The following is a 57,671-nucleotide window of genomic DNA, read 5'->3' as shown; positions in this document are numbered from 1 at the left end:
TGCCATACCAGCAAATGACACCGGTGCCATATGATAGCTCACCACACGTTCCTCAAGACACCATGCCAGAGCAGTGTCGCGATCCACAAGTTGAAGCGTATATTGCTGACTGGGAAGCGGGGAAAGTTAACTTCTCGACCATTCAACCCAATGACAGCATTGCTAAAGATCAGCGCTTCTGTAAGGGCCTTGACGATCAGGGTAACGTTTTAGAAGTGAAAGACTGCGATTTAAATAATGCACCAGTGGGTTACTTGTGGAAAGACTTAGCCGATGCGCCGATGGTGATTGGTATCACCAATGGCGGCAAGTCTGATCACGAACCGCACTTCCACGGCCAGCCTGAGTGTTACTATGTGGTCACAGGCCAAAGCCCTACCTTGGCAGACAACAAATTCCGTCCGCTGAAGAAAGGCCAGTATTTCTATATTCCCGGTAACCATATCCACAATACCCCCATCATGACAGATGAAGGTTTAGGTGTGATGTATTGGTACCCCAATAACGCCCACTTCAATGGCTTTAAATATTACTGGCGTAAAGACGTGAAGAACTTACGCGTCGCAGAAGAAGCGTTTGATCGCGTCGATGAGATCCGTAAGCGTGATCTTGATTTAGGTCCATACGGTACCAACCAAGATAAGTTTAACTAAGCACTAAAGTGCTTGGCCTGCAGTGAGTGGCTGCCCAACGGCAGCCAACACTCTGGCCTGATCTTCGAGCCACAGCACTGCCACTTGCTGCTGTGGCCATTCTGATTTTGGCTGCCATTGCCATGTCCCTTGATTGGCTGTTAATGCTTGCTGTTGATGCAGTAATACCACAAAATCTTGCGCTAAGATCTTGCCTCGATTTTCACCACGCGCTATCGAGGTCTCAAGCCCCATCCCCACAATCGCCATATGCAATGTCACCCCTGATGGGGCCTGATACGCATGATCAATGGTCCAGATAAGATCGTTAGCCTCGATACATAATCCCAAATTCGTGGCCATGGCAACCCTTGCCGTAGGTGACGGCGCAAGATAGCCAAGGAGCCCTTGCCATCCTCGCCATTCTTGGGCGTTAATCAGGATTTGAGGAGTATAGACATTACGAGTATGGCGCTGATTAAGATGCAAATATTGCCGTTCACTAAACTCGCTGCTCGAATAAGGATCGTGCCAGCCAAGGTAATTCCAATAACTTACATGAAAGGCCAAAGGAAACACCGAATGCCACAGCAGAGGATCATCACGCCAGCGATTCAACCAAGCATCTGCCGGTGGGCAGGAACTGCAGCCTTGGGAGGTAAATAATTCAATCCATTGCAGCGGTTGCTGCGACTTGCTCTGCTGGCACTGCTCAGCCCCGACGTTAAGACTGATTATCAAGCCTGCTATCAATAACTGAACTCGCCACATAAGCTGCTCCATTGGGGAATATCATCAATAGACCCCAATGCTCAGCAAAATATTACACCATGGCAGATTTGAGGCGGCGCTGACGCTGCCACAGCAATAACTGCAATAAGCTAAACCCCAATGCCACCGCCACCGCACCTGCAGCTAAATAGCTCCAACCGACATTGAGTAAATAAAACCCCATCAAGGCGCCACTGGCCGTCACTAATGCTAACGGGATTTGGGTGATCACGTGCTCATAGGGGGTACAACCACTGCTGGAAGCACTAATCACGCTAGTGTCAGAGATGGGTGAACAATGGTCGCCAAACACCGAACCGGCCATGACGGCACTGAGGGCGGGCAGTAACATGCTGATATCTAATTGATGGCTTATCTGAGCACCAATAGGGATCATGATGGCAAACGTCCCCCAACTCGAACCGGTACTAAATGCCATCATGGCACACAACACAAATAGTCCGGGAACTAACAAGGTTTGACTAAGGTATTGCTCCGCCCAATACGCGAGTAACGAGGCGACATTAAGATCGTCAATGACCTTACCAATCATCCACGTCGACAATAAAATACCAATGGCAAATAGCATCATGCCGATACCACCAACCACGCCATTAAGCATCACGGTTACGCCGCTACGGGCCTTAACCATACTGACTAAAGTCACGATCAAGGCGAGCAAGCAGGCATTACGCATTGCCACCCCAATATCTGCACTGGCAAGCCATTGCGTGATCCCGCCATCAGGTGCCGCATTCATGCCCGACACCAAAGTAAACCCAACAGCTCCGGCTAATAAGGTCAACATAGGCAATAGTAATAACCAAGGGCCAAGCGATGAAGAACCGCCAAGCTCGGTATCGTCTATGGCAATAGCGGGCTGCTGCCCACGCTGGAAGCCTTGACCAGTATAAGCCAGCCAAAGCGCCATCAATAAGGTTAACATGGCATAGAAGTTACCTTGGGCCACCACGATAAAGGCCGACAACGGCGGTAACGTCATAAAACTAATACTCGCCAGCAGTGCCATGACGTAAGGACCCCAACTGGAAATGGGTAACAAGGAGCACAACGGCGAGGCATTGGAGTCCACCAGATAGGCCAGCTGAGGCGCGCTGATTTGATAACGGCGAGTGAGGGGGCGACACACATGCCCGACGGCCAAACAACTAAAAATCCCGTCAATAAACACCAAGTAACCTAAGAGCACCACCCCGAGTCTCGCTTGACGCCCACTGGTAATTCGCCGGTACAGCCATTGACTAAAACTATCGACCGCGCCACTGACGCTAAATAGCCGAGTCATCATCCCCAGCATTAACATGGCTGCCAAGACATTTAAATGCCATTGTTGCCATTGATTGTCGGCATAAAACAGCTCGCTCGCGGTGGTGGTTAGGTAGGTTATGGTGGTGACTATCGAAAAATCTTGGATCAATAAGGCGCCAGTGACAATCCCTCCCAATAAGGCCAATAAGGTTTGACGAGTCACTAAAGCTAGCACCAAGGTGAATAACAAGGGCAAGAGTACGATTGGGTTTACATCCATGCGAGCGAAGACTTCCAAAGCAAAAGTAATGACGCTCATCATACCTCAAGCGACACCGCAACATTCAATAGCCTTTATCAAGGCTTGAGTAAAAAGACCCCATCTGATGACTAGCTGAGTCAGCCTTGACTCGCGTTAAGCAGGCGAGCGCGCAGTTTACCATTCGCTACTAATTGCATATCGACTGGCATAAGGCCCCGAAATCAGAACTAATTTTATGATTATCCACTTATGTGATGTTTTTTTGGACGCTCAAGCGAAACCGCTATTCCATCAACCGAGGACACTGTTAGAATCACACTAACTAAGACCACTCATTAGGATGCCCCATGAGCCTCGAATTATTATCAAAACTGGAAACTAAGATCCAAGCCGCCCTCGAAACCATTGAATTACAGAAAATGGAATTAGAAGAAGAAAAACTGAAGTCAGCTGAATTGCATCAACAAGCGGCAGAGCTGCAAGCGCAAAACCAAAATTTGCAGCTGGAATTAAACTCATGGAATGAGAAAGTTACTGGCCTAGTCGGACTGCTGAACAACCAAGTCGATTAAGCTGACTTGCTCGATTCGGTATTCAGAATGCGTAGCACCCGCTTGTAGATAAATTACAAAGGGTGCCAAGCATCACACACTGTTAGCACATGCCACTGACCCATCACGCCTGCAGTGCTAATTGATTTTGTTTTTCAATCAGGGCGTTCAACTCAACCACCGCCTGTTTAATTTTAGGCTGGCCTTTTCTCGGCAATAAAAATAGCCCTTTTTCGAACTCAAGTCGCCCCAGATCTTTAACCCAAATGGCTCCCGAAAGAAAAATACGCACATGTTTAATTATGAGTTTTGGGGCATAGACAGGAAAAACTCTCATAGGACCTCCTTGCAAATCATCCTTTCATCACTCTCACTGCCAACATCAACAGATTAAGCTTATCAGTGAGTATGACACCTGAACCACGCATTTGGTTTCGTAAAAAAACACAAAATTGGCTCTATGCTCCACAAAATTGTATATACATTTTTCGCGTTGGCCAAACACCATTTGTAACAACATGAAACCAAAGTTAACAATTTGTGGCTTGCCGGTTTTTTGACGCTTTGATAAATTAACCAAGTTACTCAGGGTAAAACTGAGCCTAGTGGCTCAATAACCGCACGCCTTGCGACCAAGGTGTGCGGTTTTTTTGGGGGGTGACAATTGGCCACAAAAAAGGAGCCATCACGGCTCCTTTTCCAAAGAAAATCAATTCACTCAGTCTTGCTTTTCTGCCAAGAAATAGGCGATATCTAGCATCTCATCGTAAGACTTAATTGCATTGGTTTTCACTAAATATTTACCGTTAACCACCAAGGCAGGCACCCCTTGAATTTTGGCATTTTCAGCATCGCGCTTCATGTTAGCCACTTGTGCATTGACCATAAATGAATTGGCCGCCGCATCAAAATCCTTACCTTCGACGCCATTGGCAATAAATAAAGCACGAATATCGTCACGGTTGGTAAAGTGCTGACGCTTCTCATGAATGGCGCTAAACATGGCCGCTTCAATTTTGGCTTCAACACCTAACTGGCGTGCAATCGCAAAGGCACGAGACATTTCAGGGCCCATTTCACGACCGATGAACTCAACATGCGACTGATTAAAGGTCACACCCTTAGGTAAGGTCGACTTGATTTGAGGCACGACTGTGTTCGCGAAATTAAAACAGTGACCACAATAAAATGAGAAAAATTCTTTAATTTCAGGCTTGGGCGTTGCAGGTCCCTTGTTGATCACTTCGTAATGAACACCTTCTTTGTAGTCAGCAGCCATGGCCGTCATTGGCGCTAGCACTAATGTCAGTGCAATCAAAAAAGCTTTTTTCATTTGATTCCCTTAAAGTTTGGTAAAACTATTGTCATTACTCAAAAGATTAACATATTGCCAAATTGGAGTGTATCCCTCCAATAAAGTTCCCTACGACCAACTTGGACCAAACCGTAATGGGGCATCTTGCATCGCCCGGCGTTGACCATTGAGGTCTTGCAACGATTGATACCAGAAGTCCACCTCGCCAAACCACGGAAAATGGTTCGGGAATGCCGGATCGGACCAACGTTTAGCCAACCATGCATTATGGTGCAACATTCGTAAACCTCGCAGAGGCTCAATCAACTGCAACTCATCGGGGTTAAAATGGCTAAACTCGTTATACGCCTCGACGATAACGTCCAATTGCAGTAACTGCTGACTGCGCTCGCCAGACAACATCATCCAGATATCTTGCACCGCGGGCCCCATGCACGCATCATCCAGATCCACCAAGGTGGCCCCATTGTCCGTCCACAAAATATTGCCAGGGTGCAAGTCGCCATGTAATCGAATCGCTTGGTAATTTTTGCCCGCCATTTGCTCACAAATATCGTTAAGCAATAAAGTGGCTGTCGATAAATAGTCATTTTTAAGCGCGCTGGGGATCAATTGACATCCACGCAGCGATTGCAACGCAGCTTGCCCCCAGGCGTTAGGTTCGAGTACCCGCCGGTGTGAGAATGACCGCGTAGATGAGATAGCGTGGAGCCGACCTAGACTGTGGCCCACAATTTCTAAATGATCTAAATTATCCACCTCAAATGGTCGCCCGCCCATCGAGGGGAATAGCGCAAAACGGTACCCATTAAAATGATGCAAGCTGGCGCCATGGATCATTAATGGCGCAACCACAGATAGCTCATCATCTTGTAAATCAGCAGCAAACTCATGCTCTTCTTGGATCTGTTGATTGCTCCAGCGATCGGGGCGATAAAATTTCACCACATAGCGATGGTTGTTTTCACAGCGAAATTGGTAGACTCGATTTTCATAACTGTTGAGGGTCAATAGCCCAGATTGAGGGTAAATCCCGAGGGACTCGATGGCGTCTAACTGAACATCAGGCGTGAGGCCATGAAAGCCGAAATCATTAACTGCAGACATTATAGAGATAACCTCTTAGTGTGGATTAAAGGACGCATTAACCCGGCGAGAAACACTAACACCTCGGCCGTTTCGCTATGATGACTCTCGGCGGCAAACCAGCAGACTTGGCCATAATCCTCATAATGAAGCCATAAACGGCAATCTTCAAAATCCAATAACCATTGATGCCTATCGGCTCCCCATTGCTGTTCCAGTACCCGACAATCTAAGGCCTGACATAACTGCAGCGCAAAGGTCTCAAAACTCTCAAGCGTGACCTCTGCCCTAAATTCGATAACCTGATCTTCAGCGCGATATTCCACTGAATGCAACCCTAAATGCCCTGGCATAGCCGACTCCTAAAACTAACTACTGCAAGATAATACCAGACCTTGCGCCCAATTCGGCGCAGCCTGAGCATAATGCTCTTGGCCTGGCTGCTCATCGAATGGTCGTTGTAACACTGACAATAGTTCAGCAACCGCTTGTGGGTGACCACTTTCAGCCGCCTCAATGGCCTCTTGAGCGAGGTAATTGCGTAAAATGAACTTGGGATTAGTTTGGCGACGTTGCGCTTGCCAGTCATCAATATCGCCCACATCCGCCAATCGGCGCCGATACGCGTTAAACCAATCTTTCATGACTTGCGCTGACACGCAGTCGTCTTGCCAAGGAGCCTGTTGATCTTTCGGGCTAACCACAGAAAATTGGCGCATAGTATTCGTGTAATCAAGGCGGTTTTCTTCCAGAGCGAGCATTAACGCAGAGATCAGCCCCAAATCGGCACGCGTCTCTTGTGGCGTAATCCCCAATCTGGTGGTCATGATGGCAACATAATGATCCACCAGCAGGCGCTCAAAACTATCAAGCCCTGCCACTAAATCATCCGAGGGGATTATCGGCACCAGCGCCTGGGCCAGCCGCTGTAGATTCCATAAAGCCACCGCCGGCTGCCTGACAAAACTGTAACGCCCCTCACTGTCAGAATGATTACAGACAAAAGACTCTTGGTAAGTGTCTAAAAACCCAAAAGGCCCATAATCTAGGGTCTCGCCCAAAATGCTCATGTTATCGGTATTCATCACCCCATGGGTAAAACCATAGGCTTGCCATTTGGCAATCATCAAGGCTGTACGCTCAACCACCTGAGCAAACCAGGCTTTATAACCTGCGGCATCGCCGCTGAGTTCGGGGAAGTGCTGACGGATGGTAAAGTCGAGTAAGGCCTGTAGCTGTGGCTTACTTTGGCGCGTGTGGGTGACGTATTCAAAATGACCAAAACGAATATGACTGCGGGCGAGCCTTACCGTAATGGCTGCGGTTTCACGAGACTCGCGCCACACCGGCAAATCAGAACCCACCACCGCCAAAGCCCGGGTAGTAGCCACGCCTAAATGATGCATGGCCTCAGACGCTAAAAATTCACGCAATGAAGATCGTAGCACAGCGCGGCCGTCACCATGACGTGAGTAAGGGGTTGTCCCAGCGCCCTTGAGTGACATTTCATACGCTCCTTGAGGCGTATTTAAATTGCCAACAATCATTGCCCGCCCGTCCCCTAATTGCGGGCTATAACCACCAAATTGATGGCCGCTATATACTTGCGCAAAGTAATGACCCAAACCGTTATCTAATAACTGATTACCCGCGCATTGCTCCAGCAAACTTGCTGTTGGGGTTAAACCACCAAGCAGTGCGGCGGCGTCATCGCTCCAAGCTAACCAACGGCTGGCGCCTATGCCTTGGGGCTGAGTCTTAGAGACTAACTGAGGCAGCTCAGTGAAATAGGGTTGACTGAAGGATAAATCGGGCGTCAAAGCGTCAGGTTTCATCGGGCATGTCTCCTGTGGTCGTGCGCGCGCACGGCCAACTGACTAAGTATTAGGCGCTGCGAGCTGTCAGTGACGTTGCTCGCAATGAAGACCGTTGGCCGTTTGCTGGCAATCTAAGCCGCACACAAAGACACCATTGTCAGTGCCAGCGAGCTTTATCAACCCGGCACCTTTGCGCTGGCAATGATCTAAGTTTTGGTAGTAACCCGCAATCGCCTGAGTCTCTAAGGTCGCCGGCGCTTGCGTGGCATCCGGGTAGTAAAACAGCACCCACTGGGGTTGCTGATGACAGGCAGACAACAGCAGGGCAAACAGGCAACACCCGATTAATCTTTTTGACAAAGTACACCTCAACGCGGTCAGTTCATTGCAAATGAACCGCTATTCTACGCGCTAATGCACCAAAAAATAACGCTAAATTCAATGAGGCTATTGCGCATTGGCCTTCTGCTGCGCTCGTTGCAGTCGGGTTTTTCGCCCAGCAAACCCCGTGACAGTACCGTCATCTAACCCTAAGGCTAAGGCACTATCACATTGTGCTATCGCCGCCGAAAAATGGCCCGCATCCGCTAATAAAGTCGACAACTGCATAAATACTTGGCCCGAAGGGGTGGTGGTTGCTGCCAACAGAGTTTGATGCCAGCCATCCAAGCCTTGAGATTGTGCCAAGACATCGCTCTGCTTGCGCGCCTTATAGCATTCTTTGACTAAGCCACTAAACAGGCCATACGCGTCAGCACTTGGCGCCTGTTGGATCTTGCTTACTAGCTCAGATAAATCGGATTGAGAAAATTGGATCCCGTCAGCAGCCTCATCCCCCGTATTTGGCTCGGCTTGGGCACGGCTCACCATTGAGGGGGTATCAGCCACCGGCGCTGGTTCCTCGGCCGTCACAACACTCGCCTGTTGAGGCTTAGGAGTCTCATCACGAGTACTGCTGGTAGGTTCGGATGACGTGCGAGGCTTAGCCACCTCATCAACCACTGAAGATGTTTGCTCTGGCGCGGGGTGAGACTGACGCTGCGCTGCACTCTCCGTCGCGCTGTCATCATGGGTTGGCTTATCCGCGGCTTGAGATCCTTCTTCCTCGCGGGCAAGGCGTTGAGCTCGTATATACAAGTAAACCCCAAGGGCAACCAACAACACTATGACGATTATTTTCATGTAGATTTCCTTGTCGCAGGAAGAGATAGATATCTCATTCCATTATAGATTGTCATGAATTATGCGGGGTTTTGGCGAAAAATTCACCTGCTAATGTTTAACATTTTGTGTAAGGTCACTGGCGCGTGTCTGGCCTTGACTTGAGGCATGCCACCCGCCATGGGCAAATACCTGATGCCAGGCATCTTGATCCTGTCGCACCTACTCCCCCCGCCTCTGCGGCAGTGACAACCATGATCCTGCCCAGGGCACGGCTATCCGTTAGCACTGCTAACGCCGCCAACCTCAATGGGCAATGTGTTGCTGGCGGTGAGCGCTGATGGTGTCATTTCTCACATGCGCACGCGCCTTGAGTGACCATAGGCAACCCGTGCTCGAGCGCTAGCGAGTCGCTGCAGTAAAACCCGCGCTTGAGCGCAAGTACTTTACGCAGGAATGCTAAGCGGCGATTGAAAATAAGTCGGTTACAACAACAGATTCAATGAACGATTACCACCGACAACGCGCTCGATAGTTAGAGCTAGCTCAAATTTTAACAGTCAATTTATGTTGTTAGTCGGCAATTACGATAATATTAAGGTACATATTGCATGCAGGTTAATAACATGACAGAACTCATTCAATTTCACGGCCCATTATTAAACGAGTTCAAGACCTTATCTGCCATGATTGCCATATATTGTCGCCATCAGCATGGGGGCGACCACTTGTGTGGCGACTGCCAATCCCTGTTGGAGTATGCCAATATGCGCCTCGATCGCTGTCCTTATGGCACCACTAAGCCGACCTGTAACAAGTGCCCCGTCCATTGTTATAAGCCCGGACCCAAAGCCATGATGCGCGATGTCATGATCTTTGCCGGTCCGCGCATGCTCATCCATCACCCGCTATTAGCCCTTAAACACCTGATGAAAGAACGCCAATCGGTGCCCGCGCTTCCGCCAAAAGGCGCTTCGAATCGCCACCAGCGTCAATCTTAAGTACTAGATTTGAATTAAGATTCCTTTAGAAAACTTAGCAATGTTTGTTCCTCGGTCATTGAAGCTGTTATACATAACAGACGAGGTGATCCATGCCGGAATTTAATCAGTTTTTACAGCAAGCGTTTTGGTGGATGTCGTTATTAGCGGCCATCCACTGCTTTCTGCTGGGCTTGTATATGCGCTACCTCTATCAAGAGCGTACCCCAAACCACAAGCTACTGGCGGCGTTGTTAAGCTTAATGGGGATATATTTTCTTAGTGGCACCCTGGTTTCAGGGCAATTGCCTTTGCCGCTCCATTTACTCTATCTCAGCGTTTTCCCCATCTATTTTCTATTGATGCCACTGCTCTACTTATATTGTTACCGCAGCTTACATAAGATCACGACACCACTGAGGCTGTCTTGGCACTTTATGCCAGCATTGATTATTTTAATCGTGGTCATCACTGCAATGTTATGGCGTCAACTGTGGCTCAAAGCCCCGCTACTTAGCACCCCCAATGACATCTCAGAACTCACACAACTGGGAGTGATTGGCACCGCGATCCCTGGGCTACTGACCCTGCAAGCGACAATTTATTTTTTCTTGATATTCAATACACTAAGGCAATTTCGAGGCCGAGCAAGCCGCGCTCATCAAATGAGCTTAAGAGACATCAAGTTTCGCTGGTTACTGGTACTCACCTTATGCCTGATGGTGAACTGGTTAATCCGCACCCTAATGCTAACTGTGCCCTTTTATTTTTACATCGATTTGCCCGCGGCAAGTTTGGTACTACCGCGATTACTGATGTTGATCAGCATCTATGCGTTGGCCTTCTATGGCCTAAAGCAGATCACTCGCGCCGCATATTTACGCGGTAAGCTCTCTATCACGCCGGCGAATCACGCCAAAGCGAGCAGCCAGTTACTCGATTCGGAAGAGCTAGCGTTTTTGCATAAAGTATTGACCGAGCCCCCAAGTCATAAATAGTCAGCATAAACTAGGCGCCTAGTTAAATTACCGTTATTCTTAAGTACGTTTTGTTAATGGAGAGTCAGGATGACACTGATACTGAGAGCTGCCGCATTATTCGTGGTGATATTATTTTCAAGCCATGCTTCAGCCAATGACAGCTACCAAGCTGCATTGGCGAAATTTAAGCAAGCTGGCGAAACTCACTCATTTTTTGCCTCTGCTTATGGCTATGCCTTATTTCCTACGGTAGGCAAAGGGGGATTCGGGATTGGCGCCGCTTATGGCGAAGGCAAGGTGTTTGCCAATGGCCAAGCGACGGGGAGTACTAGCTTAAGCCAGGTGTCTATTGGGTTTCAGCTGGGTGGGCAAGCCTACAGCGAAATCATCTTTTTTGAAAATCGTCAGGCATATGACACCTTTACCAGCGGCAGTTTTGAATTTGGTGCCCAAGCCTCAGCGGTGGCACTGAATGTTGGCGTCAATGCACAAGCGGGGACGACCGGCACCAGTGCACAAGCAGGCTCGGCGGCCTCGGCCCAATATATTAACGGCATGACAGTATTCACTTTAGCCAAAGGTGGCTTAATGTACGAAGCGGCATTAGCCGGTCAAGCGTTTAGCTTCACCCCTTACTAACTCTGACATTCCGATGAGCTTGGCCCCTCATGTCATGGGGGAAGCCAAGCTCATTGATAGGTTATTGATGACCCCAAGGCGTGGGCGGGAGCGCCACGGACTCACTTAAATCGAATTCAACGTAAAAATCGCGATTTTCTCGGGTTAAACGATAGCTAAAGCTATTGTCATCTATACCCATATGCCAAACATTGGTCACCGATTGACTCAAGCCATTGTCGGTAAAATTGGCAATGGAAAAAGCATCGACCGGAAATGACTGCAACTTAGCACTGCCAGCTGTCAGCGTATCACCTCCATACATAGTCACCTTATCGGAATGGCCATCTTGATGACGGTGATCATGCTTTAGCTGCAGACCCGTGGCCGTTTTGGTGATCACCCAAGTGCGCGAATGATCATCACCCACATGAAACGGTATTTTTATTTGATGCTCGGAACATTCGCGTACGTGCATGACCAAGGGCTTGTTAGCAAAGCTGCTATCCGCCTCATTGCCATTGACCACAGTGCCTGCATACGCTTTGCCACAGTGCTGTTGAATCGCATCAAAGAAGGCCTCTTGCTCTGGTGCCATCGCATTGGCGAGCATGGGCAAGGATAAGCCGCTAACTAACACGGCATATAGCGGGAGGTTCGATGTCATTATGATTATTACCTCAGGTGTAGGGAGGTAATAATCTACCACAAGCCGGCAATAAACACCGACATTGTCTTCACATCACAGCAGTCATCATGGTGTTAAAACATCAACCAAACCAAGCTTGTAATCGTGCTGATGTCTGCTGTTTAACCTCATCGTCTATGTACATGGACACCATGCCAATGGCGGCGGCTAACGCCCCTAAATCATCGGTAAAGCCCATCATTGGTGTTAAATCTGGGATCGCATCTATCGGCATAATAAAATAACCAAGCGCACCAAAAATGACGGCTTTAGCCCACTTGGGGGTATCCGGTCGCTGCGCCGCGTAATACAGCCATAACGCCTTCTCAACGACCTCTAGTCCAGCTTGGCGCGCATAGTTTGTTAATTTCTGCCAAAAACCGTGCTCGCTGTATTCGCTTTCGCTCATCATTACCTCTGATCGACCAATCTCAATACCGTTGCCGGAGATTATTGCCCTTTTCTCGGTTTATTACCGCCGGCAATTGACTTACCAAAAATCGGTTTAGGGCCCCGAGCACCAGATGGACGTTTGTCGGGGGTTGGTACCTTAGCGGGTTTTTTAGGTGCCGCTGGTCGCTCACGCTCCGACGGTGACTTAGCCGTGTTGTGCTTGGTCGGCTTCGGCGACGCTTTACGTCGATCATGCTGCTTATCACTGAAGCGGGTGGCAGCCTGCTGGCCTTTCGCCGCCGGCATATTACCCCAGTTTTTACCTTCATGACGACCTTCAGGTGGCACTAAGCACTGCGGGCCGGTGCCGATTAAATACGCCTTGCCCATGGCTTGCAATGCCTCACGAATGAGTGGCCAACCAGCCGCGTCATGATAGCGCAAGAACGCCTTGTGCAAGCGGCGTTGACGGCCTTTTTTCGGTACGGCGACTTGCTCGCTGCCATGCTTAACATTTTTTAACGAATTTAATTCCGTGTGATAAATCGTGGTGGCATTGGCCATCGGTGATGGGTAAAAGTTTTGCACCTGATCCAATTTGAAACGACGCTCTTTAAGCCACAATGCCAAGTTAACCATGTCTTCATCGGTCGTGCCAGGATGCGCCGAAATAAAGTAAGGGATCAAATACTGCTGTTTGCCGGCCTCTTTAGAGAACTTATCAAACAGCTCTTTAAACTTGTCATAGGTGCCCATCCCAGGCTTCATCATCTTAGATAATGGTCCGTGCTCGGTATGCTCTGGCGCGATTTTTAAATAACCGCCCACATGGTATTTGGCCAACTCTTTAACATAGCGAGGGTCTTCAATGGCGAGATCATAGCGCACGCCTGAGGCAATCAAGACTTTCTTGATGCCCGGCACATCGCGGGCGGCACGATATAAATCGATGGTGTGCTGATGATCTGTGTCTAAATGACCACAAATAGCAGGGTAGACACACGACAATCGGCGGCAGGTCTTTTCGGCCTTTTCGCTTTTACAGCCCAACCGATACATATTGGCCGTGGGGCCGCCAAGATCGGAGATCACCCCAGTAAATCCAGGCACCTTGTCACGAATGTCGTTTATTTCTTTGATGATTGACGCCTGCGAGCGACTCTGAATAATTCGGCCTTCATGCTCAGTGATCGAACAGAAAGAGCAGCCACCAAAACAACCGCGCATAATGTTGATTGACGTCTTAATCATGTCATAGGCAGGGATCTTGTCATTGCCATAGGCTGGATGCGGAATGCGCTGATAAGGCAAATCAAATACCGCATCCATCTCATCGGTATTTAATGGCCATGCCGGCGGATTGACCCACACCGCCCGATCACCATGAGGTTGCAATAAGGCGCGGGCACAGCCGGGATTCTGCTCTTGGTGTAAAATCCTCGATGCATGGGCATATAAATATTTATCGCCACTCACCTTCTCGTATGCAGGCAGCAGCACATAGGTTTTTTCCCAAGGCTTAGGTTTCGGTGGCTGCACGCTGATTGGTTTAGGGGCGTCATTGTCAAAAATCTTCGCCTCACTTGGGCCGGAGAGATTTTGACAACCGACATCATCCGCACCATAAGGATTAGGGATGGGATCGATCTTATGCAGCTGGTCAAGCTTACGAGAATCCATGCCGCGCCATTCGGCCAACGCTTGCTTAACAATTATGGCGGTTCCGCGCACATCGTTTAGCTCCGCCACTGGTGTACCGGCAGCCAACCGATGGGCGACCTCAACCAAGGGGCGCTCTGCATTGCCATAAATCAATAAATCAGCCTTGGCATCAAAAATCACGCTTCGCCTGACTTTATCAGACCAATAGTCATAGTGAGCAATACGGCGCAAACTGGCTTCGATGCCACCAATCACCACCGGCACGTCTTTAAAGGCTTCTTTACAGCGTTGGGTGTACACAGTAACCGCGCGATCGGGGCGCTTGCCTCCAAGATTACCTGGGGTGTAAGCGTCATCATGGCGTAATTTACGATCCGCGGTATAACGATTGATCATCGAGTCCATATTGCCCGCAGTGACGCCAAAGAATAAATTCGGCTTACCCAGACGCATAAAGTCATCTTTGCTCGACCAATCTGGCTGGGCAATAATGCCTACCCTAAAACCTTGGGCCTCGAGCATCCGGCCAATCACGGCCATCCCAAAGCTGGGGTGATCGACGTAGGCATCCCCCGTCACCAAGATCACATCGCAACTATCCCACCCTAACTTATCCATCTCGCGACGAGACATGGGCAAAAATGGCGCAACACCATAACATTCAGCCCAAAATTTAGGATATGAAAACAAGCTGGATTCAACATGCATAGTGACTGGTTAACCTTCATCATTAAACTTTACAGGAGACACAACCTAGTTTGCTGCAATGGCATCACCGACTAGGCCTCCGAAATGGCGCGCAGTATAGCAGGCAAGCAGGCAATGGGGCGACTAATAAAGCAGCGATGCCTCCGCAGATGCGCCAACGATAAGATTCATGCTAACGCAAACTTTAGGTATTGCCATAAATTGAGCAAACATAAGGCAGTGATGACCAGCCAAGTCAGTAACACCCCATAAAATCGGCCCGGATGATAACCTCCTTGCCCCAGCGTCAATCCCAGCGCATGCAATAATCTCGCGACCATCCAGACAAGCCCTATCACATACAAGGCGGCCGCAGAGCCCTGATTGATTTCAGCGCAAGCGAGTAAGATCAGAAAAATAGGTGCATTTTCGAGTAGATTTTCATGCACTCGCCGAGCCAATGCTAATTGAGCATTGCCGCCAGACCCTATGCCAATCTTTTGCGAACGCCGAACCCTGACGACTCGGTAGGTCAATATCAAGATAAATAATCCGGTGAACGCGCCAAACAGCCCGGTAATTAGTAACATTTACTCCACCTATATAAATATTTCAAAATAATCAATCACAATACAAACAAAAGCGTTAACAATTCAAGGCATTCACGCTAAAATTTCCCCGCCATTTCGATAACGTATAACTACCCCCTATGGAACCGATTGAGTTCGCTCTAAAACGCCGTTTTATCATTAAATTAGGCAAAGCGTTGCACCAATATGGTACGCCCGCCTACCGTTTAGAAACACATTTGCGCCGCGTGTCGGCTCACTTGGGGTTAGATGGCTATTTTTTAATTACCCCCACCACCATGACCTTTGTGCTTAATCATGGCGATGACCAAGAATATAATCACATGGCGCGGGTTAAGCCTGGCGATCTTGATCTTGGCTCATTAGCTCGCTGTGATGATTTAGTCGACGAAGTGCTCGACGGTAGCCGGGATCTCGGCGAGGCCAATGAACGCTTAACTGAGATTATTGATAAACCCTCGGCTTACAATACCTTGGTTACTGGGATGGCTTTTACTTTAACGCCCGCGGCATTTTCTATGCTGATTGCCAGTGGTTGGCACGATGTTTTATGGTCATGCCCTTTGGGGATGATGGTATTTATCTTGGTGAAGTTAGCCGAAAAATCTCCTAGGCTGGCTGAAATGCTCGAGCCTTTAGCGGCCATCATTTGTGCCTTTAGTGCCACCGCAATCGCCTTTATTGATCCCTTAGTCAATATTCCTGTGTTGATCCTATCAGGTATTATCGTATTCGTGCCGGGGCTGGCATTAACCTTAGGCTTGGCCGAACTGGCTGCCAGAGATTTGATTTCTGGCACCGCCCGCATCATGGATGCCTTGATGTTGCTCTGTAAACTTTACTTTGGCGGTTTACTCGGCATCATGCTGGCTCAAGCGATATTTGGCACCCCCACCACCATCATGTCAGAACCTTTACCGCGCTGGGCATTATGGAGTGCAGTACCTTTTCTTTCTTGTTTGTTAGTGGTGCTATTTAAAGCCAGGCCTAAAGATGCTCCCTGGGGGATCAGCGCTGGGATCATCGCCTTCGTTTTTGCCATGCTCGGCGGGATCTATCTCGGGGAATCTATCGGTATTTTTGTGGGTGCGTTGGCCGTGGGAATTTATGCCAACCTCTACAGTCGCTGGATGCACGCCCCCGCCACCATCGCATTATTACAAGGGATAGTTATCTTGGTGCCCGGAAGTAAGACCTATTTAGGGTTAAGCTCCTTAGTGTCTGGCCAAGTGGTACTCAATCAGGCCCATATTGGTTCTCAGGTTTTTTTAATTTTTATGTCGCTGATTGCTGGTCTAATTTTTGCCAATGTAGCCGTGCCGCCGCGATCGACGTTATAAGCGCTGAGTTAGATAAGTTGGCATAACGGCAGTCTCAAGCGGCTGAAAAATATTTATAATATATATCCGGCCATAAACTTGACGTCCTCGCAGATTGCGTATGTTATTAGAATGTAATATACGCCTGCATGGAGCTCATCGGTGCCAAAATTTTACGTTACGTTAGTCATCATATTGTTCGCACCGACTGCCATCGCGGCAGAGAATGATCTATGCCTGCCAACAACCAACAAGGCCCCGCCCACCGCACCTATCACGGTGGGCCAGATAACCATCGAAGCCAATGACATTTTTGATGAAAGCTTAGATGACAGCTTTTTCATTCACCGCTGGGCAAATGCACTGCATATCAATACCAAAGAGCAAGTGATCATCAACCAGCTTAGCCTTGAAGAAGGCCAGCAGGTCACCCCAGAGCAAATTGCCGAAGCCGAACGCTTACTGCGCGCCGAACCTTACATTCGAGAAGCAAAAATCACCGCTATTGAACCCAGTCAACAAGAGCGTGACTGTGCCGAGCAACCACTGCTGGTGCAAACTTGGGATAACTGGTCACTATTGCCCACCTTTAGTGCGAGTCGCACTGGCGGTGAAAACAAATTTGCCATTGGTCTTAAAGAGGACAACTTGTTGGGGTTAGGGGTCCGCACTCGCGTTAAATATCAGTCAGATCAAGAGCGAACTGGTTATAAATTCGCATTTAGCATGCCGATTAACTGGATACCACATGCCACTCTAGCCATGGATTTTTACGATAATAGCGATGGCCAAGTCAGCCATGTCCTTTTTACTAAGCCTTTTTATACCTTAGACGGTGACTCCAGTTATCAACTGGAATATCTCGATGACGTTAGCACCGATACCCTCGAACAAAATGGCGAAGACATCAACGAATTTCGGCATGATATTCAATTTTATAGTGGCCAATATGGTTGGTTACATGCGTTCGATCAACAGCGCAGTCAACGCATCATTGCTGGGGTGACCTCTGATCAGCATCAGTTTTATTTCAGCCCAGTTTACCCCAATGGCCCCTTGCCCGAAGATCGTGATTTTCTCTACCCGTGGTTAGCGTGGGAGTCGGTGCAAAATCAGTTTAAAGTATTCAACAATATCCATCTCATCAATCACAGCGAAGACATTAACTTAGGCTTCTATCACTATTGGCAATTAGGATTGGAAACCCGAGATCGGCGCAGCTCAGCGCCGGGGTATCATCTTCAAGGGTTTAGCAGTGTCGGCTTTGAGCAAGATGATCACTTATTATTCGCTCAGTTCGAAGCGAAAGCCGTCCTCAACACCGCGATTACTGATTATTACTGGGCTCAAGTCAGCGCAGAATATTTTTATACCATTAATCCCAAGTGGAGCACCTATAACAAATTACGCCTTAGCACGAGCCGCAACCTGCCGCTAGATATGCCGAGCGCACTCGGTGATGACACCGGCTTGCGCGGTTATTCCAATGATTACCAATACGGCGATCAACAATGGTTGCTGACCTCAGAGATTAGGCATTATCCCAATATCAATCTTTTTCAGTTGGCCGAACTCGGCTGGGCGGCCTTTGCCGACATAGGCCAAGCGTTCGGTGGCAATGACGCTAACAATGCTGTTACAGGCCCCATTGGCAGCGTTGGCATTGGCGCCCGCCTATTTTCTTCGCGCTCGAGCTATGGTCATGTCGCTCATATTGATCTATCAGTGCCGATCACCACTGGGCCCAATATTGATAGCTGGGAATGGCGCTTTCAAGTAAGAAATCGCTTCTAGGCGGGTGACTTATAACGCATTAGAAACAACAAAGCCTCACATTGCTGTGAGGCTTTATTGTTGAATGAGGTGAGTTGGCCGATAAGCCGGGTCCTGTCTTGGACAGTCATTCATCTAGGCCGTTAATCGCTCAACGGCTCAAGCAATCTACCCGGTTCCAACGCGAGCCACGCATTAACTTACCTAAGTAAGCAGTGGAACCCTATTTGATCTTGCTCCGGGTGGAGTTTACCATGCCACGAACTGTTGCCAGCCGCGCGGTGCGCTCTTACCGCACCCTTTCACCCTTACCGACCTGATAAATCAGGCAGGCGGTCTGCTCTCTGTTGCACTGGTCGTCGGCTCACGCCGCCCAGGCGTTACCTGGCACCCTGCTCTATGGAGCCCGGACTTTCCTCCCCGTTCTTACGAACGCAGCGACTGTCTGGCCAACTCGGCGGCGATTATAGCCTATGCCTTCGCCCCCTCCAACCCTTATTCGTTGTCGTTAGGACAAAAGCCGAACAACTGCTTATAAACCCGCCTCTAAACCGTATTTATACAGGGCGTTTTTCTTAACATTGTGAATTTGTGCGGCCAGCGCTGCAGCCTTTTTCAACGGCAGTTCGGTGCAAAGTAAGCGTAAGGTTGCCAATACTGGGGCAGCAATCGCCTCCTCATCGTCTTGAATGAAACCATGGCACATGAGCACAATTTCACCCTTCTGTTGATTAGGATCGCTTTGTACTTTCGCCAGCACCTCTGCTGCCGAGCCACACAGAAAAGTTTCAAAGGTTTTGGTGACTTCACGTGCCATCACAATTTGCCTATCGGCCCCGAGTACCTGCACTATCGCCTCGAGGCTATATTCGATGCGATGAGGCGACTCGTAGAAAATCAAAGTGCGAGGATCTTCCATTAGCCCGGTCAGTTTATCGATACGCGACTTTTCTTTCGACGGTAAAAAACCTTCAAAACTAAAGCGATCTGACGGCAAACCCGAGGCGCTGAGTGCGGTAATCGCCGCGCAAGGCCCTGGCAACGGCACCACATCAAATCCCGCCTCACGCACCTGGGTGACTAAGTGATAGCCAGGATCAGAGATCAGTGGGGTGCCCGCATCTGAGATCAAGGCAATACGCTTACCTTGACCAAGCAGTTCAGCAATATATTGCGCGCGAGCTCGCTCATTATGATCATGCAACGCCATGGTTTTGGTGCTAATCCCAAAATGGCTTAATAACTTGCCACTGTGGCGGGTATCTTCACAGGCAATCAAATCCACCTGATGCAACACCTCTTGGGCACGCTGACTCATGTCGGCAAGATTACCTATCGGGGTTGGCACTATATACAGTGCCAAATTAAGTGACGATTCCACATTGGCCGCTAGGGTCATATTTACCTCAGAAATCAAACTGCCAGACCCCAATATTCATCCAATACTTTCGCAGGGCCAGAGACAAGGTTAAACTAAAGCCAGCATCTTACCATGAGTAACGCCAAGTGTTGAAAAGCCTAAATCGTTCACAACTTATTTGTCTGACAGTGTTTGCCTTAACATTAGGCGGCTGTGCGACCCAAACACCCGCGCCGAAAGCGCCAGAAACTCAAGTGTCACTGGCCAACGCCAACGAGTCAGCGCAGGACTATTTAGCACAAGCGCAATTGGCCACCACCGCAGACAGCAAACAACGACTGCTGCTGTTGGCGAGCCAAGCTTATCTTAAGCAAGGGGATTATTTATCCGCTGACCACATCCTAAGTTCTTTAGCTAGTTCGCTGGCCCCCACTCAAGAATTGCAAGCCCAGTATCGTTACTTACAAGCGTGGTCGCTGCAACAACAAGGGCAAGATAGAGCCGCCCTCGAATTATTAAATTACCCCAGCCAATGGCAACTGGCTAACTGGCAACTCGCCAATCGTTGGCAATTACAAGCCAGTATCTTGGGCTCACTGTCTGAATACTATCAGCAAGCGAAGGCGTTAAACGAGCTCAGTCGCTATGTGCCGAAAAACGCCAGTTTAGCGGTTCAAAACCATCTGTGGCGCGTATTACAAACCTTGCCCGAAGAGACCCTGAGCCACTACCAATCGAGTCAAGATCCCCGCTTTGCCGGCTGGCTACAACTGGCATATATCGCGAAACATTTTGCGGTGGATCCTAGTCAATTAGTACGCTATCTCGGCCAATGGCAGCGTCAAAATCCGATGCATCCCGCCGCGAAGAGCTTGCCTCAAGACTTACAAAACGCGCTCAATACGCAGCCCTACAGCCCAACCAATATTGCGGTATTACTGCCATTGTCGGGTAAGTTTGCCGCCTTAGCCGATCCGATCAAACAAGGCATCATTGATGCGTATCTGGCGGAGCCTGAACAAGGGGTTAGCGTCAACTTTTTTGACACGGCCAACAGTGCGACCGAGGCCTACCAGCAAGCCTTGGCTGCTGGAGCCGAATTTATTATTGGGCCGCTGTTGCCCAGTGCCGTGACTGAAGTCAACCAACTGCCGCATACCGTGCCGCAGTTGTACCTTAATCAAGTTGAGCAAAAGGTGACGGGTCAAGATCAGTATTTCTTTGCCCTATCACCTACCGAAGAGGCTCAAGATGGCGCCAATCGCCTCTACCAAGATGGCATTCGTCATCCATTACTGTTAGTCAGTGACGACGCCACCAGCCGTCGTATGGCTACCAGCTTTGCTGAGCGTTGGCAGCAACTCGGCGACGAGGCGGCTGAAATCCATTATTATCAGGCCGGCGACAAGATGAAATTAGCGGTACAACAAGCCTTAGGGGTCAAAGATAGCCAAGAGCGCATTACCCGGATGAAGGAATTATTGGGGACTCAGGTCGAAGCAGACTTTCGTTCACGCCAAGATGTAGATGCTATTTATATGATTTCAGGGCCCAATGACTTGAGCTTGCTAAAGCCATTTATCGACGTAAACGTCAGTGTATTTAGCACTCCAGCGCCCTTATATACCAGCAGCCGTAGCCGTCTCGAAGGTGATCGCAATGCAATTGAATTTAATAATTTAACTGTCAGCGATATTCCATGGTTGATTTCGCCGACGGCAGAAACCCAAGCAATTGGCAGCGTGTTCCCAAGATGGCAAAATAGTCAAAAACGTTTGTTTGCTATGGGGTATGATTCCCTCTCGTTAGTGAATAAATTGGCGCAGTTACGTGCCTTTCAGGGATATCAGTACCAAGGCCTGACGGGCAAGTTAGCCGTACAAGCTAATGGGGATATTATTCGGCACTTGAGTTGGGGTAAATACCAACGCGGTAGTTTAAAGCCACTATGACACTCAGTGGCGCCGACGCCGAACAACTCGCTTGCCAGTATTTACAGGCTCGCGGCCTAGTGCATGTGGCAAGCAATGTGCGCTACCCCTTTGGTGAGCTTGATCTCGTGATGAGAGACAATGACTATTGGGTGTTTGTCGAGGTAAAATACCGAACTCACCAAGGATTCGGTGGGGCAATGGCGGCGGTTAGCCCCCAAAAAATTCAACGTTTGCGTCGAGCGGCAAGTCATTATTTGCAACTCCACCAAATTGATGCACCTTGTCGTTGCGATGTATTAGCAATCGACAACCAAGAGTTCCAGTGGTTAAAGGATGCCTTTTAGCCACCAAGATCGGCAATTGGTAGACAATGTCTACTTGAGATCATCCAGAATGAGTAAGGTTTAGTTGATGTTAGAACGTATCAAAGGCAGTTTTACCGAGTCCATCCAAACCAAAATTGACGCGGCAGAAGCCCTGCCAGAATCAATCGCTATGGCCGCGGAAATGATGGTGCATTGCCTGCTAGGTGGCAATAAGATTCTGGCGTGTGGCAATGGCGGCAGTGCGGGTGATGCTCAGCATTTTTCGGCTGAATTACTGAATCGCTATGAAATTGAGCGTCCACCGCTACCCGCGATTGCCCTGTCAACGGACACCTCCACCATCACCGCCATTGCTAACGACTATAGCTATGATGAGATTTTCTCGAAGCAAATTTTAGCCTTAGGTCAACCAGGCGATATTTTGCTTGCGATTTCCACCAGTGGTAATTCAAGCAATGTGATTAAGGCCATGGAAGCTGCATTAAGCCGCGACATGACCATAGTGGCATTAACCGGCAAAGATGGCGGCGCCATGGCAGGCTTACTGGGTGGTGGCGATGTTGAAATTCGAGTGCCATCTAATGTCACCGCACGTATTCAAGAAGTGCACTTATTGGTGATCCATTGCTTATGTGACAACATTGACCAAACCCTGTTCCCTCAGGATGAGCAAGCATGAAAAGGCTAGTGCCTTTGTTGTTAATCGTCCCTCTCCTCTCCGGCTGCGCCGGAGTGGTGATGGTCGGTGCAGTAGGCGGGGCTGTTGCTATCAACGACGAGCGCAGCCTTCGTACCCAACTTGATGATACCAATGCCGATTTTGAAATCGCTAGTGCCTTGGCCAAACAACAAGATGTCCACAACCAAACCAATATTTCTGGGGTTGTGATCAATGGCAACACCCTACTCATTGGTCAAGCGCCCAACACCATGCTGCGCGACAAGGCGGTCCATACGGTCAAAGAGCTTAAGCTCGGAGGCAAACTGCATAACCAGATCCGCATCGGTAATCCCACCTCGTTCACCACCCGCAGTAATGACACTTGGATCACCACCAAGGTCAAAGGACGCATGCTCAACGCGCAAGGGCTAGATACCAGTAAAATTAAAGTTGTCACCGAAAATGGCGAAGTCTATTTGCTGGGATTAGTCACCAAAGATCAGGCCAATATCGCCGTCGACGTCGCCCGTAATACCGCCGGTGTGCGTAAGGTGATTAAAGTTTTTGAGTATCTGGAGTAACCCCTAGCTGAGCCGATTTTAGCCGGCGCAATTTTTTCAATTGTGGCAACAGCAATGACGGCAATACCACCAACGCCGCACCTAACCATGCCAGGTTATCGAGCCATTCATCAAACAACAGCCAACCGAAGAATACGATAAATAATAAGCCCGAGTATTCAGCAATAGCAATTTCTCCGGCCTGCGCCTGCCGATAAGCCAACACACAGAACCAGTGATAAACCAATAAGCACACATTACTCGCGACGGCCACCATCAATAACGACCAACTCAGCCCTTCAATGCCCTGCACAACAGCCATCAACAACACCAAAGGTAAGGCCAATAAGTTATACAACATCAGCGGAACAATGGGGTGATCATTAAACGACATTTTGCGCAAAGTCAGCTGGCAAATCGCAAAGGTAAAGGCGCTAAATAATACCGCAATGCCGGCCCACGCCATGGCGCCGGGCTTTAGAATCAACACGACTCCTATCATGCCCAACAAGGCGCATCCCCACTGACCTAAGGTCACTCGCTCTTTTAAGAACACATAGCCAAGAACCATGATCATCAAGGGAGCAGTGTAAAACAGCGCGCTCACACTTGCTAAGGGCAGCGCCATAATACCAATCACTAACCCCAATGCACCAACGGCGCCTATGTTAGCGCGCCACCAGTGGATACCCCATTGCTGGGGTTGCGGCTTGCCGACCCATAACCAAAATGGCATTAAGATAAATATCGAAGTGATTTGCCTCACCAGTAAAAACGTGGTGGCGTTAGTGTCGCTCGGTAACCACTTAATACTGACATCATATAAGGCGCTAAACAGGTTGCCGGCGATTAAGAGTAATAGCCCCAGTACCACTTTGTTGTTCATGATTGACACTCAATTTTAGTATTGGCGCCATGATAGCCATTGAATATCATCACTAAAAATGATGTTTTTTGCCATTACATGAGCTAGATTCATACAAGGTATTAATTAGATGAATATACTATAAGTAAACTCCCACCACTCCGTGCCCTGCAGGTATTTGAAGCGGCGGCAAGAGTTCATGCATTGGTTTGATTGGATGAAAATATTGTGAGAAAACTCCCACCACTCCGTGCCCTGCAAGTATTTGAAGCGGCGGCAAGGTTGCAGCATTTTTCGCAAGCGGGGGTTGAGCTGTGTATTAGTCAAAGCGCGGTATCCCATCAAATTCGCATGTTAGAACAATATTTTGGTAACCATTTATTCGATCGCAGTCGGCGCCAGCTCACCCTCACCCCTAAAGGTGAGCAATTAGCCAAAGGGTTGGAGCGTGAATTTAATGAATTATCGAATCTTTGCCAGCAAGCGAAAGGCTCGCCCAATCAAGAATTGATCTTGGTGATCTACAGCTCTTTTGCCGTGAAATGGTTGATCCCGCGTCTGGCTGATTTCAACCGCCATTACCCCGAGGTGAAATTACGCTTGGAGATGGTCAGTCAAGATCCTGAGCTCTCGATCCTCAATGCCGATATGTTGATCACCGGCCAAAAAGCGCCCAGAGGCTATCATCAGGAGTGTTTACTCCAAGAGCGCCTCATTGCCGTCTGCAGCCCCCGCTACGCGCAACAGCATGCGCCGATGAGCTTAGCGGACTTCCATGCATATATGTTGTTAATTGTAGATGAGGGCGAGTGGGGATTAGATTGGCCCCGCTGGTGCCAGCATAATCAGATACCCTTCGATGACACCACCACCCACCAAGTTGTCAGCCACGTGTTGCTGGCGATTGAAGCGGCGATTGCCGGTTTAGGCGTCGCGTTAGCCTCTGACTTTATGGTGGAGCAAGATATTGAGCAAGGCCGGTTGATCGCCTTACCTTGGCCCGATATTCATACTGGGTTTGAGTTTTTGTTTAGTTGTCGCCGTCAACGACTTAGCGATCCGGGGATCGATAATCTGCGCACTTGGTTACACCAGCAACTGGCTCAAGCCCCAATAAAAATGCCGGCATAAGCCGGCAAGATACTCAGAGGTGATATTACACCAATAACCCAATCTTCTCAGACACATCTTTAAGGGTCTTGGCGGCACGAATTTGTGCACGCTCAGCCCCATCTTGCATGACAGAATTAAGATAGGCTTCGTCGTTACGGAACTCACGGAAGCGTTGCTGCAACGGCTCCAACATGGCCACCACAGCTTCACCGGTCGCCACTTTAAGGTGACCATACATTTGACCTTCAAACTGAGCTTCTAGGCTAGCAATCGACTCACCCGTCACCCCAGACATTAAGCTCAATAAGTTAGACACACCGGCTTTATTCTCTAAGTCATAGCGAACGACTGGCGGCTCATCACCATCGGTCATCGCCTTTTTAATCTTCTTCATCACCACTTTTGGATCTTCCAGCAAGCCAATCACATTATTGCGGTTATCGTCAGATTTAGACATTTTCTTCAGTGGATCTTGCAGCGACATCACCTTAGCACCATGCTCAGGAATAAACGGCTCCGGTACAGTGAAGGTGTCGCCATATACATTATTAAATCGATTAGCAATGTCGCGGGTCAATTCTAAATGTTGCTTCTGATCTTGGCCGACTGGGATTTCATTTGCTTGGTACAATAAAATGTCGGCCGCCATCAACACTGGGTATCCAAACAGGCCGACGTTAATGTTGTTGGCGTGCTTTTGCGACTTATCTTTAAACTGCGTCATCCGACTCAATTCACCCATTTGGGTAAAACAATTTAAGATCCAGCCTAGCTGTGCGTGTTGCGGCACCTGTGACTGCATAAACACAGTGCTCTTTTTAGGATCGACACCACAGGCCAAATACAAGGCTAAGGTGTCGAGGCACGCTTGACGCAACTTAGCGGCTTCTTGACGTACTGTAATGGCATGTAAATCAACTACGCAATACAGGCACTCATGGCTATCTTGCATGGCGACCCACTGACGAAGTGCGCCCATGTAGTTACCTATGGTCAATTCACCTGACGGTTGGGCACCGCTTAGTACTATGGGTTTAGTCATTGAAACATCGCTCCGCTATTGATTAAGCCTGGGGAAACCAGGTCAATATCTCTGAAAATTGATCATATACGGCATCAGGGCCGTAAAGCCCAATATCTTCACCGTAGTTGTAGCCGTAGGTCAAGCCGATTGAGCGAACATTCGCGGCTTTTGCCGCGAGAATGTCATTTTTTGAATCACCGACCATGATTAATTGCTCAGGCATTAACCGCCACTCACTCAGCAAGTGATTTAATGGCAAGGGATCCGGTTTCATCGCCGCGAGCGAGTCGCCGCCTAGCACCATTTCAAACAGCTCGGTTAAACCAAAACTCGCCAGTAATGGCACACTAAAGCGATGGGGTTTGTTGGTGATCACCGCTAATCGGTAACCCTGCGCCTTTAACCGTGTTAGCACGGATAACACCTCAGGATACAACTGACTCTTGCTGTGCAAGTTAGCTTGGTAATGTTGCATAAACACTGGCATAGCCACCGCTAACTCATCTGCAGTTACCGAGCGCGATAAACCATGGGTCATGGCTCGACGCATCAGCATTTGCGCGCCATTGCCTACCCATGAACGCACTTGCACTTGATCACAGCTCTCCCACCCAAGCTGCACAAGCGTCGCTTGGGTGGCCGCACATAAGTCCGGCACGCTATCGACTAGGGTGCCATCGAGATCAAACGCGATGGCCTTAATATCCTGATGGTTGATCATGATTAGGCTACCGTCGCCAACTGCTGACGCATCTCATCGATCACTGTCTTATAGTTAGGTTGGCTAAAGATAGCCGAGCCCGCCACAAACATGTCGGCTCCTGCAGCGGCAATCTCAGCAATATTGTCGGTCTTAACCCCACCATCCACTTCAAGACGAATATCAAAGCCACTGGCATCAATACGTGCCCGCACTTGGCGCAGCTTATCAAGCGTGCTCGGAATAAAGGATTGACCACCAAAGCCTGGATTGACCGACATCAACAAAATCACATCGAGCTTATCCATCACATGATCGAGATAATGCAGCGGCGTCGCAGGATTAAACACCAAGCCCGCTTTACAGCCACTTTCTTTAATTAATTGCAGCGTGCGATCTACGTGCTCTGACGCTTCCGGATGAAAGGTGATAATCGACGCACCGGCCTTAGCAAAATCAGGGACAATACGATCAACAGGCTTAACCATCAAATGGACATCAATATCAGCCGTAATACCATACTCACGCAGAGCTTGGCAGACCATAGGACCAATCGTTAAGTTAGGCACATAATGGTTATCCATCACATCAAAGTGAACCACATCGGCACCGGCGGCCAATACCGCGGCAACATCATCCCCCAAACGGGCAAAGTCGGCGGATAAAATCGAAGGAGCAATCAAGAAAGGGCGCATATTATTATCTCGGAAATCGTCGGGTAACAAAAACGCTATTCTACCGCTCTCGGCCACCATAATTCCAACGCTATGGGTGAAAATTGCGCGCCGAGATGTTAATTAAACATCACTTAAGAGTTTAATTTTTAGACTGACTTGCTATAATCCGTTTACGTTTTGAACAAGTACCAAGGATTGCGCCCGATGTTTAGAGTGTATTTAGCGTCAACCATTGCAATATCAGTATTGGTGTTACTCAACCTAACGGCCCGAGAGCCGCAGGCGAGTGCTTGTGAAAATCTCAGTACCCACATTGATACCAGCTTACCCACTAGCCATCCATTAAATCGCTGCGCCATCGCCGCGCAACAAGTCAGTTGGAGCCAATGGTTTAGTGGTAATAGCCGTTCAATGCAATTTCATTTTATCGACTTACTCGAACTGATTGCTCAATCGACCCCGAAGAGCGACGACGAAAAATTCCAACCTAGCCCGCAATCGTGAACAAGCATGTTCAAGCCTTTATGAGTGCAGCCGCCGCATTTTTAGGGGTGCAGTCTGAGCAGCAGCGCCAACGAGATTTTTCTGAACAATCCCCCCTGCCCTTTATCATCGCAGGAGTAGTATTAGCCGTTATATTTGTCGCCAGCCTAATGGCCATTGTGAGCTTAGTACTCAGTCGTTAGGCAGGCTTAGCAAACTCTCATTGATATCGAATTCACCATGATAGGTATCATCATACAAGGCCATTAACTCATCAACCTTAGTGCGACTCGCCCCCTTTTGACTGATATTGCGCTGGACCTGAATTTTGCCCATTCTAGCGCCATGATACAGTTCGCGGGTTAAGGCGATATCATGATTACTAATCAATACAGGGATGCCCCGAGCAATGGCGGTGTGGCGTGAAAAACGAGCCAACAAGGCTTGATCATCGAGACTAAATCCAGCGCCAACATAGGTGGTGAAACTGGAGGTGGTCGAAAGCGGCGCATAGGGAGGATCGCAATAGATCACATCGCCGGCTTTAGCCAAACTAAAAGCCTGCTGGTAACTGATGCACTTAAACTCGGCGCGCTGCGCTTTTTCTGAAAAAGCACGCAGTTCAGCTTCGGGGAAATAAGGCTTTTTATATGAACCAAAGGGAACATTAAATCCGCCCTTACGGTTATAACGACACAAGCCATTAAAACCATGACGATTGAGATACAAGAACAAGACTGAGCGCTCAAAGCTATCTTGGCTGGCATTAAAGGCTAAGCGCTGCTGATAATAGGCGTCTTTTTGATTCATCTCAGGTACAAACAACGCCTTGCTGGCCTTGATGTATTCTTGCGGATGCTGCTTCACTATCTGATACAGATTGATCAGATCTTGGTTAATATCGCACAGCAGGTAGCTCTCATAATCAGTATTTAAAAACACAGATCCTGCGCCCACAAAAGGCTCTACCAAGCGTTTACCTGCTGGCAGATATTGACTGAGGGTGTCGACTAACTTGTATTTACCCCCGGCCCATTTTAAGAAGGCACGCTGTTTCTGTTTCATTGAGCTACGGATACTAAAAAATGAAGTTGTCGATTGTACTCTGTTTATTGAGAAATTTCATCGCCCGTTAGTGCCTTAACTGACATCGACTGCAGTTTTTGCCAAGGGCGAACCCATGGCTTAGCGATGCCGTATTGACTCACCAACATCTCACCAAAACTTGCCGCTTGCTCTGCGGTAGTAAATTGACCTAATAACAAGATCAACCATTGGCCATCGGTGGCAATATAAGCCACCTCAGCGGTGTTCAGTCGCCGTAAAATGCTCTCGGCCGATGTCGATTGCTTGAGACTCGCTAGCTGCAAGGTATAACCCTGCTCAGGGATCACCTTGGGAGTCACGACTACATCTTGCGGTGTGGGCGTTGTTGACGGCGGCGTCGCGGCTACCTCGCTTGCAACCGCTGCCACGGTTGATGCTGGCAGCTCGGATGGTGCTTTGGATGGCGCGGCATCGGCACTGTCGCTACTCTCTGCGCTATCAGCACTGAGTACCATGGGCGTCTGAGCGGGGTTTGCCATCACCAGTAACTGTGATTCAGAGGGCGCAGGTATTGCTATGGTTGAACGCGAGCTCTGCGCAAAATGATCGGCCAACATCTGCTTGGCATAAGCGGATAGACGAGTGAGTTGTTGCTCACTGTGTACAAAGGTCGTCACAGGCAACATTAGCTTGGGGGTTTGTTGTTGTAGTAACACATAGCCCATCACAATCGCCAGGGATAGACTGACCGCCACTAAGAGTAGCACCCCCTGCGCAAGGGAGAATCTTGGCTTGGGTTTGGGCATAAACTGGCTATTGAGCCATGCTACCACCTCCGCGGGGAGCCCAGCTTGGGCTGCGAGCGCTGACTGCACTTGTTGGCGAGAAACCTTTGGTAGCTCATCACAGCGGCAACAAAGCATATGATATAACGCCACCCGCTCTTCTTGGCTGAGCGCGGGAATATCAATCGACAAAAATTGCTGTTGTTGTTCAGCGGTCAATTGCGACAACATATGGCGGACAAAACTGGGTTGGCAAGTGAGGCTAAACGCCAACTGCAACTTCGGCACTTGCAATTGCGATAACACCATGAGTTCAGCCCACAGCGCCGGACTCAAATTATCGGCATCATCAATCAGCAAGTGAAAACGTTGGCTGCTGCTCAGTCGTAGTCGGCCTAAGGTGTGAACCAAGGATTGCTCATCATCAAAAATACTGTCACCGCAGATTTGCACTAAGATTTTACGACGAATTTCTTGCAAGCTGGCATGTTTAGGGCAAGACAACCACACTAGGTGCGCGGTTTGCTGCTCCGCCAAGGCGGTGAGAAGTTGAGTTTTGCCGGCACCATCAGCGCCACAGATCAAATGCAGTTGCTGATTAAAGCTAGCCAGATGTTGCAGTCTCTGCAACAGAGACTCTTGAGAAGGCAGTAATGACGATGCAAATGGGTCCACAGATCACCTTAAATTAGCGGCGATTAATGACCTCAGCCAGCAAGGTGTCATCCACCCCAGTTACTAATTTAGCGCTACCTATATCTGTCGGGAGCACTAAGCGTAACGCGCCAGCCAATACCTTCTTATCTCGTCGCATATGTTTGATAAAACTGTCAAAATTCATTGACTCTGGCGCACTGACTGGCAAATCAAAACGGGCCAATAACTGGCAAATTCGCCAAACCTTTGACTCATCGAGCAAACCAAGCGCCTGTGAGGTTTTTGCAGCAAGTACTGTGCCAGCTGCGACAGCTTCACCGTGTAACCAGTTACCGTAGCCCATTTCGGATTCGATGGCATGACCAAAGGTATGGCCAAGATTCAAGAGGGCGCGTACCCCATGCTCGGTCTCATCTTGAGTGACGACTTGGGCCTTGATTGCACAACAGGTCTTAATGGTCGTGATTAATACTTGGGGATCTAACGCCAGCAACGGCTCGACATGTTGTTCGAGATAATCGAAAAACTCACTATCCCAAATAATGCCATATTTAATCACTTCAGCCATGCCGGCCGCAAATTCGCGGCGAGGTAAAGAATGCAAGCAATCGATATCGATAATAACTTGTTTTGGTTGATAAAATGCACCAATCATATTTTTGCCTAAGGCATGATTAACTGCAGTTTTACCACCGACAGAAGAGTCGACTTGGGATAATAGCGTGGTAGGAATTTGAATAAAATCGACGCCCCGTTGGTAACATGCGGCCGCAAAACCCGTCATATCACCGACCACCCCACCACCTAGGGCAACAAAAACACAATCTCGACCTAAGGGTTGTTCTAATGCGCTAGAAAAAATCCCTTCGAGTTGGCTTAAGGTTTTGAATACTTCGCCATCGGGCAAAATATGAGAATAAATGGCACCACTCACTCCTTGCAAAGCCAGTTCAAGCCTTGCAAGGAAAAGTGGTGCTATGGTGTCATTAGTGACAATAAGAATGGATTTGTTTTGTAGGTAGTGAGATAAAATCCCACTATCACTCAACAATTTCTGGCCGATATAAATTGGATAACTGCGTTTACCTAATTCGACCTGAAGTTGTTGCATATCCCACTTAAAACCCTAATTGTTCAATAATTTGATTCGCAACCACTTTAGCGCTTTGTTCATCGGTTTTAACGATGACGTCAGCAATTTCTTCATATAAAGGGTTACGGATTTCTGCCAGTTCTTCGAGAACTTGTCTTGGGTCATCTACTTGCAGTAGTGGACGACGCTTATCACGTTGAGTGCGAGCGACTTGCTTGTCAATTGTGGTTTCTAAATACACCACAATACCGCGGGCTGACAGAAAATTCCGGATATCTTTGCTCTGAACAGATCCACCGCCCGTAGCTAAAACAATACCTTGCATTTCAGTCAGGTCAGCAACGACCTGAGCCTCGCGTTGACGGAAACCTTCTTCACCTTCAACATCAAATACCCATGCGATATCAGCACCTGTGCGCTTCTCAATCTCGTGGTCTGAATCATGGAATTCCAAGTGCAGCATTTGCGCCAGATGACGACCTATGGTGCTCTTACCTGCGCCCATAGGGCCTACCAGAAAAATATTACGTTTTTCAGCCATTTCTTCTACGTCTGAATCTGATGAAAAGTGTGCCTACACCAGCTAACAGGGTTAACCGGCCTTGAATTGTTACCTTGCTCTTATGAGACTTGACCAAGGATTATCTCAGCTTAGGGCCTGTAAACGCAAGTCATTGCTGATCGAATAATCAGGAAACGGCGAGTTATTACATCAATAAACCGGAAATATATTGTGAGGAAAGCTAAGAGTGACGGCGGCCTAAGCCTTGTCACCCTTGATGTTTATATTTTCTCTGTGACAATTTTTGGAGTCACAAATATTAATAATTCTTGACGTTCATTTTGATCGGTCGAATTACGGAACATCAAGCCAAGATAAGGAATATCCCCCAGCAAAGGTACCTTACTTACACGATTTATCAGGTTTTGTTGATAAATCCCACCTAAGACGATGGTTTCACCATTGTCGACCAATACCTGAGTGCCAATCCGCTGGGTATCAATCGCAACCGCAGGACCGGTAGGGGTATCAACGGTTTTGCCTTGTGAATCTTGGGTGATCTCTAAATCCAAGATCACGCGGTTATCCGGGGTGATTTGAGGGGTCACCCTAAGCGACAGTACCGCCTTCTTAAAGGTCACAGACGTGGCACCACTGGACGTCGACTGCACGTAAGGGATTTCTACCCCTTGTTCAATATACGCCGCCTTTTGGTTTGAGGTCATTAGGCGCGGGCTGGCAATAATCTCACCCTTGTTTTCTTGCTCTAACGCGCTGAGCTCGAGGTCAAGAATAGTGCCATCAGCCAGCTTGGCAATATGGAAAGCAATGCTCGCAGGGTTCGACGTCGCCGCAGGTAAGTTAAGGTTGAGGCGATTATCTATCGAAGGCACAATGCCATTAACGATATCCTGAGCCCCTTCTAAGCTGCCCGACGTGCCTTTATCTCCTTGCTTATCAGAAATCCCCCAGCGAATACCCAAGTCTTCGGTGACGTTATCTTTGACTGTGACCATTCGCGATTCAATCAGTACTTGGCGAATTGGAATATCTAAGATTTCGACCATCCGGGCAATATTTGCTAATGACTCAGAAGTGTCTTTGACCAACAAAGTATTGGTGCGCTCATCGACCGCAACGCTGCCTCGATTGGTGAGCAGGCTAGAGTCACTGCCTTTAAGCAATTGGGCAATATCCGCCGCCTTAGCGTAGTTGATTTGCAAGTACTCGGAATATAACGGTGCTAATTCTTCGACTTCTTGCTTATTTTTCAAGTTTTGCGATTCACGGATAGCCAGCTCTTCCGCTGGGGCAACCATCAGAATGTTGCCTTCAATACGTTTATCGAGTCCCTTGGTTTTGAGGATAAGATCCAAGGCTTGATCCCACGGCACATCATCCAGACGCAAGGTAATATCACCGTCGACCGTATCACTGGTTACCAAGTTAAAGTTGTTATAATCGGCAATAATTTGCAGCACGGTACGTACCGGTATGCTCTGGAAATCTAACGATAAATTTTTGCCTTTATATTCTTTCTTTTTTTCAATCGAAGTCACGCGATCGACTTTATTAATATCCACAACAAACATATTGCCTTTTTGGCTATGGTTAAAGGCATAGTTGCCCTTAACATCCACCAAGACTCGCGTGGTTAAATCATCGCTAAATGTTTCAAAACTGGTGACTGGGGTAGCAAAGTCTTGCACGTCCATGACATACAAGGAATCGGTTGGGATCTTGGTATTAAAAAACTTAAGTTCAATTTTGGCGCCCACCTGCTCAATATCGGCAGCGATGGCGTCATTCTCAAAATACACAACTAACTGACCGCCGCCTTTAGGGTTGCGACGAAAATCGAGATTTTTAACGCCATTGATATATTGCGCAGTGCCGGGGGAGGCTGTCTGACTTTTATTATCGTTAATGGTGAGTTTATAACGATTACCTAAGGTTTCACCTTGATAGGGCAAAATACTCTTCATCAACAATTTTACTTGGAGATCTTCTGCCAGTTGTTGCGTCTCTAACGCTTCTACACCAAATTTATCAATATTAAGCGTTGGGCTTGATAGGCCGGAATTAGCATCAGCGAAACTTAATACTAACGCGGCGGGATCCTTGCCTATGGCTAATTGGGGCGCTTGAATGATCGGCTCACTAAATACCAGCTCCATCGCCAATTCTTGCCCTGCTAAGCCATGGTATTTGACATCGATTAATTGGTTGGCTGCAAAGGCCATTGGCATGGCACCTAACCACAATCCCAACCCTAAGATGACTCGACTATCACGCTTTAACAAGCGTGCGAGAGTGACAACTGCATCCATTATATATTTATCCTTCCCAGGTTACTCTCCGGTCAGTTCCATGTTGCTAGTACGTACAGTCCAGCAACCGGCACCATCCGGGATTAATTCTAATATTTCCACATTCAAAGGCGTGATAGAGGCAATCTTGCCGTGGAATAACCCTAAATACTCACCGACACCCATGCGATATACATTATTATCGTTCGTCTGAATTAACGCCCAAACCGTGTCATTGTCCTTAAGACTGCCACGCATTTTAAGGTTATCCAGTGCATAGGTTTCTAAGCGACCTTTACGCCGCTTTAAATCCGGTTGTAAACAATCTTTTGAAACATCGATAACCTCTTCCGTGAGTTCTCTCGAAGGAGGGACAAACGGGCTACGCATTAACTCGGCTTGGTAATCAAAATGTTCAAATATCGGTGGCTCTTTTAACGGCGGAATATGAGCCACATGCTGAGCTTTGGTGGTTGTCACAAAAGACTCTAAATCGCTCCTATCACCAGAACACGCCACCAAACCAACACCAAGCAATCCAATGACTATAGGCTTCATGGTTTACCTCCGGACGATTTATTAGCAGGTAACTCCGAACCTTCTTTAAATCGATACGTCTTAGCTTGAATATTCATCTCAAGCTCACCAGAGGCTTCTTTGGTTATCGTAAAGTCATGCAAACTGACAATGCGGGGTAATTTAGCAACCCCAGCGACCATTTTGCCGATCTGATGATAATCACCACGGACCGACATATTGATCGGGAATTCTAAATAAAAGTCCCGCTCGATTTCACTTTGCCAATCTAAACTATTAATCCGCAGGCCAGCATCGGTAGCCACAAAGGTTAAGTCGTCCAGCAGGCCCGGCATTTCATTCTTTGATGGCAACATTCTCAACAACTCTGAGAATTGCTCCTCCATCACCACCAATTGCTCGCGGTACAATTTTAGATTAGCGGCTAATCGATATTTATTTTTAAAATCGTCTCGCAGTTCTTGCTCTTGTTTTTGGACCCGATTAAGATTATCTATCGCATCGGAAATAAAGAAAAAATAACTTCCTATAAAAACTATTATGGCAAGCAATACCGCAAATACCACTTTTACTTGAAATGGCCAGCCGCCGACATTGTCAAAATCAAGATCGTTAAATTGATTAGTGTCGAACTTCATTTGCTCACCTCCTGACTTGCATTGGCGCTCAAGGCTGGAGATTGCTGTTCAGGACGAACAGTAATATTAAGGTTAAAGCGTTGTAATTGCCGCAACGCTTCATTTTGCGACACGATAGACTGCATATTGGGTTCGTGTAACCAAGGCGACGTTTCTGCTTTACGCATCATATTAGCAACGTTGTTATTAGACTCGCTGCGGCCTTCTATCCATACCATACTGCCTTTTTTATCTATGCTAGAGAGATATATTCCCGGCGGGGTTATTCGCACTAACTCGTCGAGCACATGAGTCGGCAAATTACGTGAAGCTTGTAACCCTAGAATAATTTCGGTTCGTCGTTCGATGTCTTTTTTACGCTCGGTAATTTTTCTGATTTCAGCAATTTGCTTCTCAAGCAGGTTAATTTCTGAAGTTAAATAGGCATTGCGTGCTTGCTGCTCCGCGTGCATCGAATCAATCACCATCAACGATAAATACACGAGGAGCCCTGATACCAAGAAGACTAACGCCAACACACCAAGATAATCACGCTTTTGTTTTTCTCGAGCCTCTTCGCGCCAAGGCAATAAATTTATGTTCGCCATTGCCCATAACTCCTTAAAGCCAAGCCACAAGCAACCATGTATTTATTTATCTGTGGTTGAAGTTTGGCTTTTATTCCGTCATCAGCATACAAGCACCCCTGGAATGGATCGGCCAATAAGCACAGCACGCCGAATTCAGCGGTGAGCAGATTTGTCATGCCTTCTAGGCTCGCCGTCCCGCCACACAGCACAATATAATCCACTTTATCGCGACCGCTAGAAGTACAATATATTTGTAAGGTACGTTTTATTTGCTGTAATAATTGAGTTTGAAATGGAGATAACACTTCAAACATATAATTACGAGGCAGCTCACCTTGTAATTTAGCTTGCTCTGCCTCATCGTAGTTCATGCCGTAAAATGACAAGATAGACTGGGTAAACTGTTCACCACCAAAAGCTTGCTCACGGATAAAGGTAGTTTCGCCATTTTCGATGACCGCAAAGGTAGTGATATTGGCACCAATATCAATCAAGGCAATTGTTTTATTTTTGGCCCCATCCGGCAACTGCCCCAGAATTAATTCATGGGCGCGACCTAAGGCATAGCCTTCAACGTCAACAACTTTGGCTTCCAATCCCACCATATCTAATGCATCAACCCTGCCATCAATGTTTTCGGTACGACAGGCAGTCAGCAGTACGTTGACTTTTGAGTGGTCAACACTATTGGTGTTAAGCTTTTCGAAGTCGATGCTGACTTCATCGAGGGAATAGGGAATTAGATTTTCGGCTTCAATTTCAATTTGAGCCTCCATTTCTTCTTCACTCAATGACGCATCCATGTAAATCACTTTGGTCATCACCGCAGAACCAGACACCGCCACCGCGACGTACTTAATCCCTTTGGGCAATGCTTGTTTTATTTGTCGTAAACAGTCGGTGACAGCTTCAGTATCGCGAATATCATGATCATTGACCGCGCCCTTTTTAATAGGCACGGACATGTGACGGGTGACGGCATAGCCATCAGGAGTCTTTCCGAGTAATATCGCCTTAACTTCATAAGACCCAATGTCGATCCCGACCATTTGGGGAGCCTGGCGCTTCCACAGTTTTGAAAGCATAGTTCCTTGCCATTTTTTTTATATTCAAAAGTAGGTTAGCATAATTCAAACATTTTATAAGCCCATAATTACATCTCGCCATGAATTTTAACCAAATAAAATCATTCCTGATGAAGATACTTCACCGAATTGGTTGAGGCTTATATACTAATAGGTTCAATCAGCGACTCTGGTACTTTTGGTGAAATGGTTTAAACGCGCACTCATTGCTTTTTTTAGCCTGGCATTACTCGGTATCGCAGCAATAATGGCTGCTTATTACTATGTATTACCAGATTTACCTGATGTCGCTACCCTTAAAACGGTACAACTACAAACACCGCTGCGTGTTTATAGCAGCGATGGCAAACTGATCTCTCAGTTTGGTGAGAAGCGCCGCATTCCGGTTGAACTCGATCAAGTACCACAACACCTAATTGAAGCCGTGCTGGCCACGGAAGATGCGCGTTTTTATGAACACAATGGTATCGATCCTGTCGGCATCGTTCGCGCCGCCGTCGTCTTAATTACAACCGGCCAAAAAAAGCAGGGCGCCAGTACCATCACCATGCAGGTTGCCCGCAATTTCTTTTTGACCAGCGACAAAACCTATATCCGTAAAGTCAAAGAAATCTTTATCGCTCTGCATATTGAGCAATTGCTAACTAAAGATGAAATTTTGTCCCTGTATCTCAACCGCATTTATTTAGGGCAACGCGCCTATGGGGTCGGTGCCGCCGCGCAAGTGTATTATGGGGAAGATTTATCGGCCTTGACCTTGGCTCAACAGGCCATGATTGCCGGCCTGCCAAAAGCTCCTTCGTCGATGAACCCCATCAGCTCGCCTATCCGCGCCAAAGCCCGCCGTAATGTGGTGCTAGGACGTATGCTGGAGGTAGGTTACATCACTCTAGCCGAGTATCAACAAGCCAAAGACGCGCCGATCACGGCGAAATATCATGGTGCTGAAATCGATCTTTATGCCCCTTATATCTCCGAAATGGTACGTGACTATATGGTGCAGAAATACGGTGAAGAACAGGCCTATACCAGTGGCTTTGATGTCTACACCACCATAGATTCCAAACTACAGCTCATGGCACAGCAAGCGCTGCGTAATAATGTGTTTGCCTATGATGAACGCCATGGCTATCGCGGCCCAACGGCCGTGTTGTGGCCCGCCGATGGCGCACCGCTTGATCAAGCCGCCATACTCAACGCCTTAAAGGGCACTGAAGCCTTACCAGATTTCATGCCTGCGGCAGTAATAAAGATTGAAAAACAAAGTGCTGAAGTGCTTACTCAGACAGGCCAGCTGATAAATATCCCATGGCAAGGGCTACGTTGGGCTCGCACCTTTATCAATGATAAACGCCAAGGTAAGCCGCCAAAAACCGCGGCCGAGATCCTCAGTGTCGGCCAGCAAATTTGGATCCGATCACAGGGCGATTACTGGCAACTATCACAAATTCCGCAAGTGTCGAGCGCCATTGTGACCCTGCGCCCAACTGATGGTGCCATATTAACCTTAGTGGGCGGCTTTGACTTTAAACACAGCCAATATAATCGCGTGACTCAAGCGAAACGTCAGCTGGGTTCTAACATTAAACCGTTTATTTATTCGGCGGCATTAGAGCAAGGTTACACCCTGGCGACCTTAATCAACAATGCCCCCATTAATGAGCCTGATATTCGTCAAGGTATCGCGTGGCGCCCGAAAAATTCGCCCGACGTCTATGGCGGTCCGACCCGATTACGAATTGGCTTAGCGCAATCAATTAACGTGATGTCGGTGCGTACTATGCGTCATGTGGGTCTAGATAACACCATCAACAAGCTGACAGAGTTTGGCTTTGACCCTGCAGATTTACCACGTAACGAATCGATCGCTTTAGGTTCGCCGTCGGTCACCCCGCTGCAGGTCGCCACTGCATTTGCCAGCTTTGATAATGGCGGTTTCTTGGTTGAACCTTATTACATCAAACGCGTGCAATCTGCCACTGGCGAGTTACTGGAACAATCAAACCCGACGTTAGCCTGCCTGCAAGACGACTCTACTGCGGCAAATACAGCTGATGACTTAGCGGCTGATATGGCTATCGATATGACGCAGACCACCCACACAGATAGCCTAAGTACGCAAGACACTGTGATGACGGCCAACCAAGCTGAGCAGCAGAGCAGCCCGTTAGCCCAATGTCATAGCCCAGCGGCGCGTCATGCCAAACGAGTTATTTCTGAGCAAACCGCGTTCTTAATTTCAGATGCCCTTAAAAGCGTGATTTGGGGTGGCGGCAGTTGGAGCCACAAAACCGGCTGGAACGGTACGGCATGGCGTGCGGCTAAAACCATAAAACGACATGATATTGCGGGTAAAACAGGGACGACCAATGAATCCCGTGATACCTGGTTTAGTGGTTTTGGTCCTGGGATGGCGACCACCATTTGGGTTGGTTTTGATGATCACTCCCGCGAACTCGGCCGCACCGCTTGGGATCCTACCGGCGCACCAGATCAAATTTCTGGGGCTGAGGCAGGCGCTAAAACCGCCGGTCCAGGTTGGAATGAGTTCATGAAACACGCCCTTGATGGCGTACCAGAACACCCCGCGCAGCCCCCTGCCGGCGTGGTCTCCGTCCGCATCGATAGAGCAACGGGTAAGCTGACCCATAAAACAGATCACACCAGCCGCTTTGAATACTTCACCGCGGGGAGTGAGCCGACTGAATATGTGAGTGAACAAACCGATAACACCGACCTCTTTGACAACACTCCCACAGAGGATCTGTTTCAGTAGGTTACCCGCCAGTCAGTGTTGATTGACTGGCATACGCGTTAACATCAGGAAAATACGACATCATGATGATTTTTTTATCCATCTTAGGTGGATTTATTATTTTAACTATTGGGGCGGAAGCCATGGTCCGTGGCGCCAGTGCCGTGGCGTTGCGTTTAGGCATTACTCCCTTAGTGATTGGATTAACCATTGTCGCCTTTGGCACCAGTGCGCCAGAATTGGCGGTCAGCGTTAAATCTGCCCTCGCGGGTAATTCAGGCATCGCACTGGGCAACGTGATCGGCTCTAACATTGCCAACATAGGATTAATCTTGGCATTAACCGCGTTGATCCGCCCAATCAAGGTGCAATCGCAAATGGTCAAGCGCGATATTCCCTTGATGATTGCCGCCAGCCTCTTGTTCTGGGTGTTACTGCTAGATGGTGAGCTTTCACGCTTAGATGGTGCCTTGCTGCTCGGCTTATTGTTCGCTTATTTAGGTTACAGCTACATAGATTCTAAAAACAGCAATGAAGAAGTTGACCTAGATACTTCGCCACAAGCCCCTTGGTTATCGGCACTGCTCATTATTGCGGGGATTGCCATGCTTATTGGTGGCGGCATCTTATTTGTCGATGGTGCAGTTGCATTAGCGCGTAACTTTGGGATCAGCGAAGTCATTATTGGCTTAACTGTGGTGGCCATTGGTACCAGTATGCCTGAGTTAGTAACCTCAATGTTGGCGGCAATTAAGGGCCAAAGCGATATCGCTATTGGCAACGTGGTTGGCTCTAACTTATTTAACGTGTTAGGTATTTTAGGTATCACCGCCATCGTGCATCCAGTTTCTGCCGCGGGATTACAATCCCTCGATTTTATTGTGATGCTGGCCTTAGCCGCCGCGTTATTACCTTTTGCTTATACCGGCCTGCGAGTCGGTCGCCGCGAAGGTGCCATCTTATTAGTTAGCTACCTTGGTTATATGGCGTATTTAATTAATCAAGCAGGGCTTTAATCTGTAAGGGGACAAATGTCAGTCAAGCGCACTGACATTTGTCCCTGTGCTAGGATTATAACCATAGTCAAACCCACGATAAGCCCGCTCTCCCCAACTTTTCCGCCGCCAGCGCCGCCCTATTACCTCCGGTTATCGACACCCCTGCGGCGCGACAACACGCCACTCTTTGTGTCACTTGACCGCCCAGCAACCAGACTATAGCCACCACACTACGTCAATTATTGCCTAACGCTCAGACTCTGTTAGTATATGTATAAATTCACAGTGATTGGGTACTAACGCGTTGCCGCAATTGGATCTAATGGCAATTACCGAGCTAAAAGGTGTTGCCACCAAAATGGCTGAAAAGCTCAATAAATTAGGTATTCACACTGTTCAGGATCTGCTGTTCCATCTGCCCCTGCGCTATGAAGATAGGACCCGTATCTACCCCATCGTCCAGCTCTTACCTGGGGATCACGGCACTTTAGAAGCCGAAATTATCTCGACTCAGGTAATCCAAGGCCGTAAACGCATGTTGGTTTGTCAGGTGCAAGATTCCAGCGGCAGTGCGACCTTAAGATTTTTTAACTTTAGCGCTGCCCAACGTAACAGCATGCAAAATGGCATGCTGATCCGCGCGTATGGCGAAATCCGTCGCGGCCAGCACCAACTTGAAATGGTCCACCCCGAGTACAAGCTGGTGCACGCTGGGGAAGAATTTGTTGCCGAGGCAACCTTAACGCCAATATATCCCACCACCGAAGGCTTAAAACAAACCAGTTGGAAAAAACTCACCAGTCAAGCATTAACGCTATTGAGTGACGGCAACTTGCCAGAATTATTACCCGAACCTTTACGCCCCAATCAACTGCAACTCCGCGAAGCATTAAGGGTATTACATCGTCCGCCTGCGGATGTGGCACTGTGGCAATTAGAACAAGGTCAACATCCTGCCCAACAACGATTAATTCAAGAAGAGCTGCTGGCCCACAATCTATCGATGTTGCAATTGCGACAACGCAGCAATCGCGACCACGCCATCGCCATGGCCGATGCCAGCGACTTGATCCAAGCATTTCTGTGTCAACTGCCATTTACGCCCACCGGCGCTCAACAGCGGGTAGTGGCCGATATTCATCATGATATGCAACTAAGCCATCCGATGATGCGCTTAGTGCAAGGCGATGTTGGCTCTGGTAAAACCTTAGTGGCAGCGTTAGCGGCTCTCAAAGCCATTGCCAATGGCTTTCAGGTGGCATTGATGGCGCCGACGGAATTATTGGCCGAACAACACGCCAACAACTTTGCCGAGTGGTTTGCGCCCTTAGGTATTCAAGTGGGCTGGCTCGCGGGTAAACTCAAAGGCAAGGCCAGAGCCACCAGTCTTGAGCATATCGCCAGTGGTGAGGCACAAATGGTGGTCGGTACTCATGCTATTTTCCAAGAGCAAGTGCAGTTCAAACATCTGGCCTTAGTGATTATCGATGAACAACACCGCTTTGGGGTACATCAACGCTTAGGTTTACGTGAAAAAGGGCGGCATCAAGGTTTTTACCCACACCAGCTCATCATGACAGCCACCCCTATCCCTCGCACGTTGGCAATGACAGCCTATGCCGATCTCGACACCTCAATCATCGATGAATTACCGCCGGGACGCACACCGATCACAACTGTGGCCGTGGCCGATAGTCGCCGCCACGAAGTTATTGAGCGCGTCAAACAAGCGGCAGTTAACGACAAGCGTCAAGCTTATTGGGTCTGCACCTTAATTGAAGAATCGGAAGTGCTCGAATGCCAAGCGGCCGAAGATACGGCGACTGAGCTACAATTAATGCTGCCTCAATTAGCCATTGGTTTGGTGCATGGTCGAATGAAAAGCGCCGAGAAGCAGCAGGTTATGGACGACTTTAAAACGGGAAAGATTGATTTATTGGTGGCCACTACCGTGATTGAAGTCGGGGTGGATGTCCCCAATGCCAGCTTGATGATCATTGATAACCCCGAACGTCTAGGGCTGGCACAGTTGCACCAACTTCGAGGGCGAGTGGGTCGTGGCGCCGTCGCCAGTCATTGCGTGTTGCTATATAAAACCCCTTTATCAGCGACTGCCACTAAACGACTGGGCGTCTTACGCCAAAGTAACGATGGCTTTGTGATTGCTCAGAAAGATTTAGAGATCAGGGGGCCTGGCGAAGTACTCGGTACCAAGCAAACCGGTTTAGCCGATCTTAAAGTGGCCGATCTTGTGAGAGATCAAGCGCTTATTCCCCATATCCAGAAGCTGGCTCAACATGTGATGCAGCAAGCACCCGACCAAGTTGACGCCATTATCAGTCGCTGGCTAGGTCAGCGCACTCAATTCATTCAGGCGTGATAAGATATAGTTACTCTGGACTTTTTGTTTGCCATACTGGACTTTAGTCGGTGTTTTGGCAGAATAAATCCAGCCTCGACAAGTGCTGTACTTGCCAACCATGAGTATTAGGCCAACGCTGGCCGTAGTGAAGGATATAGTATGCAAGCCGATCAAGAAGATAGAATCCAAGCGCAACAATCCACCAAGAGTAGCAATACCATGGCGCTATGGGGATTAATTGCCGTAATTGCCATTGCCGCTGGCGGGTATTTTTATTTCTCGCCTAAAGAGCAAGTGGTCAATATCGAACCCATAGCCACGCCCGTGATACCAGAACCCGTTGAGGTGCTGGAGGTTGAGCCGGTCGCCACAACGCCGGCAGAACAACCGAACCCAGTCGATATTGTCATCCCAACCCCCACTGAACCTGCGCCTGTCGTTGAAGCGCTGCCAAGCTTAGAAAACAGTGATGAGTTAATTGAACAAAAAGCCCAAAGCTTAACCCAGGCCACTGCCATAGCGCCGTTACTCGTCACTCAAGATATGGCTCGCCAATTTGTGGTGTTTGTCGATAACCTTGCCCAAGGTCAATTGGCTCGTAACCAAGCGCCATTTAACGGTCCTAAAGAGCATTTTAGTGCCAGTGATATTACCGACAAAATTTACCTTAACCCTGATAGCTATCAAAGATACGATCTCTACGCCAACGCGCTATCTCAGTTGGATGAGCAGCAATTACTTGCCACTTATCAACAATTAAGCCCTATCTTAGATCAAGCGTTCGCGGAGCTTGGTTATCAGGATATAAGCTTTAATGGCCGTCTAGAGGAAGCGATTGATGAATTGTTAGCGGCGCCGATAATAGAAACGCCGATTGAGCTAACGTCAGTGAGTGTTAATTATAAATTTGCCGATCCTAAGTTAGAGGCTCTGCCGGCCGCGCAAAAACTCATGATCCGCATGGGTCCAGAAAATGCAGCTAAAGTTAAACAAGCGCTGCGTCAACTCAAGCAAGCCCTCAAGCAAGCGCAATAATTTGCATCAAGCGTTTGTCGCCACCGGCCAAGCCGGTGGCGAAAATAAAACCACAATTAGCTTGATCACCACAATTCATTAGAATAATCTTGTAAAGAATTTTTTAATGGATGGTGCAATATGAACATGAATGATGTGATAGTCACTAAGACCCCCCTTCGCCAATGCCAACAGCTTATTGACGATGGCGCCCTGCTAATCGACGTTCGTAATCCGCAAGAATTTACCAGCGGCCACCTTGAAAATGCGCTGAATATTCCATTAGATCAGTTACCGCAATGGCTTACTGAGCAACCAACATCGCAGGCGATGGTGCTGTATTGCGGCATCGGAAAGCGGGCGCAAATGGGCTGCAACTTATTAGCCCAAGCCGGCTTTACTGCCGTCTATAATGGTGGTGCCGCGCAGGATCTTAGCGCACTAAAGTAATAGGCGGGGCTGATAAACCCCGCTACCAATTTAGTTCTAATCGCGGCCAAGGTCGTCACAAATATCAATACCGCGAAACGTCTGCAACCAATAACAATTGCCGTTTATGCCGAGATTAGCTTCGCGGCTGCCGACGATGGGCATGTTTAACTGGTCAATTGGAACGTCACTGGGCCATCATTGACCAGGGCCACTTGCATATCGGCGGCAAACTGACCCGTTTCGACCTTAACCCCCAACTGGCGGCAATATTCGACAAATGCCTGATAGAGCTCTAAGGCAAGCACCGGCGTGCCAGCGCCAGAGAAACTGGGGCGTAAACCCCGACTGGTGTCTGCCGCCAAGGTAAATTGAGACACCACCAAAAGTTGTCCGCCGACCTGCTGCAGGTTAAGGTTCATTTTGCCTTGCTCATCGGCAAACACTCGATAATTGACCACCTTATCGGCCAATTTTTTCATGCTGTCTAACGTGTCGGCTTGCTCAACGCCGAGCAGCACCAGTAACCCCTGGTCAATTTGACCTATCACATGACCCGCGACGGTCACGCTGGCCGAGCTGACCCTTTGAATTAACCCTATCATAGCCACTCCCTAAAAAGCCTTATTCTAAGGGGCAAAAGGTGATGATGAAAGTCTTGATAGGGCCTGAGTCATCGCAGTACTGATAACCTCAAGCATTGGCGGGCTATTGATTGCGTGGTAGGAGCCGTTAACGACTATCAATTCGCGCGGGCGGGGCTCTCCCCTTTGCGCAAGCCATGCCTTAACCGTCGCTGGCGGGCACACATAGTCGAGCTCACCTTGAATCATGCAAAGGTTAGTTGGCCAAAAACGCAACAGGTTGTCTAACATCAACATGCTATTAAAGTAGCCATTGGCCGCAAAATGCACCTGAATTTTAGCCAGTGCCAGCTGCTCCATCGATAGCGGCGGTTCGGTTACGAGTGCACATGGCATGGCTAGCTGCATTTCCCAATCTAACCAACGTTGGGCGAGTCGCGGCCACTCCTGGCCGGCCAAGCCAGTGGCAAAATCGGCTAACAGGCAGTCAAGCTCCAGACCGGCGGGGTTGAACTGCTGGTATTGTGCTGGGAATAAATGGGCGGCACCTTGCGGACCATAAAGCCACTGGCAACCTGGGGTCGGAATAAACAAGCCCCAGACCACGCATCCACTCACTCGCTGCGGATATAGGCTGGCATAACACAAGGCTAACGTTGCCCCAAAAGAGCCGCCGAACACACACCATTGCTCGATACCTAACGTGGTGCGTAATTGTTCAATATCGCCCAATAGGCCATGAAGATGGTTGTGAGCAAGCCCCCCTAAAGGCCGAGAGCGACCACAGCCACGCTGATCGACCAGATAGACACACGCATCAAGCTGGGCGATTAAGGCTAAATCTGCCGCCTGAATCCCCGCACCGGGCCCGCCATGGAGATAGAGCACCGGCGGCGCCGTTAGGCGGCCGTAACAACGCACATAAATAGCATGGCCGTTACCGACAGCTAAGTGCCGCCGACCGAGTGACTTTAATGTCACTCGTTATCAAGCACCGCCTGAGTTTTGCTAACAAACTCAGGTAATGCCGCCGTGATCACTGCGCCAAATAATACGATCATCCAACTCAAATAGACCCAGACAAATAAAATAGGGATGGTCGCCAGCGCACCATAAATCGCTTCATAAGAAGGAAATTGGGCTAAATAGAGGGTAAAGATTTTTTTACTGGCTTCAAACAATAAGGCGGCCACGATCGCACCACACAGTGCGTGTAAAAACTTCACTCGAGTGTTAGGTACTACGGTATATAACAACAAAAATGCCGCCACCGAAAACAAAAAGGGCAAACGCGCAATAATTTCATTAGTCACCGTGGTTAAATGCGGTTCATCAAATAACCGTATCGATGCTAAGTAAGACGATGCAACAATACTGCCGCCCATTAATACCGGCCCTAAAGTAAGCACCATCCAATACATGGAAAATGATACCACCAGGGGCCGCATCTCCGAGGTCTCCCAAATGGAATTGAGCGATTTATCAATGGCGGAAATCAATAACAATGCCACCACGACCAAGGCAACAATGCCCATGGCGGTTCCTTGGGATGCATTGCTGACAAATTGATTGATATACACTTGCACCGTATCGCCAGCGGCAGGTAAAAAATTGTTGTACACAAAGTTTTCAATGGCTTTGCGAATACCTTGAAACACGGGAAACACAGATAACATCGACATGGTAACCGCGACTAATGGCACCAAGGACAACAAGGTTACATAAGCCAAGTGACCCGCTCGAATGTTAATTTGTTCCTTTAATAGACGTTGAAATAAAAATAGTAAAAACTGCCATAAACTCGAGGCCAGTATTTTAACTTTAGATAATTTAAGGTGTTTATACATGAAAAATACCAGATAACCATCAGCAAATAGGCTTGCAAGCTAACCATACTGCTTACAACAGTTCATTTACAAGTGTTATTCTGTTCGTTAAACCCTGTTCTAGCTAAAAACAAGACTTAGTCTTATGCTAGCATTTGTATTTCAACGCTAGTTAACCTCTACACGAGATTACTATTAGGGAGTTACCATGTCTCAACAAGGTTCCGCTGGGAATGTCATCGCCGCCATTGCTAGCTTCTTTATCCCAGGTTTAGGGCAATTAGTGCAAGGCCGCATTTTAGCCGCGTTATTATTCTTTATTTTTAGCGCAGGGTTTTACGCCATGTCTTGGTTGATCTTTCCGCTCATTATTGCCATTCCGGTCCACATCTGGAGCATCATTGATGCAGCGTTATTTAAAGCTGATTGAAAGGATAAACAATGAATTTTCGATTGATTGCATTCAGTCTAGTGACTGCCATGAGCTTGGCTGGCTGCCAAAGCGCCTATTACGGCGCCATGGAAAAGGTTGGCTATCATAAGCGTGACATTATGGTGGATAGGGTTGAGGCTGCCACTGAAGCCCAAGAAGAAGCCAAACAGGAATTCTCTAGTGCGCTCGAAGAAATGCAGAGCCTGATCCTCCATGACGGTGGCGATCTGCAGCGCGCTTATGAAAATGCCAGTGACGAATACGAATCCGCCCAAAGCGCGGCAGACGAAGTTACAGATCGCATCAATAAAGTGGAAGATGTTGCCGAGGCGTTATTTGATGAGTGGCAAACTGAAATCGGTGAAATAAGCAAAGCCAGCTTACGCCGAGCCAGTGAATCCAAACTTCGAGCCACCCGTCAGCATTATCAGCAAATGCTGCGCAGCATGCGCCGCGCAGAAGCGAAAATGCAACCCGTGCTAACCACGATGAAAGACAATATGCTCTACCTTAAACATAACCTCAATGCTCAGGCTATCGGCGCCATCAAAGGCGAGTTCAGTCGCTTACAGGCAGATATCTCGGGCCTGATTTCTGACATGAATGCGTCCATTGCCGCGTCAAATCAGTTCATTAGTAATATGAAACCATAAGCCCAATCGGCCCCAACGCTAACAAGATCACCACAGCGCTACACGACGCAGTGGTGATCTTGTTAGCGTTTTTTTAAATTTAGCGATTTAAAATCAGAGCAGTTCCACAAAACGCGCTCGCCTTTGCAACCTCAATCCGACTCAAGAGTCACAATAGCATTGTGTCTTCTAAATCTTAAATTTTATGAGTGTGATTGAATCTCTAACCATCATGTTGGCATTAGCCTATATAGGCTCACAACTGGCCTTTAGTGGGCGCCAATATGGCGCTTGGGCAACAGCTGCATTAGCCGTTACCAGCGTCATCATTAGCTTGAGTATGACGCTACTACTCAGCTTACTTATCGCGGCAGCGAGCTTGTTAGTGATCAAGTTTGCGAAACCAGAATGGCTCACCAGCGAAGTCAGGATTAACCCGCTGCGAAAGGCCATTCAGCACCTATTATGCCTATCGTTGCTTCTCGTCGCATTGCAGTACAGCGTTCATTTATGGCAACTGAGCCAAGGAATTGAGCCTTGGCTAGCCCGGCCTAATGTGGTCGATGCTTTTCTGCCCATTGCGGCCGGCATTCAATTAAGAACCTTCATTGAGCATCACGCTCTAGATGTTCACCACCCTGCCGCCCTCGTCATGTTAGTCAGCGTGTTATTGACAGGGCTCATCTGCAAGCGAGCATTCTGCGGCTGGGCCTGCCCATTGGGACTGGCTGGTGAGTATCTCTATCAATTACGCAAACGGGCATTTCCACGCGATTACACTGCTCCAGCTTGGATTGACTGGCCTTTGCGCATGGCCAAATACCTGCTACTTACGGCGCTCTTGTATATCGTGGTGTTAGGCCTCCCCTCCATAGCGCTGCCCAACTACCTTGCCAGCGGTTATCACAAGATGGCCGATGTCAAAATGGCATATTTCTTTTTACAGCCCACCACAGTGGGCTTACTGGTGATGTCTGCCATCTTGCTCATTGCCTTATGGCGCCGCCAAGGCTTTTGCCGCTATATATGCCCCTATGGCGCCTTGTTAGGCATTGTCAGTGTTTTCAGCCTATTAAAAGTTAGGCGTCAACCAATGCTTTGCCTTAACAGTCAAGGCTTGTCTTGCGATAAATGCAGCCGTGCTTGCCCTGCCAATATTGCCGTACATCGCCTGCAAACAGTGCATAGCGATGAATGCCAAGCCTGCCTGCGCTGCGTGGCGGCATGCCCGAAAAAGCAAGCGTTAGGGTTGAGATGGTTCAACGGCTCACGCTTATCACACCGCGGCCTAGGGATGTTATTACTGACATTATTGCTGGTGGTGCCCTTGCTGGCGTTATTGGCTGGTGTCTGGAACAGCCAAACCCCCATTGAGTTAAGAATGTATCTACTATCGTTTATCGACCAGCTTGGCATCTAGAAGCCAGTGTTGCTAACAAAAAGCCCCGCCTAGTTACCTAGGCGGGGCTTTTGCTGAACCACTCGATTAGCGAGTGACGATATTAACCGCGGCTAGCGCGCTTACGATCGTTTTCAGTCAAGTGACGCTTACGTACACGCACACTCTTAGGAGTTACTTCAACCAATTCATCATCATCGATGAACTCAAGCGCTTGCTCCAAGCTCATCAGGATGGGTGGAGTCAGTACTTGAGCTTCGTCAGTACCAGAGGCACGCATGTTGGTCAGCTGCTTACCTTTCAGACAGTTAACTGTCAGGTCGTTAGAGCGGCTGTGAATACCAACAACTTGGCCTTCGTAAACTTCGGCCGCGTGGCCAATAAACAAACGACCACGGTCTTGCAGACCGTACAGAGCGAATGTCAGTGCCTTACCAGTCGCATTAGAAATCAATACACCGTTAGCGCGTTGACCAATATCACCGCCCTTGTGTGGACCGTAATGATCAAAGCTATGGTACAGCAGACCAGTACCAGAGGTGGCGGTCATAAATTCAGTTTGGAAACCGATTAAGCCACGGCTTGGGATAACGAAGTCGATACGCACACGACCCTTGCCATCCAACTGCATGTCTTTCATGTCAGCTTTACGGGTACCCAGCTTCTCGATCACGCTACCTTGATGCTCTTCTTCCACGTCAACAGTTAAGTTTTCGTAAGGTTCGCATTTAACGCCATCGATATCCTTGATGATTACTTCAGGACGTGACACGGCTAATTCATAACCTTCACGACGCATGTTTTCAATCAAGATAGATAAGTGCAGTTCACCACGGCCAGACACGCGGAAACGATCTGGGCTATCGGTTTCTTCAACACGCAATGCCACGTTGTGGACTAATTCTTGTTGCAGACGCTCAAGAATGTTACGTGAAGTCACATACTTACCTTCTTTACCAGCAAACGGAGAGGTGTTTACTTGGAAAGTCATGGTCAGAGTAGGCTCATCGACAGACAAAGGTGGCATAGCTTCAACAGAACCCGCTGCACACACAGTATCAGAAATCTTCAGTTCGCCTAAACCGGTAATCGCCACGATGTCACCAGCGTTAGCCACGTCAACTTCATGACGTTCCAGACCCATGTAACCTAATACTTGGCCCATTTTACCGTTACGGGTTTTGCCATCAGCACCAATCACAGTGACCTGTTGGTTGGTTTTGATGCTACCACGCTTGATACGACCGATACCGATAACACCAACGTATGAGTTGTAATCCAGCTGAGAAATCTGCATCTGGAATGGACCTTCACCATCGGCATCTGGCGGAGATACACGATCAACGATAGTCTGGAACAGTGGGGTCATGTTATCGCTAACTTCATCTGGATCTAAGGTCGCAAAACCGTTTAATGCAGAGGCATAAACCACTGGGAAGTCTAACTGCTCATCCGTGGCACCCAAGTTGTCGAACAAATCGAATACTTGATCGATAACCCAATCAGGACGCGCACCTGGACGGTCAATCTTGTTGATAACAACGATTGGCTTCAGGCCTTGAGCAAAGGCTTTCTGGGTTACGAAGCGAGTTTGTGGCATAGGACCGTCAACCGCATCAACCAGAAGTAATACTGAATCAACCATCGACAGAACACGCTCTACTTCACCACCGAAGTCGGCGTGACCAGGAGTGTCAACGATGTTAATACGGTAGTCATTCCATTTGATGGCAGTGTTCTTTGCCAGAATCGTGATCCCACGTTCTTTTTCCAGATCGTTGGAGTCCATTACTCGCTCAGTTGCTTCGCCACGAGTAGCCAGAGTGCCTGACTGACCCAGCAGCTTATCAACCAAGGTTGTTTTACCATGGTCAACGTGCGCAATGATTGCGATGTTACGTAATTTTTCTAGCACAGATAAAACCTCTTACCATCAAAAAGCATTAAGGGTATTCGCCACCGCTACACAGTATAGTGGTTGCAATAAAAAGTGGGACATTCTACTCTACCAGAGCCTTATCGCACAGGATTATTTTTTGGCCGTTTATGGAAGCCTTTGCCAAACACGCGTTAACACCCCGCCCGCACCATTTTGGTGAAATCGTTTTGCTTTGCCCCAAAATAAGCCATCGGCTGCACTATTTTGGTTCAACTTCCGTTCCTGTGCGCACACCAGACCAAGGCAACCCCTTAACATACAATAACTTAAATAATTGGCACGACTTTAGCTATAAGAAAACTAAACCGTGTCGCCGGCTATTTTTGGCAGACAATAATAATCGAATAGGTCAGCGATTGACCCTACCGGAGGCTTGAACAATGTCGTACGAAGCAGTTTTACAACAATTAGCAGAACATGAAGTAAAATTTGTAGATTTACGTTTTACCGATACCAAAGGTAAAGAACAGCACGTATCGATCCCAACTCACCAGGTCGATGCTGACTTTTTTGAAGACGGTAAAATGTTCGACGGTTCCTCGATTACCGGTTGGAAAGGCATCAATGAGTCTGACATGGTATTAATGCCAGATCCTGATACCTTCTTATTAGATCCTTTCACTGAAGAAACCACTGCCCTGTTGCGCTGTGACATTTTAGAGCCAGGCACCATGCAAGGTTACAACCGCGATCCGCGCTCTATCGCCAAAAAAGCAGAAGAATATTTACGCGCCACCGGCATTGCTGACACCGTATTAGTCGGTCCTGAGCCAGAATTCTTCCTGTTTGACGATGTACGCTTCGGCACTGACATGTCAGGTTGTTTTGTTAAGATTGACGCCAAAGAAGCCGCTTGGAACTCTGGCACTAGCTACGAAGGTGGCAACACGGGTCATCGCCCTATGGTTAAAGGCGGTTACTTCCCAGTGGCGCCGGTTGACTCATCACAAGATTTACGTAGCGCCATGTGTTTGGTGCTGGAAGAAATGGGTCAAGTGGTTGAAGCGCATCACCATGAAGTCGCCACGGCCGGTCAAAACGAAATTGCCACCCGTTTTAATACCCTGACCAAGAAAGCTGACGAAATCCAAATCCTTAAGTATGTAGTTCATAATATGGCTCACGCTTATGGCAAGACCGCCACTTTCATGCCTAAGCCTATTGTTGGTGATAATGGCAGCGGTATGCATGTGCATCAGTCATTATCTAAAGATGGGGTTAACTTGTTCGCGGGTGACAAGTATGCAGGTCTCAGTGAAACTGCACTTTACTATATTGGCGGTATCATTAAGCATGCTCGCGCAATCAATGCGTTTACGAACCCAAGCACCAACTCTTACAAGCGCTTAGTGCCTCATTTTGAAGCCCCAGTCATGTTGGCCTATTCCGCTCGTAACCGCAGTGCTTCTATCCGTATCCCAGTGGTTCCAAGCCCGAAAGCGCGTCGAATCGAAGCACGCTTTCCTGATCCACATGCCAACCCATACTTAGGTTTCTCGGCCTTGTTGATGGCTGGTCTTGATGGTATTCAAAACAAAATTCACCCAGGCGAAGCCATGGATAAAGACTTGTATGATCTGCCTGCGGAAGAAGCCGCTGAGATCCCACAAGTGGCCACCTCACTGGAAGATGCATTAGCTCACTTAGATGCCGATCGCGAGTTCTTAACGCGTGGTGGTGTATTCACCAATGACTTTATCGACTCCTACATTACCCTGAAGACTGCCGAAGCCGAGCGCATATCACGCACCACTCACCCGCTTGAATTTGAAATGTATTACAGCCTGTAATCGACACTAACATACCGTGTTTACGCCCTGCTTTGCAGGGCGTTTTTACGGGTAAATAGTGGATGGTACCGCGATAGATTCACCGTAAAATTCAAAATGTTGGCTGATATCATTCACGACGGTCACTAATGATTGCCCTTGCTGATCGAGCACTAACTCGACACTGGCCTGGCGATCAATCCCCATTAATTGTTGACGTAAATCATCCCGACTAAATACTCGCACCCCATTCACTCGTTTTAAAATATCGCCGCGCTTGACCCCTGACTGCGCCGCAATCTCAGCGCTAACGCTCCCCACATACATGACATTAGGTAAATGAGCACGAAATAAGCCATGCATGTATTCTTGTTCGCTCAAACTGTCTTTGGCTTGTTGCCACAAGGCGCGGCGTTCATTAGCCAGTTGACCATCAATGGCCCAACCTTCCGCCAACGCTTGTTTTTGCAACGCCACATCGGCCATTTGAGTGCGTTTCACCATGGCAGCAGCCACTTGCTGACGCTGGCTAACAGGGTCCATGTCATTCATTGGCGCCACAGCTTGTGATTGACTCGCCAGTGGTCGCTCTCGATAGGTTTGCATATGCTCAGACATATTGCCGCTCAATCCCGCTTTGACCATACGTAATAGCCACTCAATCTCTTGCTGTTGCATACGGCTCTCTTGGCGCAATCGTAACAATTCACCCTCACCACTTGACTCAGCGCAAGGCGCTGCCAAGGAGGCTGGTTCATTAACATCCAATAGCTTAGCGGCCGTAAAACCTACGGCAATGGCGACTACATAGCGAATAACAGTCAACGATTTCATGCGCACGCCTCCAAGTAAGACACTGGAATAAACTAGCAATATGCCGAGTGAAAATAAAGCGAAGCCAGTAAATCATAATTAACTAAAACAATAACTTATAAATAAGCACTGGCGTTGCCATGCCAATCTGATGCAAAGCCTCAGTCCAGCCCCCCCCCTCCCCTGAGCACGCCATGATTCAGCGCTGACAGCCAGACAGCCTCGCAGCTACCTTGGCAACAAAACAGCAAGCTAATTAATAAAAACCTAATATTAACAATGAGATATGCGAAACAATTCGTTACATTTGCGCTAAACCTATTGGCGCTTGGTTTGCGGGCTATTTAAGCATAAATTCACAAATAGGCACTGGAATGCAACACTTCGTTTACAGTAAGCTATCTGTGATCATTATCACATTTTGGGAGGGGTTTTATGAATTTCATCAAAGCAAGTCTAAGTGCAGCCATCTTAATGGCACCATTATTTAGCTCGAATTTACTCGCTACCGAATTGGTCTGTAATGATTGCAATGCCAAGCAAATTCAGCAACAACTCGACGCGGCAACCATTCAGCCATCGGCACCTATTTTCGTGATTGATTTTGTTCAAGCGAAAGTCAGTAAATTTGATAGCCAAGGTCAACCGCTGACCGCCAGCCTCAGTGATATGCTTCACTTAAATCAAGTCTATGATTATCGCCGAACTTATCTGGTTGCCAATCAATAATACCTAACATCTTGCCACTGCAGAGCTAATGCACCGGTATCACCACGCCGCGAGTAAAGTTTAGTGAACTAGCATTCACTAAACTTTTTTGCGTGGCCGTTATTCTCACGACCACCCTGAGTGTATGGACTTAGCCACCTTGCCCTAAGCCTAACACTTAGCCCGTCTTTGTGAGTAAAGAGCATTGGTATTACAGGTTAAACCCGTTAGAGTATATTATTTGCACAAGCAGGTAACTCAAGGACGGCACGTGACCAAAACCAATCAAAGTATTCTGTTAAATGGCTCAACCATTGACGGTAAGCGCGCTGAGATAAAACGCTATTTCAACCACACATGGCAGCAATACCAAGCCCTGTTTGATCTCATTATTGATGATGAGGCTTACTTTATTAAAGCCGAACCCTTAAGACACCCGCTGATTTTTTATTATGGCCATACCGCCAGCTTTTATATCAATAAACTTAAGCTTGCCAGACTCATAGACTCGCGTCTCAACCCCGATTTGGAATCCATGTTCGCCATTGGTGTCGACGAAATGAGTTGGGATGACGTCGACAGCCAACATTATCAATGGCCGACCATCGCCGAGGTGAAGGCTTATCGCCAGCAAGTATGTGACTGCGTCAATCAAGTCATTGACCTGCTGGAATTGACGCTGCCCATTACTCCAGATAGCCCTGCTTGGTTAATTTTAATGGGCATTGAGCATGAGCGCATCCATTTAGAGACATCCTCCGTCATCATGCGCCAACTGCCGCTAGCCATGCTCAGTTGCGTCAATGATTGGGCGGCATGCGACAGCGTAGGCCCAGCCCCTTGTAACTCATTGCGCCGGCAAGCGGGGCAGAACATCACTCTTGGCAAATCCCCGCAGGATATGACTTATGGCTGGGATAATGAATATGGCCACCACCAACTCACAGTCGACGACTTTGAGGCGAGCCAATACTTAGTGAGTAACCAAGAATTCTTGGCCTTTGTTGACGCTGGGGGCTACCAAACCAAGCGTTGGTGGACCCCAGAGGGCCAGCAATGGCTGAGTTACACCCAAGCGCAACACCCCAGATTTTGGCGCCAGCATCAGGGGCAATGGTGGCAACGTAATCTCTGCCAAGAAATTCCCCTGCCCCTCAATTGGCCAGTGGAGGTCAACTACTTAGAAGCCAAAGCATTCTGTCATTATCTCAGTGAGGTTCGCCAAATCACGCTCCGCCTCCCCACCGAAGCCGAATGGTATTGTTTACGCCAACAGGTCAGCGGTGATAGCCAAGATTGGGATGAGATCCCGGCGAATCTTGGCTTGGCCCACTTCGCCTCATCTTGTCCAGTCAATCGATTTGAACACCATGGCTTCTTTGATGTAATAGGCAATGTCTGGCAATGGACCGAAACCACCATTAGCGGCTTTAACGGTTTTGAGGTGCATCCTATGTATGATGACTTCTCAACCCCGACCTTTGATGGCCGTCATAATCTGATCAAAGGGGGGAGTTGGATCTCGACCGGCAACGAGATGCAACAATCGAGTCGCTATGCGTTTCGCCGCCACTTCTATCAACACGCCGGCTTTCGATATGTTCGCTCGGCGCAAGCCTTGCCGACCACAGAGGTCACCAATATTTACGAAACCGATGAGCTCATCTCGCAATATTTAGAGTTTCATTATGGTGCCAGTCATTTCGGCGTCGACAATTTTTGTGTCAATGCCGTCGCGAGCTTTATGGCTGAGATTGAGCCCGCACGCACCCTCAAAGCACTTGATATTGGTTGCTCGGTAGGGCGAGCCAGTTTTGAATTGGCCAAACATTATCAACAAGTGGATGCCATTGATTTTTCTGCGCGATTTATCTCGCAAGCCGTTGAGCTCTGTCAGCACGGGCAAAAACGCTGGACCATCACCTCCGAAGGCGATTTACAAGAGTTCAAAAGCACCAGTCTCGCCCAGCTGGGCTACCAAGATTTAGTCGACCAGATCCATTTTATGCAAGGCGATGCCTGCAATCTCAAGCCAAGGTTTCACGGCTACGATTTGATTTATGCCGCCAACTTAATCGACCGCTTAGCCGACCCGAAGCAGTTTTTAACGGATATGCCATCACGGCTTAATAGTCATGGTTATTTGGTGATCTTATCGCCCTACACTTGGCTGGAGCAATACACAGAGAAACATCATTGGCTTGGTGGATTTAAACGTGATGGTGAGAGTTTCACCAGCCTTGATGGTCTCAATGAGGCGCTGCATCAGGACTTTGAATTGGTGGCGGTTAAGGACATTCCCTTTGTCATTAGAGAAACCAAGCGCAAGTTTCAACATACCATTAGTCAAATGAGTATTTGGCGCAAACGCCGCTAGAATCAGCACCAAAAAAAGCCCGCTATTGCGTAATGCCGATCAGTTAAGACAGATCGCTTGACGATCTCACTGAAAGGATCAAAATCCGATGACCCCTTGTCATCGGATTTTTTTATGCAACTTTCAGAAGCTTTGGCGCGTACTCATATCAATC

Annotated in this window: 57 protein-coding genes and 1 other RNA gene (1 of these 58 running past the window's edge); 25 read left to right on the top strand and 33 right to left on the bottom strand. The window is 48.3% G+C overall.

Translation table 11 applies throughout. The features are described 5' to 3' along the window. Window positions 1–653, top strand: the 3' portion of a protein-coding gene (locus KU855_RS08310) for a cupin domain-containing protein (protein ID WP_218529830.1). It extends 94 nt beyond the left edge of the window; the window shows 653 of its 747 coding nt (coding positions 95–747); the start codon falls outside the window, past its left edge; the stop codon is at window positions 651–653. Window positions 654–656: 3 nt separating this feature from the next. On the opposite strand, the gene KU855_RS08305 is transcribed toward KU855_RS08310, so the two are convergent. Both KU855_RS08305 and KU855_RS08300 read right to left on the bottom strand, forming a co-directional pair. Beyond that, window positions 657–1,403 carry a DUF1223 domain-containing protein gene (locus KU855_RS08305; protein ID WP_218529829.1) on the bottom strand — a complete coding sequence of 249 codons (747 nt, stop codon included), beginning with the start codon at window positions 1,401–1,403 and terminating at the stop codon, window positions 657–659. A gap of 52 nt (window positions 1,404–1,455) precedes the next feature. Next, entirely contained in the window at window positions 1,456–2,952 is a 1,497-nt protein-coding gene (locus KU855_RS08300; protein WP_218529836.1) for a Na+/H+ antiporter NhaC family protein, read from the bottom strand. 329 nt (window positions 2,953–3,281) lie between these two features. Between KU855_RS08300 and KU855_RS08295 the strand changes: the two genes are divergently transcribed. Continuing rightward, window positions 3,282–3,506, top strand: coding sequence for a cell division protein ZapB (locus KU855_RS08295; RefSeq protein WP_218529828.1), 225 nt, complete (start codon window positions 3,282–3,284; stop codon window positions 3,504–3,506). 103 nt (window positions 3,507–3,609) lie between these two features. On the opposite strand, the gene KU855_RS08290 is transcribed toward KU855_RS08295, so the two are convergent. The 7 genes from KU855_RS08290 to KU855_RS08260 form a co-directional block, all read right to left on the bottom strand. Further along, entirely contained in the window at window positions 3,610–3,822 is a 213-nt protein-coding gene (locus tag KU855_RS08290; protein ID WP_218529827.1) for a DUF1107 domain-containing protein, read from the bottom strand. A 381-nt stretch (window positions 3,823–4,203) separates the two neighbouring features. Next, complete coding sequence (locus KU855_RS08285) at window positions 4,204–4,818, bottom strand: thiol:disulfide interchange protein DsbA/DsbL (protein WP_218529826.1); 615 nt, start codon at window positions 4,816–4,818, stop codon at window positions 4,204–4,206. Between the two features lie 90 nt (window positions 4,819–4,908). Beyond that, window positions 4,909–5,907 (bottom strand): serine/threonine protein kinase, encoded by a 999-nt coding sequence (locus tag KU855_RS08280; RefSeq protein ID WP_218529825.1) that lies wholly within the window; start codon window positions 5,905–5,907, stop codon window positions 4,909–4,911. After that, a complete protein-coding gene (locus KU855_RS08275) occupies window positions 5,907–6,239 on the bottom strand; it encodes a DUF3630 family protein (protein ID WP_218529824.1) in 333 nt (110 codons plus the stop codon). The genes KU855_RS08280 and KU855_RS08275 overlap by 1 nt, the downstream gene beginning before the upstream one ends. A 15-nt stretch (window positions 6,240–6,254) precedes the next feature. Further along, window positions 6,255–7,721, bottom strand: coding sequence for a YdiU family protein (locus tag KU855_RS08270; RefSeq protein WP_218529823.1), 1,467 nt, complete (start codon window positions 7,719–7,721; stop codon window positions 6,255–6,257). A gap of 66 nt (window positions 7,722–7,787) precedes the next feature. Then, window positions 7,788–8,063: a hypothetical protein gene (locus KU855_RS08265; protein ID WP_256260933.1), complete on the bottom strand. Its 276-nt coding sequence runs from the start codon at window positions 8,061–8,063 to the stop codon at window positions 7,788–7,790. Window positions 8,064–8,150: 87 nt separating this feature from the next. Beyond that, a complete protein-coding gene (locus tag KU855_RS08260) occupies window positions 8,151–8,885 on the bottom strand; it encodes a hypothetical protein (protein ID WP_218529822.1) in 735 nt (244 codons plus the stop codon). Between the two features lie 605 nt (window positions 8,886–9,490). Between KU855_RS08260 and KU855_RS08255 the strand changes: the two genes are divergently transcribed. From KU855_RS08255 to KU855_RS08245, 3 genes are all read left to right on the top strand, one after another. Next, window positions 9,491–9,865 carry a nitrous oxide-stimulated promoter family protein gene (locus tag KU855_RS08255; protein WP_218529821.1) on the top strand — a complete coding sequence of 125 codons (375 nt, stop codon included), beginning with the start codon at window positions 9,491–9,493 and terminating at the stop codon, window positions 9,863–9,865. A 92-nt stretch (window positions 9,866–9,957) separates the two neighbouring features. After that, entirely contained in the window at window positions 9,958–10,842 is an 885-nt protein-coding gene (locus tag KU855_RS08250; RefSeq protein WP_218529820.1) for a hypothetical protein, read from the top strand. Window positions 10,843–10,911: 69 nt separating this feature from the next. Continuing rightward, window positions 10,912–11,463 carry a YSC84-related protein gene (locus KU855_RS08245; protein WP_218529819.1) on the top strand — a complete coding sequence of 184 codons (552 nt, stop codon included), beginning with the start codon at window positions 10,912–10,914 and terminating at the stop codon, window positions 11,461–11,463. A gap of 61 nt (window positions 11,464–11,524) precedes the next feature. On the opposite strand, the gene KU855_RS08240 is transcribed toward KU855_RS08245, so the two are convergent. From KU855_RS08240 to KU855_RS08225, 4 genes are all read right to left on the bottom strand, one after another. Further along, entirely contained in the window at window positions 11,525–12,109 is a 585-nt protein-coding gene (locus tag KU855_RS08240; protein ID WP_218529818.1) for a hypothetical protein, read from the bottom strand. 103 nt (window positions 12,110–12,212) lie between these two features. Then, window positions 12,213–12,539: a YkvA family protein gene (locus tag KU855_RS08235; RefSeq protein ID WP_218529834.1), complete on the bottom strand. Its 327-nt coding sequence runs from the start codon at window positions 12,537–12,539 to the stop codon at window positions 12,213–12,215. A 41-nt stretch (window positions 12,540–12,580) separates the two neighbouring features. Next, the gene (locus tag KU855_RS08230; protein ID WP_218529817.1) at window positions 12,581–14,893 is read right to left on the bottom strand and encodes a YgiQ family radical SAM protein; all 2,313 of its coding nucleotides are present in this window, start codon (window positions 14,891–14,893) and stop codon (window positions 12,581–12,583) included. 167 nt (window positions 14,894–15,060) lie between these two features. After that, on the bottom strand, window positions 15,061–15,462 hold the full coding sequence (locus tag KU855_RS08225) for an MAPEG family protein (protein WP_218529816.1): 402 nt from the start codon (window positions 15,460–15,462) through the stop codon (window positions 15,061–15,063). A 119-nt stretch (window positions 15,463–15,581) separates the two neighbouring features. Between KU855_RS08225 and KU855_RS08220 the strand changes: the two genes are divergently transcribed. Both KU855_RS08220 and KU855_RS08215 read left to right on the top strand, forming a co-directional pair. Then, window positions 15,582–16,802, top strand: coding sequence for a threonine/serine exporter ThrE family protein (locus KU855_RS08220; RefSeq protein WP_218529815.1), 1,221 nt, complete (start codon window positions 15,582–15,584; stop codon window positions 16,800–16,802). A gap of 141 nt (window positions 16,803–16,943) precedes the next feature. Beyond that, entirely contained in the window at window positions 16,944–18,575 is a 1,632-nt protein-coding gene (locus KU855_RS08215; protein ID WP_371316336.1) for a hypothetical protein, read from the top strand. A gap of 66 nt (window positions 18,576–18,641) precedes the next feature. Here the strand turns inward: KU855_RS08215 and rnpB are convergent. Beyond that, window positions 18,642–19,011: RNase P RNA component class A (gene rnpB / locus KU855_RS08210), an RNA gene on the bottom strand. Window positions 19,012–19,086: 75 nt separating this feature from the next. After that, a complete protein-coding gene (gene rsmI / locus KU855_RS08205; RefSeq protein ID WP_218529814.1) occupies window positions 19,087–19,953 on the bottom strand; it encodes a 16S rRNA (cytidine(1402)-2'-O)-methyltransferase in 867 nt (288 codons plus the stop codon). Window positions 19,954–20,060: 107 nt separating this feature from the next. Here rsmI and KU855_RS08200 point away from each other — a divergent pair, with 107 nt between their 5' ends. The 4 genes from KU855_RS08200 (at window position 20,061) to KU855_RS08185 (ending at window position 23,416) form a co-directional block, all read left to right on the top strand. Further along, window positions 20,061–21,866 (top strand): penicillin-binding protein activator, encoded by a 1,806-nt coding sequence (locus KU855_RS08200; protein ID WP_218529813.1) that lies wholly within the window; start codon window positions 20,061–20,063, stop codon window positions 21,864–21,866. Next, window positions 21,863–22,192 (top strand): YraN family protein, encoded by a 330-nt coding sequence (locus KU855_RS08195; protein WP_218529812.1) that lies wholly within the window; start codon window positions 21,863–21,865, stop codon window positions 22,190–22,192. The genes KU855_RS08200 and KU855_RS08195 overlap by 4 nt, the downstream gene beginning before the upstream one ends. A 67-nt stretch (window positions 22,193–22,259) precedes the next feature. Next, window positions 22,260–22,853, top strand: a complete 594-nt coding sequence (locus KU855_RS08190) for a phosphoheptose isomerase (protein ID WP_218529811.1) — start codon at window positions 22,260–22,262, stop codon at window positions 22,851–22,853. Continuing rightward, on the top strand, window positions 22,850–23,416 hold the full coding sequence (locus tag KU855_RS08185) for a BON domain-containing protein (RefSeq protein ID WP_218529810.1): 567 nt from the start codon (window positions 22,850–22,852) through the stop codon (window positions 23,414–23,416). Before KU855_RS08190 ends, KU855_RS08185 begins: the two co-directional genes overlap by 4 nt. Here KU855_RS08185 and KU855_RS08180 read toward each other — a convergent pair. Beyond that, window positions 23,391–24,281 carry a DMT family transporter gene (locus KU855_RS08180; protein ID WP_218529809.1) on the bottom strand — a complete coding sequence of 297 codons (891 nt, stop codon included), beginning with the start codon at window positions 24,279–24,281 and terminating at the stop codon, window positions 23,391–23,393. The two genes, KU855_RS08185 and KU855_RS08180, sit on opposite strands and share 26 nt — an antisense overlap. Before the next feature lie 207 nt (window positions 24,282–24,488). Between KU855_RS08180 and KU855_RS08175 the strand changes: the two genes are divergently transcribed. Then, complete coding sequence (locus KU855_RS08175) at window positions 24,489–25,391, top strand: LysR substrate-binding domain-containing protein (protein WP_218529808.1); 903 nt, start codon at window positions 24,489–24,491, stop codon at window positions 25,389–25,391. Between the two features lie 25 nt (window positions 25,392–25,416). On the opposite strand, the gene trpS is transcribed toward KU855_RS08175, so the two are convergent. From trpS to rpe, 3 genes are read right to left on the bottom strand one after another with little or no spacing between them, the layout of a single operon-like run. Then, complete coding sequence (gene trpS, locus KU855_RS08170; RefSeq protein ID WP_218529807.1) at window positions 25,417–26,415, bottom strand: tryptophan--tRNA ligase; 999 nt, start codon at window positions 26,413–26,415, stop codon at window positions 25,417–25,419. A 22-nt stretch (window positions 26,416–26,437) separates the two neighbouring features. Continuing rightward, window positions 26,438–27,118, bottom strand: coding sequence for a phosphoglycolate phosphatase (locus KU855_RS08165; RefSeq protein ID WP_218529806.1), 681 nt, complete (start codon window positions 27,116–27,118; stop codon window positions 26,438–26,440). 2 nt (window positions 27,119–27,120) lie between these two features. Next, window positions 27,121–27,792 carry a ribulose-phosphate 3-epimerase gene (rpe, locus tag KU855_RS08160; protein ID WP_218529805.1) on the bottom strand — a complete coding sequence of 224 codons (672 nt, stop codon included), beginning with the start codon at window positions 27,790–27,792 and terminating at the stop codon, window positions 27,121–27,123. Window positions 27,793–27,978: 186 nt separating this feature from the next. Here rpe and KU855_RS08155 point away from each other — a divergent pair, with 186 nt between their 5' ends. Then, window positions 27,979–28,278, top strand: coding sequence for a hypothetical protein (locus tag KU855_RS08155; RefSeq protein ID WP_218529804.1), 300 nt, complete (start codon window positions 27,979–27,981; stop codon window positions 28,276–28,278). Next, complete coding sequence (locus KU855_RS08150; protein ID WP_371316335.1) at window positions 28,275–28,460, top strand: DUF2970 domain-containing protein; 186 nt, start codon at window positions 28,275–28,277, stop codon at window positions 28,458–28,460. The genes KU855_RS08155 and KU855_RS08150 overlap by 4 nt, the downstream gene beginning before the upstream one ends. On the opposite strand, the gene KU855_RS08145 is transcribed toward KU855_RS08150, so the two are convergent. From KU855_RS08145 to KU855_RS08105, 9 genes are all read right to left on the bottom strand, one after another. Then, complete coding sequence (locus KU855_RS08145; RefSeq protein WP_218529803.1) at window positions 28,450–29,322, bottom strand: Dam family site-specific DNA-(adenine-N6)-methyltransferase; 873 nt, start codon at window positions 29,320–29,322, stop codon at window positions 28,450–28,452. The genes KU855_RS08150 and KU855_RS08145 overlap by 11 nt on opposite strands. Before the next feature lie 44 nt (window positions 29,323–29,366). After that, window positions 29,367–30,764, bottom strand: coding sequence for an AAA family ATPase (locus KU855_RS08140; RefSeq protein WP_218529802.1), 1,398 nt, complete (start codon window positions 30,762–30,764; stop codon window positions 29,367–29,369). A gap of 13 nt (window positions 30,765–30,777) precedes the next feature. Further along, window positions 30,778–31,857 (bottom strand): 3-dehydroquinate synthase, encoded by a 1,080-nt coding sequence (gene aroB, locus KU855_RS08135; RefSeq protein ID WP_218529801.1) that lies wholly within the window; start codon window positions 31,855–31,857, stop codon window positions 30,778–30,780. A 7-nt stretch (window positions 31,858–31,864) separates the two neighbouring features. Next, on the bottom strand, window positions 31,865–32,380 hold the full coding sequence (gene aroK / locus KU855_RS08130) for a shikimate kinase AroK (protein ID WP_140930497.1): 516 nt from the start codon (window positions 32,378–32,380) through the stop codon (window positions 31,865–31,867). 242 nt (window positions 32,381–32,622) lie between these two features. After that, on the bottom strand, window positions 32,623–34,671 hold the full coding sequence (locus KU855_RS08125) for a type IV pilus secretin PilQ (protein WP_218529800.1): 2,049 nt from the start codon (window positions 34,669–34,671) through the stop codon (window positions 32,623–32,625). A 21-nt stretch (window positions 34,672–34,692) separates the two neighbouring features. Then, entirely contained in the window at window positions 34,693–35,208 is a 516-nt protein-coding gene (locus KU855_RS08120; RefSeq protein WP_218529799.1) for a pilus assembly protein PilP, read from the bottom strand. Next, a complete protein-coding gene (locus tag KU855_RS08115; RefSeq protein ID WP_218529798.1) occupies window positions 35,205–35,825 on the bottom strand; it encodes a type 4a pilus biogenesis protein PilO in 621 nt (206 codons plus the stop codon). Before KU855_RS08115 ends, KU855_RS08120 begins: the two co-directional genes overlap by 4 nt. After that, window positions 35,822–36,412, bottom strand: a complete 591-nt coding sequence (locus KU855_RS08110; RefSeq protein ID WP_218529797.1) for a PilN domain-containing protein — start codon at window positions 36,410–36,412, stop codon at window positions 35,822–35,824. Before KU855_RS08110 ends, KU855_RS08115 begins: the two co-directional genes overlap by 4 nt. After that, window positions 36,400–37,479, bottom strand: a complete 1,080-nt coding sequence (locus tag KU855_RS08105; RefSeq protein WP_218529796.1) for a pilus assembly protein PilM — start codon at window positions 37,477–37,479, stop codon at window positions 36,400–36,402. The genes KU855_RS08110 and KU855_RS08105 overlap by 13 nt, the downstream gene beginning before the upstream one ends. A 181-nt stretch (window positions 37,480–37,660) precedes the next feature. On the opposite strand from KU855_RS08105, the gene KU855_RS08100 reads away from it, so the two are divergent. The 5 genes from KU855_RS08100 (at window position 37,661) to KU855_RS08080 (ending at window position 45,058) form a co-directional block, all read left to right on the top strand. Next, the gene (locus KU855_RS08100; protein ID WP_218529795.1) at window positions 37,661–40,255 is read left to right on the top strand and encodes a PBP1A family penicillin-binding protein; all 2,595 of its coding nucleotides are present in this window, start codon (window positions 37,661–37,663) and stop codon (window positions 40,253–40,255) included. 62 nt (window positions 40,256–40,317) lie between these two features. Then, a complete protein-coding gene (locus KU855_RS08095) occupies window positions 40,318–41,250 on the top strand; it encodes a calcium/sodium antiporter (protein ID WP_218529794.1) in 933 nt (310 codons plus the stop codon). 286 nt (window positions 41,251–41,536) lie between these two features. After that, complete coding sequence (gene recG / locus KU855_RS08090; RefSeq protein WP_218529793.1) at window positions 41,537–43,612, top strand: ATP-dependent DNA helicase RecG; 2,076 nt, start codon at window positions 41,537–41,539, stop codon at window positions 43,610–43,612. Window positions 43,613–43,753: 141 nt separating this feature from the next. Continuing rightward, window positions 43,754–44,629 (top strand): DUF3014 domain-containing protein, encoded by an 876-nt coding sequence (locus KU855_RS08085; protein WP_218529792.1) that lies wholly within the window; start codon window positions 43,754–43,756, stop codon window positions 44,627–44,629. 120 nt (window positions 44,630–44,749) lie between these two features. Further along, the gene (locus KU855_RS08080; protein ID WP_218529791.1) at window positions 44,750–45,058 is read left to right on the top strand and encodes a rhodanese-like domain-containing protein; all 309 of its coding nucleotides are present in this window, start codon (window positions 44,750–44,752) and stop codon (window positions 45,056–45,058) included. Between the two features lie 146 nt (window positions 45,059–45,204). On the opposite strand, the gene dtd is transcribed toward KU855_RS08080, so the two are convergent. From dtd to KU855_RS08065, 3 genes are read right to left on the bottom strand one after another with little or no spacing between them, the layout of a single operon-like run. After that, window positions 45,205–45,642, bottom strand: a complete 438-nt coding sequence (gene dtd / locus KU855_RS08075; protein WP_218529790.1) for a D-aminoacyl-tRNA deacylase — start codon at window positions 45,640–45,642, stop codon at window positions 45,205–45,207. A 24-nt stretch (window positions 45,643–45,666) separates the two neighbouring features. After that, the gene (locus KU855_RS08070; RefSeq protein WP_218529789.1) at window positions 45,667–46,602 is read right to left on the bottom strand and encodes an alpha/beta fold hydrolase; all 936 of its coding nucleotides are present in this window, start codon (window positions 46,600–46,602) and stop codon (window positions 45,667–45,669) included. After that, window positions 46,599–47,468 carry a virulence factor BrkB family protein gene (locus tag KU855_RS08065; RefSeq protein WP_218529788.1) on the bottom strand — a complete coding sequence of 290 codons (870 nt, stop codon included), beginning with the start codon at window positions 47,466–47,468 and terminating at the stop codon, window positions 46,599–46,601. The genes KU855_RS08070 and KU855_RS08065 overlap by 4 nt, the downstream gene beginning before the upstream one ends. Before the next feature lie 187 nt (window positions 47,469–47,655). On the opposite strand from KU855_RS08065, the gene KU855_RS08060 reads away from it, so the two are divergent. From KU855_RS08060 to KU855_RS08050, 3 genes are all read left to right on the top strand, one after another. After that, window positions 47,656–47,877 carry a hypothetical protein gene (locus tag KU855_RS08060; protein ID WP_218529787.1) on the top strand — a complete coding sequence of 74 codons (222 nt, stop codon included), beginning with the start codon at window positions 47,656–47,658 and terminating at the stop codon, window positions 47,875–47,877. 11 nt (window positions 47,878–47,888) lie between these two features. Next, entirely contained in the window at window positions 47,889–48,533 is a 645-nt protein-coding gene (locus KU855_RS08055) for a DUF2959 domain-containing protein (RefSeq protein ID WP_218529786.1), read from the top strand. Between the two features lie 184 nt (window positions 48,534–48,717). Further along, entirely contained in the window at window positions 48,718–49,932 is a 1,215-nt protein-coding gene (locus KU855_RS08050; RefSeq protein ID WP_218529785.1) for a 4Fe-4S binding protein, read from the top strand. An 82-nt stretch (window positions 49,933–50,014) separates the two neighbouring features. Here KU855_RS08050 and typA read toward each other — a convergent pair whose 3' ends face one another. Then, window positions 50,015–51,826 carry a translational GTPase TypA gene (typA, locus tag KU855_RS08045; protein WP_218529784.1) on the bottom strand — a complete coding sequence of 604 codons (1,812 nt, stop codon included), beginning with the start codon at window positions 51,824–51,826 and terminating at the stop codon, window positions 50,015–50,017. A 404-nt stretch (window positions 51,827–52,230) separates the two neighbouring features. Between typA and glnA the strand changes: the two genes are divergently transcribed. Further along, window positions 52,231–53,640: a glutamate--ammonia ligase gene (gene glnA, locus KU855_RS08040; RefSeq protein ID WP_218529783.1), complete on the top strand. Its 1,410-nt coding sequence runs from the start codon at window positions 52,231–52,233 to the stop codon at window positions 53,638–53,640. 45 nt (window positions 53,641–53,685) lie between these two features. Here glnA and KU855_RS08035 read toward each other — a convergent pair whose 3' ends face one another. Continuing rightward, the gene (locus KU855_RS08035; RefSeq protein ID WP_218529782.1) at window positions 53,686–54,453 is read right to left on the bottom strand and encodes a hypothetical protein; all 768 of its coding nucleotides are present in this window, start codon (window positions 54,451–54,453) and stop codon (window positions 53,686–53,688) included. A 414-nt stretch (window positions 54,454–54,867) separates the two neighbouring features. Here KU855_RS08035 and KU855_RS08030 point away from each other — a divergent pair, with 414 nt between their 5' ends. Further along, a complete protein-coding gene (locus KU855_RS08030; RefSeq protein ID WP_218529781.1) occupies window positions 54,868–55,161 on the top strand; it encodes a hypothetical protein in 294 nt (97 codons plus the stop codon). A 250-nt stretch (window positions 55,162–55,411) separates the two neighbouring features. After that, window positions 55,412–57,517 (top strand): 5-histidylcysteine sulfoxide synthase, encoded by a 2,106-nt coding sequence (gene ovoA, locus KU855_RS08025; RefSeq protein WP_371316334.1) that lies wholly within the window; start codon window positions 55,412–55,414, stop codon window positions 57,515–57,517. Window positions 57,518–57,671 lie beyond the last annotated feature (154 nt).

Source organism: Shewanella sp. NIFS-20-20 (assembly GCF_019209865.1).
GTDB lineage: Bacteria > Pseudomonadota > Gammaproteobacteria > Enterobacterales > Shewanellaceae > Shewanella.
The sequence above is the reverse complement of the archived record's forward strand: the minus strand, read 5'-3'. Positions and strand labels throughout refer to the sequence as shown.

What these genes read in the sequence shown, in the direction of transcription:
- KU855_RS08305 (WP_218529829.1), bottom strand. Translation starts at nt 1,403, where the DNA reads ATGTGGCGAGTTCAGTTATTGATAGCAGGCTTGATAATCAGTCTTAAC.
- KU855_RS08300 (WP_218529836.1), bottom strand. Translation starts at nt 2,952, where the DNA reads ATGGATGTAAACCCAATCGTACTCTTGCCCTTGTTATTCACCTTGGTG.
- KU855_RS08295 (WP_218529828.1), top strand. Translation starts at nt 3,282, where the DNA reads ATGAGCCTCGAATTATTATCAAAACTGGAAACTAAGATCCAAGCCGCC.
- KU855_RS08290 (WP_218529827.1), bottom strand. Translation starts at nt 3,822, where the DNA reads ATGAGAGTTTTTCCTGTCTATGCCCCAAAACTCATAATTAAACATGTG.
- KU855_RS08285 (WP_218529826.1), bottom strand. Translation starts at nt 4,818, where the DNA reads ATGAAAAAAGCTTTTTTGATTGCACTGACATTAGTGCTAGCGCCAATG.
- KU855_RS08280 (WP_218529825.1), bottom strand. Translation starts at nt 5,907, where the DNA reads ATGTCTGCAGTTAATGATTTCGGCTTTCATGGCCTCACGCCTGATGTT.
- KU855_RS08275 (WP_218529824.1), bottom strand. Translation starts at nt 6,239, where the DNA reads ATGCCAGGGCATTTAGGGTTGCATTCAGTGGAATATCGCGCTGAAGAT.
- KU855_RS08270 (WP_218529823.1), bottom strand. Translation starts at nt 7,721, where the DNA reads ATGAAACCTGACGCTTTGACGCCCGATTTATCCTTCAGTCAACCCTAT.
- KU855_RS08260 (WP_218529822.1), bottom strand. Translation starts at nt 8,885, where the DNA reads ATGAAAATAATCGTCATAGTGTTGTTGGTTGCCCTTGGGGTTTACTTG.
- KU855_RS08255 (WP_218529821.1), top strand. Translation starts at nt 9,491, where the DNA reads ATGACAGAACTCATTCAATTTCACGGCCCATTATTAAACGAGTTCAAG.
- KU855_RS08250 (WP_218529820.1), top strand. Translation starts at nt 9,958, where the DNA reads ATGCCGGAATTTAATCAGTTTTTACAGCAAGCGTTTTGGTGGATGTCG.
- KU855_RS08245 (WP_218529819.1), top strand. Translation starts at nt 10,912, where the DNA reads ATGACACTGATACTGAGAGCTGCCGCATTATTCGTGGTGATATTATTT.
- KU855_RS08240 (WP_218529818.1), bottom strand. Translation starts at nt 12,109, where the DNA reads ATGACATCGAACCTCCCGCTATATGCCGTGTTAGTTAGCGGCTTATCC.
- KU855_RS08235 (WP_218529834.1), bottom strand. Translation starts at nt 12,539, where the DNA reads ATGAGCGAAAGCGAATACAGCGAGCACGGTTTTTGGCAGAAATTAACA.
- KU855_RS08230 (WP_218529817.1), bottom strand. Translation starts at nt 14,893, where the DNA reads ATGCATGTTGAATCCAGCTTGTTTTCATATCCTAAATTTTGGGCTGAA.
- KU855_RS08225 (WP_218529816.1), bottom strand. Translation starts at nt 15,462, where the DNA reads ATGTTACTAATTACCGGGCTGTTTGGCGCGTTCACCGGATTATTTATC.
- KU855_RS08220 (WP_218529815.1), top strand. Translation starts at nt 15,582, where the DNA reads ATGGAACCGATTGAGTTCGCTCTAAAACGCCGTTTTATCATTAAATTA.
- rsmI (WP_218529814.1), bottom strand. Translation starts at nt 19,953, where the DNA reads ATGACCCTAGCGGCCAATGTGGAATCGTCACTTAATTTGGCACTGTAT.
- KU855_RS08195 (WP_218529812.1), top strand. Translation starts at nt 21,863, where the DNA reads ATGACACTCAGTGGCGCCGACGCCGAACAACTCGCTTGCCAGTATTTA.
- KU855_RS08190 (WP_218529811.1), top strand. Translation starts at nt 22,260, where the DNA reads ATGTTAGAACGTATCAAAGGCAGTTTTACCGAGTCCATCCAAACCAAA.
- KU855_RS08185 (WP_218529810.1), top strand. Translation starts at nt 22,850, where the DNA reads ATGAAAAGGCTAGTGCCTTTGTTGTTAATCGTCCCTCTCCTCTCCGGC.
- KU855_RS08180 (WP_218529809.1), bottom strand. Translation starts at nt 24,281, where the DNA reads ATGAACAACAAAGTGGTACTGGGGCTATTACTCTTAATCGCCGGCAAC.
- trpS (WP_218529807.1), bottom strand. Translation starts at nt 26,415, where the DNA reads ATGACTAAACCCATAGTACTAAGCGGTGCCCAACCGTCAGGTGAATTG.
- KU855_RS08165 (WP_218529806.1), bottom strand. Translation starts at nt 27,118, where the DNA reads ATGATCAACCATCAGGATATTAAGGCCATCGCGTTTGATCTCGATGGC.
- rpe (WP_218529805.1), bottom strand. Translation starts at nt 27,792, where the DNA reads ATGCGCCCTTTCTTGATTGCTCCTTCGATTTTATCCGCCGACTTTGCC.
- KU855_RS08155 (WP_218529804.1), top strand. Translation starts at nt 27,979, where the DNA reads ATGTTTAGAGTGTATTTAGCGTCAACCATTGCAATATCAGTATTGGTG.
- KU855_RS08145 (WP_218529803.1), bottom strand. Translation starts at nt 29,322, where the DNA reads ATGAAACAGAAACAGCGTGCCTTCTTAAAATGGGCCGGGGGTAAATAC.
- aroB (WP_218529801.1), bottom strand. Translation starts at nt 31,857, where the DNA reads ATGCAACAACTTCAGGTCGAATTAGGTAAACGCAGTTATCCAATTTAT.
- aroK (WP_140930497.1), bottom strand. Translation starts at nt 32,380, where the DNA reads ATGGCTGAAAAACGTAATATTTTTCTGGTAGGCCCTATGGGCGCAGGT.
- KU855_RS08125 (WP_218529800.1), bottom strand. Translation starts at nt 34,671, where the DNA reads ATGGATGCAGTTGTCACTCTCGCACGCTTGTTAAAGCGTGATAGTCGA.
- KU855_RS08120 (WP_218529799.1), bottom strand. Translation starts at nt 35,208, where the DNA reads ATGAAGCCTATAGTCATTGGATTGCTTGGTGTTGGTTTGGTGGCGTGT.
- KU855_RS08115 (WP_218529798.1), bottom strand. Translation starts at nt 35,825, where the DNA reads ATGAAGTTCGACACTAATCAATTTAACGATCTTGATTTTGACAATGTC.
- KU855_RS08110 (WP_218529797.1), bottom strand. Translation starts at nt 36,412, where the DNA reads ATGGCGAACATAAATTTATTGCCTTGGCGCGAAGAGGCTCGAGAAAAA.
- KU855_RS08105 (WP_218529796.1), bottom strand. Translation starts at nt 37,479, where the DNA reads ATGCTTTCAAAACTGTGGAAGCGCCAGGCTCCCCAAATGGTCGGGATC.
- KU855_RS08095 (WP_218529794.1), top strand. Translation starts at nt 40,318, where the DNA reads ATGATGATTTTTTTATCCATCTTAGGTGGATTTATTATTTTAACTATT.
- KU855_RS08085 (WP_218529792.1), top strand. Translation starts at nt 43,754, where the DNA reads ATGCAAGCCGATCAAGAAGATAGAATCCAAGCGCAACAATCCACCAAG.
- KU855_RS08080 (WP_218529791.1), top strand. Translation starts at nt 44,750, where the DNA reads ATGAACATGAATGATGTGATAGTCACTAAGACCCCCCTTCGCCAATGC.
- dtd (WP_218529790.1), bottom strand. Translation starts at nt 45,642, where the DNA reads ATGATAGGGTTAATTCAAAGGGTCAGCTCGGCCAGCGTGACCGTCGCG.
- KU855_RS08065 (WP_218529788.1), bottom strand. Translation starts at nt 47,468, where the DNA reads ATGTATAAACACCTTAAATTATCTAAAGTTAAAATACTGGCCTCGAGT.
- KU855_RS08060 (WP_218529787.1), top strand. Translation starts at nt 47,656, where the DNA reads ATGTCTCAACAAGGTTCCGCTGGGAATGTCATCGCCGCCATTGCTAGC.
- KU855_RS08055 (WP_218529786.1), top strand. Translation starts at nt 47,889, where the DNA reads ATGAATTTTCGATTGATTGCATTCAGTCTAGTGACTGCCATGAGCTTG.
- KU855_RS08050 (WP_218529785.1), top strand. Translation starts at nt 48,718, where the DNA reads ATGAGTGTGATTGAATCTCTAACCATCATGTTGGCATTAGCCTATATA.
- glnA (WP_218529783.1), top strand. Translation starts at nt 52,231, where the DNA reads ATGTCGTACGAAGCAGTTTTACAACAATTAGCAGAACATGAAGTAAAA.
- KU855_RS08035 (WP_218529782.1), bottom strand. Translation starts at nt 54,453, where the DNA reads ATGAAATCGTTGACTGTTATTCGCTATGTAGTCGCCATTGCCGTAGGT.
- KU855_RS08030 (WP_218529781.1), top strand. Translation starts at nt 54,868, where the DNA reads ATGAATTTCATCAAAGCAAGTCTAAGTGCAGCCATCTTAATGGCACCA.